The 55,265-nt window shown below is 69.9% G+C and carries 45 protein-coding genes; 13 read left to right on the forward strand and 32 right to left on the reverse strand.

Annotation, left to right across the window (positions count from 1 at the left end):
* Positions 1 to 465 precede the first annotated feature (465 nt).
* The 15 genes from CKO41_RS09385 to CKO41_RS09455 form a co-directional block, all read right to left on the reverse strand.
* On the reverse strand, positions 466 to 714 hold the full coding sequence (locus tag CKO41_RS09385; RefSeq protein WP_200251225.1) for a hypothetical protein: 249 nt from the start codon (positions 712 to 714) through the stop codon (positions 466 to 468).
* Between the two features lie 136 nt (positions 715 to 850).
* Positions 851 to 3,865 (reverse strand): sensor domain-containing protein, encoded by a 3,015-nt coding sequence (locus CKO41_RS09390; RefSeq protein WP_200381945.1) that lies wholly within the window; start codon positions 3,863 to 3,865, stop codon positions 851 to 853.
* Between the two features lie 478 nt (positions 3,866 to 4,343).
* Entirely contained in the window at positions 4,344 to 6,029 is a 1,686-nt protein-coding gene (locus CKO41_RS09395) for a Na(+)/H(+) antiporter subunit D (RefSeq protein ID WP_200381946.1), read from the reverse strand.
* Positions 6,022 to 6,324 (reverse strand): hypothetical protein, encoded by a 303-nt coding sequence (locus CKO41_RS09400; protein ID WP_200381948.1) that lies wholly within the window; start codon positions 6,322 to 6,324, stop codon positions 6,022 to 6,024. The genes CKO41_RS09395 and CKO41_RS09400 overlap by 8 nt, the downstream gene beginning before the upstream one ends.
* A 31-nt stretch (positions 6,325 to 6,355) precedes the next feature.
* Entirely contained in the window at positions 6,356 to 7,837 is a 1,482-nt protein-coding gene (locus tag CKO41_RS09405; protein WP_207143945.1) for a proton-conducting transporter transmembrane domain-containing protein, read from the reverse strand.
* Positions 7,834 to 9,318, reverse strand: a complete 1,485-nt coding sequence (locus CKO41_RS09410; protein ID WP_200251229.1) for a proton-conducting transporter transmembrane domain-containing protein — start codon at positions 9,316 to 9,318, stop codon at positions 7,834 to 7,836. The genes CKO41_RS09405 and CKO41_RS09410 overlap by 4 nt, the downstream gene beginning before the upstream one ends.
* A complete protein-coding gene (locus tag CKO41_RS09415) occupies positions 9,315 to 9,668 on the reverse strand; it encodes a cation:proton antiporter subunit C (protein ID WP_200251231.1) in 354 nt (117 codons plus the stop codon). Before CKO41_RS09415 ends, CKO41_RS09410 begins: the two co-directional genes overlap by 4 nt.
* Before the next feature lie 2 nt (positions 9,669 to 9,670).
* Complete coding sequence (locus CKO41_RS09420) at positions 9,671 to 10,087, reverse strand: Na(+)/H(+) antiporter subunit B (protein ID WP_200251233.1); 417 nt, start codon at positions 10,085 to 10,087, stop codon at positions 9,671 to 9,673.
* Positions 10,084 to 10,650: a DUF4040 domain-containing protein gene (locus CKO41_RS09425; protein WP_200251236.1), complete on the reverse strand. Its 567-nt coding sequence runs from the start codon at positions 10,648 to 10,650 to the stop codon at positions 10,084 to 10,086. The genes CKO41_RS09420 and CKO41_RS09425 overlap by 4 nt, the downstream gene beginning before the upstream one ends.
* Before the next feature lie 8 nt (positions 10,651 to 10,658).
* Positions 10,659 to 10,988 (reverse strand): monovalent cation/H(+) antiporter subunit G, encoded by a 330-nt coding sequence (mnhG, locus tag CKO41_RS09430; RefSeq protein ID WP_200251239.1) that lies wholly within the window; start codon positions 10,986 to 10,988, stop codon positions 10,659 to 10,661.
* A complete protein-coding gene (locus CKO41_RS09435; RefSeq protein WP_200251242.1) occupies positions 10,985 to 11,260 on the reverse strand; it encodes an MrpF/PhaF family protein in 276 nt (91 codons plus the stop codon). Before CKO41_RS09435 ends, mnhG begins: the two co-directional genes overlap by 4 nt.
* Positions 11,260 to 11,751 (reverse strand): Na+/H+ antiporter subunit E, encoded by a 492-nt coding sequence (locus tag CKO41_RS09440; RefSeq protein ID WP_200381950.1) that lies wholly within the window; start codon positions 11,749 to 11,751, stop codon positions 11,260 to 11,262. The genes CKO41_RS09435 and CKO41_RS09440 overlap by 1 nt, the downstream gene beginning before the upstream one ends.
* Before the next feature lie 519 nt (positions 11,752 to 12,270).
* Complete coding sequence (locus CKO41_RS09445; RefSeq protein WP_200381952.1) at positions 12,271 to 13,221, reverse strand: PCP reductase family protein; 951 nt, start codon at positions 13,219 to 13,221, stop codon at positions 12,271 to 12,273.
* Positions 13,222 to 13,335: 114 nt separating this feature from the next.
* Complete coding sequence (locus tag CKO41_RS09450) at positions 13,336 to 16,686, reverse strand: ATP-binding protein (protein WP_200381954.1); 3,351 nt, start codon at positions 16,684 to 16,686, stop codon at positions 13,336 to 13,338.
* Positions 16,683 to 17,936, reverse strand: coding sequence for a metallophosphoesterase (locus CKO41_RS09455; protein ID WP_200381956.1), 1,254 nt, complete (start codon positions 17,934 to 17,936; stop codon positions 16,683 to 16,685). The genes CKO41_RS09450 and CKO41_RS09455 overlap by 4 nt, the downstream gene beginning before the upstream one ends.
* 94 nt (positions 17,937 to 18,030) lie before the next feature.
* On the opposite strand from CKO41_RS09455, the gene CKO41_RS09460 reads away from it, so the two are divergent.
* Entirely contained in the window at positions 18,031 to 18,909 is an 879-nt protein-coding gene (locus CKO41_RS09460; RefSeq protein WP_200381958.1) for a transglutaminase family protein, read from the forward strand.
* Positions 18,910 to 19,232: 323 nt separating this feature from the next.
* Here the strand turns inward: CKO41_RS09460 and CKO41_RS09465 are convergent, their stop codons facing one another.
* On the reverse strand, positions 19,233 to 20,267 hold the full coding sequence (locus CKO41_RS09465) for a GlxA family transcriptional regulator (protein WP_200254409.1): 1,035 nt from the start codon (positions 20,265 to 20,267) through the stop codon (positions 19,233 to 19,235).
* 108 nt (positions 20,268 to 20,375) lie between these two features.
* Between CKO41_RS09465 and CKO41_RS09470 the strand changes: the two genes are divergently transcribed.
* Entirely contained in the window at positions 20,376 to 21,485 is a 1,110-nt protein-coding gene (locus tag CKO41_RS09470; RefSeq protein ID WP_200381960.1) for a class I SAM-dependent methyltransferase, read from the forward strand.
* Between the two features lie 164 nt (positions 21,486 to 21,649).
* Here CKO41_RS09470 and CKO41_RS09475 read toward each other — a convergent pair whose 3' ends face one another.
* Positions 21,650 to 23,854: a VTT domain-containing protein gene (locus CKO41_RS09475; protein WP_242464189.1), complete on the reverse strand. Its 2,205-nt coding sequence runs from the start codon at positions 23,852 to 23,854 to the stop codon at positions 21,650 to 21,652.
* Positions 23,855 to 24,159: 305 nt separating this feature from the next.
* On the opposite strand from CKO41_RS09475, the gene CKO41_RS09480 reads away from it, so the two are divergent.
* Positions 24,160 to 25,401, forward strand: coding sequence for a glycosyltransferase (locus tag CKO41_RS09480; protein ID WP_200381964.1), 1,242 nt, complete (start codon positions 24,160 to 24,162; stop codon positions 25,399 to 25,401).
* Between the two features lie 22 nt (positions 25,402 to 25,423).
* Here the strand turns inward: CKO41_RS09480 and glgX are convergent, their stop codons facing one another.
* The gene (glgX, locus tag CKO41_RS09485) at positions 25,424 to 27,658 is read right to left on the reverse strand and encodes a glycogen debranching protein GlgX (RefSeq protein ID WP_200381966.1); all 2,235 of its coding nucleotides are present in this window, start codon (positions 27,656 to 27,658) and stop codon (positions 25,424 to 25,426) included.
* Between the two features lie 272 nt (positions 27,659 to 27,930).
* On the opposite strand from glgX, the gene CKO41_RS09490 reads away from it, so the two are divergent.
* The 5 genes from CKO41_RS09490 (at position 27,931) to CKO41_RS09510 (ending at position 34,234) form a co-directional block, all read left to right on the forward strand.
* Positions 27,931 to 31,788, forward strand: coding sequence for a DUF3683 domain-containing protein (locus CKO41_RS09490; protein WP_200381968.1), 3,858 nt, complete (start codon positions 27,931 to 27,933; stop codon positions 31,786 to 31,788).
* Between the two features lie 165 nt (positions 31,789 to 31,953).
* Positions 31,954 to 32,409, forward strand: coding sequence for a DUF29 family protein (locus CKO41_RS09495; RefSeq protein ID WP_200381971.1), 456 nt, complete (start codon positions 31,954 to 31,956; stop codon positions 32,407 to 32,409).
* A gap of 319 nt (positions 32,410 to 32,728) precedes the next feature.
* The gene (locus tag CKO41_RS09500) at positions 32,729 to 32,947 is read left to right on the forward strand and encodes a hypothetical protein (RefSeq protein ID WP_200381973.1); all 219 of its coding nucleotides are present in this window, start codon (positions 32,729 to 32,731) and stop codon (positions 32,945 to 32,947) included.
* Positions 32,944 to 33,219, forward strand: a complete 276-nt coding sequence (locus CKO41_RS09505; protein ID WP_200381975.1) for a hypothetical protein — start codon at positions 32,944 to 32,946, stop codon at positions 33,217 to 33,219. Before CKO41_RS09500 ends, CKO41_RS09505 begins: the two co-directional genes overlap by 4 nt.
* A gap of 427 nt (positions 33,220 to 33,646) precedes the next feature.
* Complete coding sequence (locus CKO41_RS09510) at positions 33,647 to 34,234, forward strand: Uma2 family endonuclease (RefSeq protein WP_200381977.1); 588 nt, start codon at positions 33,647 to 33,649, stop codon at positions 34,232 to 34,234.
* 147 nt (positions 34,235 to 34,381) lie between these two features.
* Here the strand turns inward: CKO41_RS09510 and phoU are convergent, their stop codons facing one another.
* From phoU to lapB, 4 genes are all read right to left on the reverse strand, one after another.
* Positions 34,382 to 35,068: a phosphate signaling complex protein PhoU gene (gene phoU, locus CKO41_RS09515; RefSeq protein ID WP_200254155.1), complete on the reverse strand. Its 687-nt coding sequence runs from the start codon at positions 35,066 to 35,068 to the stop codon at positions 34,382 to 34,384.
* A gap of 20 nt (positions 35,069 to 35,088) precedes the next feature.
* Positions 35,089 to 35,964 carry a UTP--glucose-1-phosphate uridylyltransferase GalU gene (gene galU, locus CKO41_RS09520; protein ID WP_200254154.1) on the reverse strand — a complete coding sequence of 292 codons (876 nt, stop codon included), beginning with the start codon at positions 35,962 to 35,964 and terminating at the stop codon, positions 35,089 to 35,091.
* A gap of 245 nt (positions 35,965 to 36,209) precedes the next feature.
* Positions 36,210 to 36,917: an orotidine-5'-phosphate decarboxylase gene (gene pyrF / locus CKO41_RS09525; protein ID WP_242464192.1), complete on the reverse strand. Its 708-nt coding sequence runs from the start codon at positions 36,915 to 36,917 to the stop codon at positions 36,210 to 36,212.
* 28 nt (positions 36,918 to 36,945) lie between these two features.
* Positions 36,946 to 38,199 carry a lipopolysaccharide assembly protein LapB gene (gene lapB, locus CKO41_RS09530; protein ID WP_338115560.1) on the reverse strand — a complete coding sequence of 418 codons (1,254 nt, stop codon included), beginning with the start codon at positions 38,197 to 38,199 and terminating at the stop codon, positions 36,946 to 36,948.
* 186 nt (positions 38,200 to 38,385) lie between these two features.
* Here lapB and CKO41_RS09535 point away from each other — a divergent pair, with 186 nt between their 5' ends.
* The gene (locus CKO41_RS09535) at positions 38,386 to 38,796 is read left to right on the forward strand and encodes a hypothetical protein (protein ID WP_242464193.1); all 411 of its coding nucleotides are present in this window, start codon (positions 38,386 to 38,388) and stop codon (positions 38,794 to 38,796) included.
* 288 nt (positions 38,797 to 39,084) lie between these two features.
* On the opposite strand, the gene CKO41_RS09540 is transcribed toward CKO41_RS09535, so the two are convergent.
* The 5 genes from CKO41_RS09540 to ppsR form a co-directional block, all read right to left on the reverse strand.
* Positions 39,085 to 39,870: a hypothetical protein gene (locus tag CKO41_RS09540; RefSeq protein ID WP_200381980.1), complete on the reverse strand. Its 786-nt coding sequence runs from the start codon at positions 39,868 to 39,870 to the stop codon at positions 39,085 to 39,087.
* A gap of 116 nt (positions 39,871 to 39,986) precedes the next feature.
* The gene (locus CKO41_RS09545; protein WP_200381981.1) at positions 39,987 to 41,384 is read right to left on the reverse strand and encodes an NAD(P)(+) transhydrogenase (Re/Si-specific) subunit beta; all 1,398 of its coding nucleotides are present in this window, start codon (positions 41,382 to 41,384) and stop codon (positions 39,987 to 39,989) included.
* A 75-nt stretch (positions 41,385 to 41,459) separates the two neighbouring features.
* Entirely contained in the window at positions 41,460 to 41,747 is a 288-nt protein-coding gene (locus CKO41_RS09550) for a proton-translocating transhydrogenase family protein (RefSeq protein ID WP_200254144.1), read from the reverse strand.
* Positions 41,748 to 41,974: 227 nt separating this feature from the next.
* Positions 41,975 to 43,066, reverse strand: coding sequence for a Re/Si-specific NAD(P)(+) transhydrogenase subunit alpha (locus CKO41_RS09555; RefSeq protein WP_200381993.1), 1,092 nt, complete (start codon positions 43,064 to 43,066; stop codon positions 41,975 to 41,977).
* A 307-nt stretch (positions 43,067 to 43,373) separates the two neighbouring features.
* The gene (gene ppsR, locus CKO41_RS09560; RefSeq protein WP_200254142.1) at positions 43,374 to 44,189 is read right to left on the reverse strand and encodes a posphoenolpyruvate synthetase regulatory kinase/phosphorylase PpsR; all 816 of its coding nucleotides are present in this window, start codon (positions 44,187 to 44,189) and stop codon (positions 43,374 to 43,376) included.
* 171 nt (positions 44,190 to 44,360) lie between these two features.
* Here ppsR and CKO41_RS09565 point away from each other — a divergent pair, with 171 nt between their 5' ends.
* Complete coding sequence (locus tag CKO41_RS09565; RefSeq protein ID WP_200381982.1) at positions 44,361 to 44,822, forward strand: hypothetical protein; 462 nt, start codon at positions 44,361 to 44,363, stop codon at positions 44,820 to 44,822.
* A 421-nt stretch (positions 44,823 to 45,243) separates the two neighbouring features.
* On the opposite strand, the gene CKO41_RS09570 is transcribed toward CKO41_RS09565, so the two are convergent.
* Both CKO41_RS09570 and CKO41_RS09575 read right to left on the reverse strand, forming a co-directional pair.
* Positions 45,244 to 45,492 carry a HypC/HybG/HupF family hydrogenase formation chaperone gene (locus tag CKO41_RS09570; RefSeq protein WP_200381983.1) on the reverse strand — a complete coding sequence of 83 codons (249 nt, stop codon included), beginning with the start codon at positions 45,490 to 45,492 and terminating at the stop codon, positions 45,244 to 45,246.
* Between the two features lie 18 nt (positions 45,493 to 45,510).
* Positions 45,511 to 46,974, reverse strand: a complete 1,464-nt coding sequence (locus tag CKO41_RS09575; RefSeq protein ID WP_200381984.1) for a DUF4139 domain-containing protein — start codon at positions 46,972 to 46,974, stop codon at positions 45,511 to 45,513.
* A 293-nt stretch (positions 46,975 to 47,267) separates the two neighbouring features.
* Here CKO41_RS09575 and glnE point away from each other — a divergent pair, with 293 nt between their 5' ends.
* From glnE to CKO41_RS09590, 3 genes are all read left to right on the forward strand, one after another.
* Complete coding sequence (gene glnE, locus CKO41_RS09580) at positions 47,268 to 50,126, forward strand: bifunctional [glutamate--ammonia ligase]-adenylyl-L-tyrosine phosphorylase/[glutamate--ammonia-ligase] adenylyltransferase (protein ID WP_200381985.1); 2,859 nt, start codon at positions 47,268 to 47,270, stop codon at positions 50,124 to 50,126.
* Between the two features lie 116 nt (positions 50,127 to 50,242).
* A complete protein-coding gene (locus tag CKO41_RS09585; RefSeq protein ID WP_200255298.1) occupies positions 50,243 to 51,166 on the forward strand; it encodes a branched-chain amino acid transaminase in 924 nt (307 codons plus the stop codon).
* A gap of 83 nt (positions 51,167 to 51,249) precedes the next feature.
* Entirely contained in the window at positions 51,250 to 51,468 is a 219-nt protein-coding gene (locus CKO41_RS09590) for a zinc-finger domain-containing protein (protein ID WP_200381986.1), read from the forward strand.
* A 93-nt stretch (positions 51,469 to 51,561) separates the two neighbouring features.
* Here the strand turns inward: CKO41_RS09590 and CKO41_RS09595 are convergent, their stop codons facing one another.
* The 3 genes from CKO41_RS09595 to CKO41_RS09605 form a co-directional block, all read right to left on the reverse strand.
* Entirely contained in the window at positions 51,562 to 52,815 is a 1,254-nt protein-coding gene (locus tag CKO41_RS09595; protein WP_200381988.1) for a ribonucleotide-diphosphate reductase subunit beta, read from the reverse strand.
* Positions 52,816 to 52,945: 130 nt separating this feature from the next.
* A complete protein-coding gene (locus CKO41_RS09600) occupies positions 52,946 to 54,457 on the reverse strand; it encodes an ABC transporter substrate-binding protein (RefSeq protein ID WP_200381994.1) in 1,512 nt (503 codons plus the stop codon).
* Positions 54,457 to 54,924 carry a CYTH domain-containing protein gene (locus CKO41_RS09605; RefSeq protein WP_200255253.1) on the reverse strand — a complete coding sequence of 156 codons (468 nt, stop codon included), beginning with the start codon at positions 54,922 to 54,924 and terminating at the stop codon, positions 54,457 to 54,459. Before CKO41_RS09605 ends, CKO41_RS09600 begins: the two co-directional genes overlap by 1 nt.
* Between the last annotated feature and the right edge of the window lie 341 nt (positions 54,925 to 55,265).

A 55,265-nucleotide genomic window follows, 5' to 3' on the forward strand; every position in this document is an offset into this window, starting at 1 on the left:
TAACCCGACGGCCGGCAACGCGGCGGCCACCGAGGCATCCGCGCCCCGACCGCCCGCAAGCGGGCGCCTACCGGCGCAGGCGGCGTCAGCGGGGCCGTTGTCGGGTTATGGCGCGCGCGACCGCTGCCTTCCCATCGAAGGCCGCGCCGGCGCGCCTAACCCGACGGCCTCGCACCCGAAAAAGAGATCTCGCGCAGAGACGCAAAGGCGCAGAGAAGGAGAAGAGGAGCGTACTGGTGACATCGACCAAGGCTTTCTCTTCACTTTGCGCCTCTGCGTCTCTGCGCGAGCCCTTAGGTCGCATGAGCCCTGTAGGGTCCTCTGTGCGGGCCGTTCGGGCTCGTGCAGCACTTCAGAAATCCCGAGGCTGTTCGTTGTCGTTGTCCTAATCGTAGTCTGATCGTCGATTACAACAGCGACAGCGATGGTCGTTGGAGCCGGTCTCGGAACATCCGCACTGCTGCACTAGCGGTCTTTACCCAGCTCCAGCCGCCGCTCGATGCGCTCCACACGCGCTACGAGCCTGTCGTACCTCGCATGCTGATCGGCGATGTCGCCGTACAGGCTGGCGTGATCGCGGCGCAGACCGGCAACACCGCTCTCCAGACTTGTGAGCCTCTGTTTGATCTCGCGGACATCCTCTTTGACGGCCGTGACATCGGCTCGGAGGGCGCGCAAATGTTCGAGGATCAAGCTTTCGACATCTTCGGTCATGGCGCTCGCCCAACAGGTTGGGACCAGCAACTCTAGCACACCAGAGCGAGCGGCATTGACGACCGCGACCCGCCCTCTCCCGATGACGGTCGCGACGCCGGTTCCCTCCCTCGCCCCCTGGAAGAGGGACGAGCGCTCAGGGGCGAGGCGCCATGTCCTCGCCCGGGGCGGCCCGCGTCCGGCATTGATCGCGGATGGCCAAGAGGGGTGCGTCCGGGCTCGGCGGGGCCGCCGCCCAGGCTGGATCGGGCCGCCAGTGCCGCACCCAGTCGGGGAGCCGCTCGGCGGACATCGGCGGGGCGATGCCGAAGCCCTGGGCCAGGTCGCAGCCCAACGCGAGCAGGTCGAGTCCGTGCGCGACGGTCTCGACCCCCTCGGCGATCACGGCGCGGTCGAAGGCCTTCGCCAGGCCGATGACGCCGGTAACGATCGCGCGGTCCTCGGCATCCTCCAGCATGTCGCGGATGAAGGACTTGTCGATCTTCAGCGCGGTGACCGGCAGCAGTTTCAGGTAGGTGAGCGAGGAGTAGCCGGTGCCGAAGTCGTCGAGCGCCGAATGGACGCCGAGCCGCCGACAGTCCTCGATGAGCTTACCGACGTGCGCCATGTCGGCGATCGCGGCCGTCTCGGTGATCTCGATCTCGAGGCAGGCGCCGCCTGCGAGACCCGAACGGCCCAGCTTAGCCGCCAGCTCCGCGCCGAAGCTGGGGCGCTGCAGATGGCGGGCCGCGACATTGATGCTGACGGCGATCCGCAGCCCCTCGGTCCGCCACTCGGCCAGTTGGCGCAGGGCCTCATCCATCACCCAGTCGCCGATCGCGACGATCAGGTCGCTGTCCTCGATCAGCGGCAGGAACTCGGCCGGTGGCAACAGTCCTCGTTCGGGGTGGTGCCAACGGATCAGTGCCTCGGCCCCGATCACCTGGCCCCGGCGCATGTCGACCTTGGGCTGGTAGTGGAGCACCAGTTCGCTATCGGCGAGCGCCCGCTCGATGCGTCGGATCGCCTTCTGGCGCTCGAAGAGGGCGATATCCTGCCGATCGTCGTAGAAGAAGAAGGTGTTCTTGCCGAGCTGCTTGGACCTGTACATGGCCTGATCGGCCTGGCGGATCAGCGTGTCGCTGTCGACGGACCGATCCGAAAACAGGGTGACGCCGATGCTGGCGGTGACGGACACCGATTGCCCGGCGACGTTCAACGGTCGTGCAACGGCAGCCAGGAGGCGCTCGAGGATCTCGACGCAGGCGGCCTCGTCCGACAGGTCGGTGAGCAGGATCACGAATTCATCGCCGCCGAGGCGAGCCACTGTATCGTTGCCGCGCAGCTCGGCCCGGAAGCGTTCGGCCAGCTCGATCAACAGCCGATCGCCGGCGTCGTGGCCGTAGCGGTCGTTGATCGGCTTGAACCCGTCGACGTCGAGGAAGCAGACCGCCAAGCGCGACTGTCCCCGCTCGGCCCGGGCGATCGCCTGGTGCAGCCGGTCTTGCAGCAGCATGCGGTTGGGTAGCCCAGTCAGCACATCGAAATGGGCGATGCGCTCCAGCTCGGCCTCGTGCCGCTTCAGGGCGGTGATGTCGGTGATGATGCCGACATAGTGAGACGTGGCGCCCTGGTCATCGACGACGGCCGAGATGGTCAGTTGCTCGGGATAGAGGTCACCGTTCTTGCGGCGGTTCCAGATCTCGCCACGCCAGACCCCTTCCTCTCGCAACGACAGCCACATGGCACGGTAGAAGTCCGGGCCGTGCCGGCCAGACTTGAGAACCGCCGGCGTGAGTCCGATGAGCTCGGCCCGGTCATAGCCGGTGATCCGCACGAAGGCATCGTTGACGTCGATGATCCTGGCATTCGGGTCCGTGATGACGATCCCTTCCTGGGTATGCTCGAAGACGCTCGCAATCAGTTTCAGCCGGGTCTCGGCCCGCTTGCGGGCGGTGATATCCTGGAAGGTCACGGCGAACTGGCCTGGCGCCGGACGGAAGGCTCGGACCTCGAAGTGCTTGTCGATGGCACGGCTGTAGGACTCGAAGGTGTCCGGCTCGCCGGTCAGCGCCACCCGCCCATAGCGGGCGATCCACTCGCCCTCGGTGGCCGGCATCACCTCGAGGACACGGCGACCGACGACATCCGCGGCACAGAGGCCCGTCATCGCCTCGAACGCCGGATTGACGGCCAGGAACCGATAATCGCAGGGTCGGCCGGCATCGTCGAGCAGGATCTCGTGGAGCGCGAAGCCGTTGATCATCTCGCTGAACAGGACCCTGAAGCGCTCCTCGGAGAGCTGCCGCTCGGTCTCGGCGCGGGCCAACTCGGCCCGCTTGCGCTCGGTGATGTCCTGCAGGGTCTCGATCGCGCCGATCGTCTCGCCGTGCAGGCCGCGCAACGGGGCGGCCGTGAAGGCCAACCAGCGCCCGCCGTGTGGGAACTGCGGAAAATGGCCTTCCGCTTCGTAGGCCCCGTCGATGAAGGCCGACGGTCGACAATCGGCGTAATACTGCGCGAAGTCCGTCGACGCCGCCCCGTCGAGGACGAGGTCCGCCATCACCGGCCGGGCCTCGGCGTAGAAGGCGCGCCACTGGTCGCGGGTCCCGATCATGGTGTTGGCCGGGATGCCCATCACGACCTCGCAGGCCCGGTTCCAATGGGTCACGCGGTGCTCGACGTCGAGCACGAAGATCGGCACCGGGCTGCCCTGGATGATCTCGCTCAACTGCCGTTGACTGGCCAGGATGTCGGTCTCGGCGCGCTTCTGGTCGGTCACGTCCTGAAGCACCTGGATCGCGCCGATCGGCCGGCCGTCCGGGCCATGCAGCGGGGCCGCGCGGAACAGGATCCAACGGCCACCGCCGTGCAGGTGCGGGAAGAACCCCTCGGCCTCGCATGAGCCATCGTCCTGGGAGCCGCGCAAGCCCTCACCGTACCATCGGCGCAGCTCTCCCGCCGTCGCGCCGGCGATGACCAGGTCCGCCAGCAACGGGCGCGCCTCCGGGTAGAAGGGGCGCCACTGATCGCGCGTCCCGATCATGGCCGCCGCCGACACGCCCGTGAGCCGCGCACAGGCCCGGTTCCATTCGGCCACGCGATGCTCGGTGTCGATCACGAAGGTCGCGACCGGGGACTGCTCGACGAGATCCCGTCCAGTCAGCAACATGACACTCCCCCGCTCGCCCGCATGTCGTGGTACACCTGATCGCTTCGTTGGCAGGGCCGTCGAGCCGGCCCAGCCTGCGCGTGCCGCCCGCCGGTTCCATCCGCCCCTTGGCGGGGCCTGCACTTCGTTAGGAACGATGCAAGAAGGAGCGTTGCAACTCAGCCCTCGATGTTGGGTTGGGCTGCGCTAACCCGGTCTTCTATCTTATCTCACGCCAACGGCCGAACAGATTGGTTGTAGGTGCCGTGTCGGTGCGGCTTTGGGGCACCTTGAAAAATTCAAGGTGCCCGTGCGGGGCCAGGATGCCCCGCCATTTTCAGTCGCCTAAGCGACTAAAAATGAAGCGATGTGGAAATCGCATTTTCGCTTCGCGTCTTGAGAAATTGCCCGGATGGCAATTTTTCAAGGTCCCCCAAAGCCGCACCGACAGCGGGCCATAACCCGACACCCCTGTGGACTCCTTTTCCGTGAGCTCGCCTCAGCGGTTATAGAGCAACAGCGAGGCACCCAGCAGGATCGCGACCCAGAGGACCATGCTGCCGGTCGGCCAGGTGCGGGCCAGGGTCCCCTGGGGGCCGTGGTGCCTCGAGAGGTTCCCGACCAGCCGCTCGATGCGCCCCCGCCACCGCCCCGTCAACGCGCCATGGAAGGCGCTGGTGCGCACCGAGAACTCGCTCAGGAGTTCCTTGAAGAACTTGCGGTAGAACCAGTCGAAGTCCAGGCTGATCGTCAGGGTGCGACGCATCAGCGGCAGCATCGCGAAGAAGGCGAAGCCGGCGAAGAGCAGCAACTGGAGCTGACTGACGACGTGCTCGAGGGTATAGGGCTGATAATCGACCGGATGGGGCAGGATCCCATAGAGGACCTGCGGGAACAGGCCGATGGCCAGGCACAGGAACGAGAACAGCCACATCGCCTGGCGCATGTTGGCCGGCGGGTCCGGCGGTCGCAGCCCGGAGTCGCGCTGGAAGAAGACGAACCAGGGGAACTTGATGCCGGCGTGCAGGAAGACGCCGGCCGAAGCGGCGAGCAACAGCAGCCAGACCAGGGCCAGGCCCTCGTTGGCCGCGGCCTGGGTCTCGAGCGACTTGGTCACGAAGCCGGACGTGAACGGGAAGGCCGAGATGGCCAGGGCGCCGACGATGCCGTTGATCGTCGTGACCGGCATGCTCTGGAAGAGTCCGCCGAGGTCGGTGCACTTGCGTCGCTGGGTCATCCACAGGACGCTGCCGGCCGACATCAACAGCAGGGCCTTGTAGAGGATGTGCGCGAAGGCGTGGGCCGCGGCGCCATTGAGCGCGAGCGGGGTACCGATGCCGATCGCCACGACCATGAAGCCGACCTGGTTGACGATGCTGTAGGCCAGGATGCGGCGCATGTCGTTCTCGAGCAGCGCGTAGAGGATCCCGTAGAAGACCATGTAGAGGCCGATCGGGACCAGGATCTCGGCGCCGGGAAAGCCGACCAGCAGGGCGTAGACGGCGGTCTTGGTCGTAAAGGCCGACAGGAAGACGGTCCCGCTGGGGCTCGCCTCCGGGTAGGCGTCGGCGATCCAAGCCGACAGGGGCGGCGCCCCGGCGTTGATCAGGAAGCCGGCCAGGATCAACCAGGTCGCGAGGCTCTCGGGGCGCATCGCCGTGAAGGCGATCGAGCCCGTCTCGGCCACCCAGGCGGCGATCCCGGCCATCAGCAGCACGCCGCCGAGCAGGTGGATCAGCAGGTAGCGCAGGCTGGCCCGGTAGGCGCCCTCGGTGCCGGCCGCCCAGAGGACCAGCGTCGAGCCGATCGCCATCAGCTCCCAGAAGATGAACAGGGTGATCAGATCGCCGGCGAAGGTGACGCCGATCGCGGCCCCGGCGTAGGCGTAGGCGGCCGTCAGCTCGAAGGTCGTCGCCTGGCGCAGCGCATAGAGCCCGCCGGCGAAGGCCATGATGGCGAAGACGGTCGCGAACAGGCGCCCCTCGCTCGTGACCCGCACCAGCTCCAACTGGTAGTCGAGAAAGGGGACGCTGACCAGGGTGCCCAGCGGCCACCACCAGATCGCCGCGAGCGTCAGCGCCGGCAGGCCGAGGATCAGCGCCGAGCGCAGTCGCTCGCGCGCGAACGGCAGTGCCGCGGCGCCGAGCAGCAGGATCAGGCCCGGGGGCCAGGCCAGGTCAGTCATCGCGAACCCCATCGTCCCGATCGTCGTAATAGTGATCCGGGCGCTTCAGGAAGATCCCCATCACCTTGGCCAAGGCGACCATGCCGGCGCAGGTCGTGAAGCCGTACCAGGCGTAGAAGCCCCAGCTCGCATCCAGGGTCATCCCCTGCCCCGGGAAATGGGCATGGTGGTGCACGAAGAACTCTGGCAGCAGCGCCAGCACCAGGATCGCAATCTGGATCAGCCAGAGATTCGGGAGGTTCTCGCGACGATAGAGCCAATGGGGGGCGCGCGGCGATGGCATGGTGTCACTCACTCGGGATCGATGGTGATGGCACGACCGGGTCTCACGACTCGACCAACTGCCGGGCCAGTGTCAGCGGGACCTCGGGGAAGAGGAACAGCAGCAGGGTCAGGGCCGCCGTCGCGGTCAGGGCGATGACCATCGGCCGGGGGGCCTCGCCATGCGACGGCGCCTCGCCGGCCGCCGCGCGCTCGGATCGGAAGAAGGCGGCATAGACGATGGGCACGAAATAGGCGGCGTTCAGCAGCGTCGAGGCGACGATCACGGCGACGGCGACCAATTGCTCGGTCTCCAGGGCCCCGAGCAGCATGTACCATTTCGACAGGAAGCCGGCCGCCGGCGGCAGCCCGATCATCGACAGGGCGCCGATCGCGAAGGCCCCCATGGTCCAGGGCATGCGCCGGCCGATGCCATCGAGCTGACTGATCTCGGTCTTGTGGGCGGCCGTGTAGATGGCGCCGGCCGCGAAGAAGAGCGTGATCTTGCCGAAGGCGTGGGCGGCGATGTGCAGCGCCGCGCCGATCGCCGAGATCGGCGCCAGGATCGCCGCCGCCAGCACGACATAGGACAGTTGGCTGACGGTCGAATAGGCCAGGCGGCGCTTCAGGTTGTCCTGGTGCAGCGCGATCAGCGAGGCGGCGATGATCGTAAAGCCGGCGGCATAGAGCAGCCACTGGGCGCTCGGGACCGACTGCAGCGATTCCAGGCCGAAGACATAGACCAGGACCTTGACGACGGTGAAGACCCCGGCCTTGACGACGGCGACCGCGTGCAGCAGGGCGCTGACCGGGGTAGGCGCGACCATCGCGGCCGGCAGCCAGCGATGCATCGGCATCAGCGCCGCCTTGCCGATGCCGAAGACATAGAGCCCGAGAAGCACGGCCAGCAGCGGGCCGTCGAGGTGCCCGGCGATGAGGCCGCCCGGCACGAAGTCGAGGTGCCCGGCCAGGTGCCAGGTCCAGACGATCGCCGGCAGCAGCAGCCCGATCGAGGTCGCGATCAGGATGCCCAGATAGACCCGCCCGGCCCGCACCGCGGCCTCGCTGCCCTTGTGCGTGACCAGCGGATAGGTCGAGAGCGTCAAGATCTCGTAGAAGATGAACAGCGTCAGCAGATTGGCCGCGAAGGCGATGCCGATCGCCGCGCCCAGGGCGATCGCGAAGCAGACGTAGAAGCGGGTCTGGTGCGCCTCCCGATTGCCGCGCATGTAGCCGATCGAATAGAGGGAGTTGATCGGCCACAGCAGGGTCGCGACCGCGGCGAACAGCATCCCGAGCGGCTCGACGCGCAGCGCGATCGCGACGCCCGGCAGCAACTCGACCAGCGTGAGCGCCGGACGCTCGCCGGCCAGGACCGCAGGCAACAGCGACCAGACCGCGAGCAGCAGCAGCCCGGCCGTGATCAGCGTGACCGCCTCGCGAAGGTTCGGCGTGCGCCGGGCGGCGATGATGCCCACCGCCCCGGCGAGCGGGATCGCGAGCGACAGGGCCAGGGGGATCTGGGAGGCGATCTGTGGGGCGATCATCGGGCCACCCCCGCGAAGAGCCCCGCCGCCGCGGTCTCGGCGAGGCCGACGGTGAGGCGGGTATCGAGGCCGAAATAGAGATTCGCCAGCACCAGCGCCCAGGTCGGCGCCAGCAGCGCGAGCGGCACCTCGGTCACGGCCTCGGCGCCCGCCGGGCGGGGCCGAAAATAGGCCACCTCCACGACCCGCCAGATGTAGAGGACCGCGAGCAGCGACGCGATCAGGATCAGGGCGGCCACCGGCCACCAGCCGGCCTCGATCGCGGCCAGGATCAGGTACCACTTGGAGACGAAGCCGACCGTCAGCGGCACCCCGATCAGGCTGAGCCCGCCGACGACGAACGCGGCGAGGGTCCAGGGCATCTGGCGTCCGAGTCCGGCCATGCCCGTGAGCCGCACCGGCCCGAGCCGGTAGGCGACGGCGCCGAGGGCCAGGAACAGTGCCCCCTTCATCAGGGCATGGTTGAACAGGTGCAGCAGGGCCGCCGTGAGTCCGGTGACGCTGACCAGGGCCAGGCCGAGGGTCATGTAGCCGATCTGGGCCACCGAGGAGTAGGCGAGCATGCGCTTGACATCGTCCTGGAAGATGGCGACCAACGAGGCGCTCAGGATCGCCGCCAGCGACAGGGGCAACAGGATCCAATGGGTGAGCATCGCATCGAAGGCGAACGCGACACCGAAGATGGTGTAGAGGAAGCGGATCAGCGCATACAGGGCCACCTTGGTCGCGGTCGCGGCGAGGAAGGCGGTGACCACGGACGGGGCATAGGCGTAGGCGTTGGGCAGCCAGAGGTGCAGCGGGAACAGGGCGAGCTTCAAACCGATGCCGACGACGAGGAACGCGAAGGCCGTATGCAGGGTCCGCGATTCCTGGAGCGGGGCGATGCGGATGGCCAGATCGGCCATGTTCAGCGTCCCGGTGAGCATGTACAGGAGCCCGACGCCGATCAGGATGAAGGTGGCGCCGATGGTGCCCATGATCAGGTACTGATAGGCCGCAGTCAGTGCCCGGCGATCCCGCCCCATCGCAATGAGCGTATAGGACGCCAGCGATGAGATCTCCAGCAGCACGAACAGATTGAAGGCATCGCCGGTGATGGTGATGCCGAGCAGACCGGCCAGACACAGCAACAGCGCGGTGAAGAAGATCGCCTGCTGCTCGGGGGGGATCTCCCGCGCGACGCTGCGCCAGGCATAGGGCAGGATCGCCGCGGCGATACCCGAGACGATCAGCAGCACGAAGGCGCTGAGGCGATCGACCCGGTACTCGATGCCCCAGGGCGCCGGCCAATCGCCGAAGGCATAGCCCGGCAGGTCGCCGTTACCAATCTGGCTCAGCAGGGCGACGGCGATGGCCAGGGTGAGCCAGCTCACCGCCGTCGCGAAGGCCCAGGCCCAGCGCCCGCGGCCTAGGAGTAGGCAGATCGGGGCGGCGAGCAGCGGGACGACGACTTGCAGGGCGGGCAGATGGGCGGCGATCACAGGCTCTCGTCCTGGGCATGGATCTCGTCTTCCTCGACCGTCCCGTAGGCCTCCTTGATCCGGATCGCCAAGGCCAGCCCGAGCGCCGTCGTCGCGATGCCGACGACGATGGCGGTGAGGATCAACACATGCGGGAGTGGATTGGAGTAGCTGGTCGCGCCGGCGACGACGATCGGCGCCGTGCCACCCTGGACCTTGCCCATCGAGATGTAGAGCAGAAAGACCGAGGTCTGGAGCACGTTGATGCCGACGATCTTCTTCACCAGGTTGCCCTGGGCGATGACGACATAGAAGCCCGCCATCATCAGGAAGATGACGATCCAGTAGTTATAGAGACCGAGCGCCGCCATCGTCACTCGCTCCGGCCGACGAAGGCGAAGAAGATCAGGATCATGACCGCGGCCACCGTGATCCCGACCCCGAACTCGACCAGCAAGACGCCCAGGTGTTGGCCGGCGATGGGGTCGGCGGCGAGGTGGTCGTAGCCGAGGAAGCTGCCGCCGTTGAGCATCGCGACGAGCCCGACGCCGCCGTAGAGCAGCACGCCGAGCGCCGAGAGCGGCCTCAGCAAGGCCGGGGGCGCGACCACCATGGCCTTGTCGAGGCCGAAGGCGAGGGCATAGAGGATGAGGCCGGCGGCGAAGATGACCCCCGCCTGAAAGCCGCCGCCAGGGCCATAGTCGCCATGGAACTGGACATAGAGCCCGAACAGCAGGATATAGGGCACCAGCAGCTTGGCGATGGCCTCGAGAACGGGTCGGGCGCTCACCGGGGGGGCTCCTCGGACGTCGTCGGGGGCGTCGACGGAGACGCGTCGGCAGCCGACGAGCGGCGACGGCGCAGGCCGAGCAGCGACAGCACCCCGACCCCGGCGGTGAAGATGACGATGACTTCGCCGAGGGTGTCGTAGCCGCGGTAGCTGGCCAGGATCGCCGTGACCATGTTCGGCACACCGACCTCCTTCGGCCCCTCCTCGATATAGCGGGGGGCGACATGCTGATGGATCGGCGCGGCCGGGTCCGCGAAATGGGGCATGTCGGTGGTGCCCCAGATCAATGCGGCCCCGGTGATGGTGACGACGATCAGCGGCAACAGCGGACGGTGGCGCGGCTTGGCCTCCCAGCGCCCGGTCAGGGCCAGCGTGGCGAGCATCAGCACGGTCGCGATGCCGGCACCGACGGCCGCCTCGGTGAAGGCGACATCGGCGGCATCGAGCACGACGAAGATGGCCGCCGTGATCAGGCTGTAGATACCGGCGAGCATCACCACCGCGAAGAGATCGCGCAGCCTGACCACGGCCACGGCGGCGATGGCCAGCAGGGTCAACAGCACGAAGTCGATCAGGATTTCGATGGCGGGTTCTCCTTCTCGGCGAGGCGCGGTCCAAGCCCGGCGCGCAGGGCCGCCTTGGCCAACGCGTGACTGGCCGTCGGACTCGTGTACCACAGGAAGAGCAGGATGAAGGCGAGCTTGATCGAGACCAGCGACCAGCCCGCCTGGACCATGAGTCCACCCAGGATCAGGGCGGCACAGAGGGTATCGGTCACGCCAGCGGCGTGCAGCCGGGTGTAGAAATCCGGGAACCGGAACAGGCCCACGGCCCCGCTGACGCCCAGGAAGACGCCGCCCAGCAGCATCGTCCAACTCACGAGATCCAGGACCAGGCTCATTCGTCCGTCTCCGGTGACGCCGTACCGGCCACCCGCTCGACGAGCTTCAACACGGCGATGATCCCGATGAAGTTGATCAGGGCATAGGTCAGCGCGATGTCGAGAAAATCGGGACGCTCGGTCAAGAAGCCGTACGCGGCGATGAAGAGCACCGTCTTGGTGCCGAACATGTTGATCGCCAGAATGCGGTCGTAGACGTTGCCGGGGAGGCTCGCGCGCACCAGCGCGAGGGCCATGACTACGAGGATGCCGAGACAGGCCGCGGCGAACATCAGGCGCCGCCCTCCCCGTCCTCGAGCCGGGTCACCCGCCGATCCATCGCCGCACCGCGCAGATCGGCGATCACCTCGGCGCTGAGGCCGTGGACCAGCACACCGCGTTCATCGATCTCGATGGCCACGGTCCCCGGCGTCAGCGTGATGGAATTGGCATAGATGGCCCGCCCCAGATCGGTCTTCTGCGAGGCTGGCAGCCAGGCCATCGTCGGGCTGATCGGAAAGCGCGCCGGCTGCCAGATGCGGCGCACGACATCCTGATTGGCCTTGATGATCTCGACGAACAGCCAGGCCCAGTAGCCGGGCAGCCGGCGCCAGAGGCCCGCCGGAAACGACAGGGCATCGAGCCGCTGCATACGCCAGGCCATGAGGGTCACGAGCGCCGTGCTGGCGCCACCCAGCGCGAGGAGCAGGCCGCTGTCCCAGTGTCCGGACAGCAACAGCCAGAAACCGTAGAGACTGGCGCCAAGCCAGAGCAGATGGATCATTGGTCCGAAGGGCCTTTGGTCCGGTCGTGCAAAAGGGTGTGATTATAGCCCGAGCGACGCACCGAGGGGACCACTCGGTGTGCAACCGCGGCGATGTCGGGTTACGGCGCGCGCCAGCCCCTCCTTTCTCAGCGACCGCCGTGCCGACGCGCCTAACCCGACCGACGGGCCGTGCCGATATCGCCGGGGCCGGGGCCGTAGGTCGGGTTAGCCCCTCGGGGCGTAACCCGACGGCCGGCAACGAGCCCCCGTCGAGGCCGGTGTCGGGTTACGGCGCGCGGCCAGCCTGGTCTTTCGCATCGAAGGCCGTGCGAGCGCGCCTAACCCGACCTACGCGCTCTGCGCCTTTGCGTCTCTGCGCGAGATCTCTTTTTCGGGTGCAAGGCCGTCGGATTTAGCCCACGGGGAGGCAACGAGGGGCGTAGGTCGGGTTAGCCCCTCGGGGCGTAACCCGACAGACGGCAACGCCACACCCACCGCGGCCGGCACCGGTCGGCGGCGAATGCGCCCGAACGGCCCTCAGAGCTCCATGCGGCTGCGGTATTTCTGTTCGCAACGCTTGACGAGGTCGACGGCGACGACCTTCACGCCCTCCTTGGCCGCTTCCTTCTCGATGATCCGGCGGATCATCGGGCGCAGGAAGGCCGGCGCCTCGTGGACCCGCTCCTGGGCGTCGGCGTTCCAGGCGATGCCGAGCTTCTTGTTGACCCAGCTCCCCGGGGCCGGCGGCGGTTCGATGGCCTCGGCGATCGCGAGCCCCGGCTCGCCGCCGAAGGCCGCCTCGGCGAGGACGTCGGACATGGCCCGGCCGACGGCGCGGGTGAAGACCGGAAAGGCCGGGTCGTTCTGGAAGAGGATCCGCTTCATCTCCAGCACGGCCGCGCGCCGGGCCTGCACCGACGCGGGGTCCTCGTCGCGCGCGGCCGGGTCGATGTAGGCGTCGCGCCAGGTCGTGACGGTCGCGTCGAAGGTGGCAAGGAAGCGCTCCGGGTCGAGCGGCTTGAAGGCGCAATGCAGCAGGTGCGGCGAGGTCACCGAGCGCAGCCACTCGACGCCGGTCGCCGGCAGGTCGAGGGCGGCGCGGTGGGCCGCCGAGACGGCCGCGAACGGACCCATGTCGAGCGTCGGCGAGCTCGGCGAGAGGTCCATGATCGCCAGCGTGCGCTCCGGCGGCATGCCGCCGATGTGGAGCAGGAACGCGGGGATCGCGTAGTCGACGCGCGGGTAGCCGAAGATCACGAGGCCGCCGCGGCCGCGCTTGAGCGCGTACTGGTTGACCATGACCCGATCGAGCTTGGCGCCCTGATAGACCCGCGAGCGGGCCTCGACGTAGGTGCCGGCGGCGTGCCGGACGCTCCGGTATTCGGTGTAGTCGTCGGGGTCCAGGCAGCCCCGCAGCCGATCGAGGAACAGCGCCTCGTAGCGATCCCAGATCGTCGCCCCGTCCTGCACCTGTCTGTCGTCGCTCACCGGCCGGCCCTCGTCGCGCTGAAGTGCGGCGGACTATATCGATGCCCCGGGGCCTTGGCAAAGCCGATGGACCTCCGCGCCCCCGCATCCGCCGGCCGATTCGACCGCCCCGGTTCAGCCCCGTTCCGCGGCGGGTTCCCCGTCGGCGAGGGCGTGGACGTGCAGGCCATCGGGCGGGAGCCCCGCCCGGGCGATCTCGACCAGGTGGCGATGATGGGTGAAGAGCAGCACCTGGCTCGTGCGGCCGAACTCGCTCAGGATCGGCAGGATGGCCGCGGCGCGCCCGTCGTCGAAGGTCGCGAGCAGGTCGTCGAAGATCACCGGCAGCGGCTCGTGGTGGCGCTGGTGGCGCTCGATCGCGGCCAGACGCAGCGCCAGGTAGAGCTGATCGCGGGTGCCGTCGCTCATCGCCTCGACGGCCACCTCGCGCCCCGCGCGCCGCCCGACCAGGACCGGCGTGTCGTCGGCGGTGAAGGCCGTGCCCAGGCCCTCGAAACGCCCGGCGGTGATCGCCGCGAACAGCGCCCCGGCGCGGGCGAGGAGCGGTGCCTGGCTGTCGCGGCGAAACCGCTCGATCTGCTCGCGCAGAAAGTGCTGGGCCAGCTGCAGGCGCAGGCAGCGGGCCGCATCCTGACGGATGCCGGCGGCCGTGGCGAGGGCCGCCTGGCGGTGCTCGGCGGCCTCGGCGCCGGTGCGCTCGAGCCGCGCCCCCTCCTCCTGGGCGCCCGCCAGCCGCTCGATCGCGCGGTCGCGCTCGGCCTGGTGCGCGGCAATCGCCTGGTCGAGCCCGGCTGCCTCGGCCGCCAGCGCGTCGGCCGGCTCGGCCCGCACCCGCTCGATGAAGGCATCGAGCGGCTCGCCACGGGCCGCGACATGGAGCGCCTCGCGCAGCCGCGCGATCTCGGTGTCGATCCCCTGGCGCCCCTTCAGCTGATCGAGCAGTGCGGCCAGGCCGACCCCGTCCTCGGCGCCGGCCTCGGCGCAGGCCTCGGCCACCCGACGCTCGGCGTCGGCGAGGGCCTGCTCCAGCCCGGGGCGCTGGGCCTGCTCGTCGGTCAGATCGGTCCGCGCCTGGTCGCGGCGCGTGCGCTGCGCGCGGGCGGCCTCCAGCGCCGCCCAGAGCGCCGCCTCGCGCACCTGGACGACGCCAACCGGCAGCCCGAGCCGCTCGGCCGCCGAGTCGACCGCCGCCGCATAGTCGGCGACGGCCTGTCGCTTGCCCGCGATCTGGCGGCACAGGCCCATCCAGGCATCCAGTTCGGCGACCAGTTGCCGACGCTGCTCCAGCAGCGCAAGGCCGGCGGCGGTGCCGAGCGGCGGTAGCCCGAGGCCTGCCCCGACCTCGGCCCAGGCCGCGCGGGCCTCGGTGAGCGCCGCGGCGAGCCCCGGCTCGGCTGCCTCGCAGCGGGCCAGCTCCAGGCGCTGATCGTCCGCCTGGCCTTGCAACGTCACCCGCGCCCCCTGGGCCTGGTCGGCGGCGCGGACGCGGCCCTCCGCGAGGGCACGCAGTTCCACCAGCGACGCGCCCTGCACCTCAGGCAAGTTGGGGGGCAACCGGGCGCGCAGCAGGCCGAGCGCCGTGTCGACCTCGGTGCGCGCCCGCGCGAGCTCGTCGACGGCCGCCCGCCAGGCCTCGTCACGGGCGCGCAGCTCGAGCCACTGGTCGCGCCAGTCGAGCATCTCGGCCGGGGTCGCCGGTGTCAGGCCGCACGGCGCCCAGAGGCCGCGCCAGCGCCGGTCCCAATCGGCCAACGCGGCCTCGCAGGTGGCCGCCTCGGCCTGCGCCGCGCTCCGGGCCGCCTCGGCCTCTTGCCCTTGCAGGCGCAGCTCCTCGGCCTGGGCGACGACGTCGGCCTCCGCCAGATCGACGGCCAGCGGCGGCGGCTCGATCGACGTGGGGCGCTGCCGACCCTGGCCGTCGATCTGGCGGAGCCGCTCCTCGGCCTCCGCCAGCCGCTCGGCGACCCGCTCGCGATCGCGCCCGAGCCGCTCCCGCTCGGCCTCGTGCTGGCGCAACGTCGCCGCCGCCGGCACCGGCAAGGCGCAGGCGACGGCCGCCTCGCCCGGCGCACCGGACAGGAGGTCCCGCTGGCGATCGACCTTGGCCCGCGCCGTCGCGACCGCGGCCTCGCGCTCGGCGAGGCCCTTGGCAGACTCGGCGGCGCCCGCGGTCGCGCTCAGCGCCGCGCGCAGGGCCGTGACCTCCTCCTCCGGCAGGGCGGCGAGCCGCGCCTCGCTCCGCTCCAGGTCCTCGCGCGCCTGCTGGGCGGCGTCGCGATTCGCCTGCCGGGCGGCCTCGGCCGTATCGAGCGCGGTCGCCACCTCGCCCAGGCGCGGCGCGTCGCCCGCCTGGACGCGTAGCGCCTCGACCGCCTCGGGCTCGCCCTCGACGCCAAGGTCACGCATGCCGCCGCGCAGCCGCTGCTCGGCGTCGGCGCCATCGGTCTCCAGCCCGACGAGCTCGTCGCACCACTGGCGGTAGACGGCAAGGCGCTGGTGGAGGGCCTCGATCACCGCCGCCTCGGCCAGGACCGCGGCGTTCGGCTCGCTGTCCTGGACCCGGCGCTCGAGCAGCGCGATCCGCGCCCGCAGCCGGTCCGTCTCGGCCTGCGCGCGCACCCGGGCGGCGAGCGCCGCCTCGGTGGTCGCGACGAAGTCGGGCGCGACCTCGGGCAGGTCCGGCAGGGCCCGGCGCCGCCCCTCCTGCTCGGCGAGCCGGCCGAGGAGCGGCAGCGCGTCGAGGCAGCGTTGTAGCCAGTCGCGGCGCTGGCGCCGCGCGAGCAGCTCGGCGTCGAGCCGATCGCGCTCGGCGCCCGCCTCGGCCAACGCCCGCTGTACGGCCTCCCAGGCCTCCGGCCGGACGACGGCCTCCTTGCTGCGGCGCTGGGCCTCCTCGTAGGCGGCGATCGCCGGGCGGATACGGACGTTGGTGCGGGCGCGGCCGTTGAAGAGGGTGCGCGCCTCGGCCTCGAGCGCCGCCAAGATCCGGTGCACCGGCGTGCCGGCGAGGCTCGCCGAGAAGAGCGCCTGGCCGAGTTCGCCATGGCCGTGCAGCAGGGCCTCGGCGCCGCGTCGCAGCTCCTCGGCGCCGAGGCCGAAGACGGTCGTGAAGAAGTCGCGGTCGACGACGCCGAGCCAGCCGGCCAGCGCATCGTCCGGGAGCGCCTCGCCCTGCGCATCGAGCAGCGTGCGGCTGTTGCCCTTGCGGCGCTGGAAGGTGAGGCGCCGGCCGTCGGCCGCGGCGATGGTCGCGGCGATGCGCAGGTCCTTGTAGTCGTGAATGAAATTGTCGGGCGTCTGGCCGTGGATGCCGTAGAGCAGGTCGCGGATCGCGCGCAGCAGCGAGCTCTTGCCGGCCTCGTTCGGGCCGTAGATCAGGTGGAAATCCGCGCCCTCCGCCGGCAGCTCCAGGACGAAGCCGGTGAAGGGGCCGTAGGCCGGGATCGCGAGCCGCTCGAACCTCATTCCGCACCGCCCCGGCGCGCGAGGGTCTCCAACAGGATCGCGCGCACATCCCCGAGTAGGGCCGCGCGCCCCTCGCCCCGAAGCTCGGCCTCGATGTCGCTGCGGATCTCCGGCGGCAGCACCCGGAGCATCTCCTGCGCCTCGGCCGGCAGCGCGAGGTCGCCCTCACCGGCCGCGTGCAGCGCCTCCAGTACGATGCCGGTCAACTCGTCGCGCGCCGCGAGGTCGGCGAGGTCGTAGAGCGGTGTCGTCGCGACCTCGACCTCCTCGACCCAGATGCCGTCGCCGGCGACGACCTGGGCCTGGCCGAGGCAGTCCGCCCGCACCTGCGGCAGGTCGCGCTTGAGCTGATCGTGCCGCGCGGTGGCGCCGGTGAGCGTGACGCGCGCCGCGAGCGGCCGGCCGTCGGCATCGGCGAGCGCCGCTTGCAGCGCCTCGCCGATGCGCCCCGGCAGCTCCGTCGGGTCGGCGAGGCCGGCGACATCGACCATTACACGCGCCCAGCGCACGACATCCAGATGGCGATGCTCGGCCGCGAGGATCTCGCGTCCCTCCCCGACCGTGACCAGCCAGGCCCCGCGCGGGCCGCTCTCGCGGATGTGACGGCCTTGCAGGTTGCCGGGGAAGACGACCCAGGGATCGCGGGCGAGGACCTGCGGCTGGTGGACGTGGCCGAGCGCCCAGTAGTCGTAGCCCTTCTCGGTCAGGTCGCGCAGCGTGCAGGGGGCGTAGGCATCGTGGCATGGCGCGCCGGTCAGGCTCGTATGCAGAAGGCCGATGTTGAGGCTTCCGGGCACCGGCGCCGGATAGTCCGGCACCAGGTTCTCGGGCACCGCACGATGCGGGAAGCCCCGCCCGTGGATCACGACCGGCCGGCCCGGGACGGTGAGCGACTCGGGCGCGCGCGTCGAGAAGGCGTGCACGTTCGGCGGCAGCGTCAGGCGCCGCGTCAGCACCGAGGCCGCATCGTGGTTGCCGGCGATCAGATAGACCGGGATGTCGGCCTCGTGCAGGCGCGCCATCTGCCGCGTGAAGAAGAGCCCGGTGCTGAAGTCGCGCCAATCGCCATCGTAGAGATCCCCGGCGATGACGACGAAGTCCACCTGCTCGTCGAGCGCCAGCGCCACCAGCCCCTCGAAGGCCCGCCGCGTCGCCTCGCGCAGTGCCGCGACCGGCGCGCCCTCGTAGGCCTCCAGCCCACGCATCGGGCTGTCGAGATGGCTATCGGCCGTGTGGAGAAAACGGATCACGGGACGGCGAGACTCCGATCGCAGGCGTGCCGGACGAGCCCGGCGACAATAGTTTAAGGTGAGCACGATGAGAACGACGCGCGAGGACCCACCGATGAAGCGACTCGAGATCCGCCATACGACGCGCTACGCCTTCGGCGCCCCGGTTCGGATCGGACCCCACACCCTCTTCCTGCGCCCGCGCGAGGGGCACGACCTGCGGATCGTCGCCTCGCGCCTCGACATCTGCCCGACGGCCACGGTCACCTGGCGACGGGATTTCTACGACAATGTGCTCGGTGCGGCAACCTTCGGTGACGAACCGGCCACCGAACTGATCATTGCGAGTGACGTCGAGGTCGAGCTCTACGAACTGATGCCGCTCGACTTCATCGTCGAGGACCACGCCGTGCACTTCCCATTCCGCTATCGGCAGGACGAGGAAACGGCCCTGTCGCCGTTCCTCGTGCCCCTCTACGCCGACGATCCGGGCCTTTCGCAGTGGCTCGCGCCCTACCGCGAGACCTCGCCAGGCACCGAGACCTTCGGCGTCCTCGACACGATGAACAGACGGATCGCCGCCGAGATCGGTTACGAGTTGCGCGACGAGGAAGGGGTCCTGCCGCCGGGCGAGACCCTGCGTCGGGGCCGTGGCTCGTGCCGCGACATGGCGACCCTGTTGTTGGAGGCCTGCCGGCGGCTCGGGATCGCGGCGCGGTTCGTCTCCGGCTATGTCCACGGCCCGGCCACCGAGGGCGGCGGCGCCTCGTCGCACGCCTGGATCGAGGTCTATCTGCCAGGCGGAGGCTGGAAGGGCTTCGATCCGACCAATGTCGCCGTCGTCGGCCCCGACCACATCCCGGTCGCCGTCCATCGCCACCCCGAGGCCATCCCGCCGATCGCCGGGAGCTTCATCGGGCCAGCGGGCCTCGCCCCGATCCTCGCCGTCGACGTCCAGATCAGCGAAGCGGCACACGACGCACCCACCCCTTAGTAACGATTCAGAAATAACCGGCGCATCTTCTTTTGAACTACGAAACACGCGAAACACGCGAAACACGCGAAAAAGCAGAATATATACGGGATAATCTGCCATTTTTTCGCGTTTTTCGCGCATTTCGTAGTTTCTTGTCTTCCGCGTGCCTGTATCGGTTGATTCCGCGCCGTCCCTTAGGGAAGCGCCTTGCGGGCATCGACCCGCTGCGCAGAGGCCGGCGATCGATCGGACAGAGCGCCGCCATGCGCAGGGGGCCGGCTTGAAGACCGACCCGATCGCCGAGTGCGCCCGGGGTCACGGTCGGCACCCGCCCACCCCGTTCACCCGTCGCTCGGCTGGCCGATCCCCTGAAAACGCTGCCGATAACGCGCCGGCGTCACGCCGGTGCGGCGCTTGAACAGCTTGCGGAAGAAGGTCGGATCCGCGTAGCCGACACGTTGCGCGACGAGGTCGACCGGCTCGGTCGTCGATTCGAGCAACTGCTTGGCCTCCTCGATGCGCAGGGTCTGAACGTACTCGACGGGAGCATAGCCGGTCGCGGCCTGGAATCGGCGCGCGAAGGTGCGCTCGGCCAGCCCCGACTCGGCGACGAGCCGCGCCACCGGGTTATCGAGCGCGTAGTGCTCGGCGATCCAGCCCTGGCAGCGGGCGATCACGGCATCGTCGTGACGCCGTGCGGGCAGGCGGGCAGCGTAGAGGAGCTGGCCCTCGCTGCGGTCGCCGAACTGGAAGAGCTTGGCGATGCGCACGGCCTCGGCCGGGGCGCTGAAGCGCGCGATGAGATAGAGCGCCAGGTCCTCCCAGGCGGCGGCCCCACCGCCGGTGACGAGGCGCTGGTCCGCCCCGTTGCGCACGAGGATCCGTTCGGGGCGCAGCCGTACCCGGGCGTAGTGCTCCCGGAACAGCGGCACGACGCTCCAATGGCTCGTCGCCTCCCCTCCGTCGAGCAGGCCGGTGTCGGCGAGCAGGATGGCCCCCGTGCAGACGGAAGCGACCGTCGCCCCGGCCGCGAACTGGGCACGGATCCAGGCCGTCTCGTCGGGCCAGCGCCCACGCGGGTCGCAGCCGGCGGGCAAGGCCAGGTCGGCGATCACGATCAGGTCCGTCCGCGTCACCGTCCCGAGCGATGCCTGCGGGGCGATCGGCGTGCCCAATGGGCACAGGTAGGGCTCCCCGGTCGCCGAGACGATTGCCACCTCCATGCGCGGGCCGGCGGGGGGCTCGCCGGTCAGCTCGCACCAGGCCACGCCTACCGAGGCGAAGACCTCGTAGAGCCCATAGAGCGCCGCCGGCGTGCTCTGCGGCATCGCCAAGAGGCTGACCGAGACCGGTTCGGGCGGGGATGGATGGGGCATTCGGGCGAGAGTGGCCGAAATGCCCCGTTCTTGTCCAGTACGCCCCTCACGCTCGGGGCCGAAACACCCCAGTCTTCAAGGCGTGCCCCAACCAACCGGAGAGCCGACATGTCACTCGCCGTTGCCGAAACCCCGTCCTTCGATACCGACCGTGCCGAGGCCTTCGCCGCGCGCGTCGGCGAAATCCTCGATACCGGCGCGATCGCCGTCATGCTCTCGCTCGGGCATCGCACGGGCCTCCTCGACCTGATGGCGCAGCTGCCGCCGAGCACGAGCGAACGCATTGCCAAGGAGGCGGCGCTCGCCGAGCGCTACGTGCGCGAGTGGCTGGCCGTGATGACCACCGGACGGGTCGTCATCTACGACCCGGCTCGGCGCACCTATCGGCTGCCGCCCGAACATGCCGCAAGCCTCACGCGCGCGGGGACCCTCGGCAACCTGGCCGTCTACGCACAGTACGTGGCCCTGATGGGCCAGGTGCAGGAGCGCACCCTCGCCTGCTTCGAGACCGGCGAGGGTCGGCGCTACGAGGACTTCCCCGACTTCCACCAGATGATGGCCGAGGACAGCGCTCAGACGGTCGTCGCCCCGCTCTGCGAAACGTTGCTGCCGCTCGCCGAGGGGCTGCCCAAGCGCCTCGGCGCCGGCATCGCGGTACTCGATGCCGGATGTGGCCGCGGCCAGGCCCTGCTCGCGATGGCGAGGCGTTATCCGCGCAGCCGCTTCACCGGCTATGACCTGGGCGACGACGCGATCGCGCACGCCACGGCCGCCGCACGCGACACCGGGCTGGACAACGTGCGGTTCGCGGTACGCGACCTCACGCACTTCGACGAGGTCGAGCGCTATGACCTGATCACCTCCTTCGACGCCGTGCACGACCAGCGCGACCCCCAAGACCTGCTGCGTCGGCTCTGCCGGGCGCTGCGCCCGGGCGGGCTCTACCTGATGCAGGACATCGGTGGCTCGGCGCACCTGGAGAAGAACCTCGACTTCCCGATGGCCTCCCTCCTCTATGCCATCTCCTGCGTGCACTGCACGCCCGTCTCGATCGGCCAGGGGGGCGCGGGGCTCGGGACCATGTGGGGCTGGGAGACGGCCGAGGCGATGCTCGCCGAGGCGGGCTTCGTCGAGGTCACCCGTCACCGCCTGGCCCATGACCCGATGAACGTCTGGTTCGTCTCGCGCAAAGGGCCATCGCGGGACCGGGCGGCTTGACGGGCTCCGGCGATCGGCCCGCCGGCCAGGGGGCCGCCCTTCGGTTCAACCGAAAGGCAGCCTTAGCGGCCTTCACCGAGCGGGCGAGCAGGATTCAGGTCAAGTCTCTTGCCAGCTTCAACGACTTGAATCAATGAGGAAGCGATCAACGGCCGTTGTTCGGTTCAATCCTCGGCGGCCGTCTCGGCCACGGACTCGTGCCCCGCCCGCCGGCCGCGGCCTGGCGCCAACCGCCGCCCGAGCCAGCCGAGCCCGATCACGAGAAAGACGGCGACGAGCAGCAGCGCCGCCGCCTGGGGGCTGCCATCGCGCAGCAGGCCGAGCAGCCCCTCGGAGAGGAACGCCAGCGCCGCGATGCCAGGGATCATGCCGATCAGGGTCCCGATCAGGAAGTCGCGCAGGTGCAGCCGCGAGGCGCCGGCGACCAGGTTGATCACGGCGAAGGGCGCGACCGGCACGATGCGGACCGTGACCATGGTCGGGATCCCGTGACGGGCTAGGCGACGGTCGAGGCGCTCCAGGCGACCATCGGCCAGCCGCGCCATCGCCGGGCGTCCGAGCCAGTGCCCCATCCCATACCCGGCGAGGGCCGCGAGGGTCGCCCCGACCAGGGAGACGAGGGCCCCGGCTACGCCGCCGAAGACCAGGACGGTGACCATGATCAGCAGCGTCACCGGCACGGATGCGAGGCTCGCGGCAATGAAGCCGACGACCATCGTCGGCATGCCCCAAGGCGCCTCGGCCAACCGGCCGAGCGCGGCGGCGAGCGCCTCGGGGTCGAGGGTCTGGCCGAGCGGCGTCCACTGCCAGGCGGCCGCCAAGATCGCGAGCAGCCCGACCAGGCCGATCCCGACGGCCAGCCGGCGCTTGACGTGCGGTCGCTGCTCGGGCGATGCCACGGCATCGGCGATCCACTGCGGATCCAGCGGCTGGTGCGGATCGACGAGGCGCTCGTCGGGGAGCTGGCGTTGCCAGTCCGGGTCCGGACGGTCCCGGAGCACGGCCAGGCGCACCGGCGGCGCGCCCGACCCGACGCGACGCGCGCGAAGCCTGTCGAGGACCCGACCCAGACGTCCGCCGCCCGCCTCGGCCTCGGCCGCGGCGACGTCGGCCGGATCGAGCGACAGGAACATCGCGAGCAGCCGGTGGCGCAGCGCGCGGATGGCCGCCCTGGTCTCGGCGTCCTCGGCGACGATGCAGAGGTCGCATTCGCTGTCGAGCCCCATCGAGCGGTTGCTGAGGTTCGACGACCCGATCCGCACGACCTCGTCGTCGGCGATCATCAGCTTCGCGTGGACCATCAGGCAGCCCCGGTCGTCGAGGCCGGTCACGTCCGGGTAGTAGACGCGCAACCGCTCGTGGCGATCGGCGGCGCGCAGCCGCGCCAGCATCCGGGCGCGCAGGGCATCCATCGTATGCTGTTCGAGCCAGTGCCCGGTCTCGCGCGGCACCAGGATGACGATGTCCGGACCCTCGGCGCGCCCGAGCGAGCGGCACAGGGCATCGCCGACCGAACGCGCGGTCAGGTACTGATTCTCGATGTAGAGGAAGCGGCGCGCGCCGGCCACCAGGTCCAGGTACAGCCGTTCGGACTCGCGCACCGCGGTCCGCCCGCGGTACTCGGGCAGCGTTCGGGCGATCCCGACCACCCGGTCGCGGAGCACCGGCGTGACACCGTCTGGCCAGGGGTCCGCGGACGCGACGCCGGCGAGGGCCTCGGGCGGCTCGCCGCCGGCCCAGCGCCAGCGGTCGAGGACGAGCGCCTCGATCGCCGCCCCCGCCTCGCCGTCGACGAGCAGGTGCAGGTCGTGAAACGGCGCGTAGGGCGTGCCATCCGGGTCGCGACGACGCGGATCGCCGGCGGCGTGGGCCGAGGTATCCCAGCGCCAGCGGCTCAGGTCGAAACCGCCGCACCAGCCGAGCCGCCCGTCGATGCTGACGAGCTTCTGGTGGTGGCTGGCCGCCAGCGGATGGGCGTCGTCGAGGAGGAAGCGGATGCGCTCGTGGGCCTCCCAGGGGCCGTTGCCGAAGAACAGCGGCTCGCGCTCGAGCGCATAGATCGGCGCCCAATCCCACAGCAGGATGTAGACCTCGAGGGTCGGATTGCGCTCGAGGAGCGCGATCAGCAGCGCCCCCAGGGCGCTGGGCAGACCGTCATCGGGCGGCTCGCGGACCAGTTCGAAGGCGCTGTGCAGGTCCCAGCCGACGATCGCGATCCGCCGCCGCGCGCCGATCAGGCTGCGCCGCAAGGCCGCGAAGGTGTCCTCGCCGTCGACGAACCAGGCGAGCCGCTCGGCGCGTGCCCTGCGCCAGCAGTTGCGTCCGGGCTCCAGCCGCACGACTGGGTGGCCCACCCGTTTGGCGCCCATATCGACCTCCGCCCCCTGCATCTCGCCATGCCGGCCCCGTCGCGACCCGCCGATCGACGTCGCTGTCCAGCGGCGGGCACCGCCGCCCCCGCTCGATTCCAGCGATCCGCGCGGCGCGGGCGATCCGACGCTTGCCAAGGCCCGAGCGGCGCGCCGGCGCAACGATAGCGCGCGCCTTGCCGCCCGGGTCGCCTCGGCGTCATCCTAGCAAACGGCCGCCGCCCCTGCGCCATCGATACCGATCGGTGATACGGCAGCGATCCCGTGCGGTGCGGGGCGCCCCGCGGCGACAATGGAGGACCGAGATGCGTCTCTGCGACCTGACCTTCGCCTACACCGAGTGCAGCGGTGGCATCCGCACCTACATCGACCACAAGCGGCGCTTCATCGCCGAGGCGACCGACCACGAACACGTATTGATCGTTCCCGGCGACGAGGACCGGGTCACGCGCGACGGGCGCCTGACGAAGATCGAGATCGCCAGCCCCTTCATCCCCGGCGCCCGCCCCTACCGCGCCTTCTGGCGCGTCGCGCCGATCCAGCAGGCACTGATGCAGGCCCGACCCGACATCGTCGAGCTCGGCAGCTTCTTCGTCGCCCCCTGGGCCGCCTTCCGCCACCGCGAACACCGCCGGGCCGCCGGCGAGGCCTGTCTCGTCTCGGCCTACTTCCACACCGATGTGGCCCACGCCTACGTCGGCGCGCCGCTGCGCCGGCTCCTCTCCGGCGGCCTGGAGGAACTCAGCGAGACCCTCGCCCAGTGGGGCGAGAAGGTCAGCGAGGCGCTGGAGACCGGCGCCGAGATGACCTTCGGCAAGGTCTTTCGACGCTGCGACCTGACGCTGGCGGCGAGCCGCGTGCAGGCGGCGCGGATCGCCGAGTACGGGGTCGAGGGGACCGCCGTCGTGCCGCTCGGGGTCGATCTCGAGCGCTTCGCGCCGCAGCATCGCTCGCCGGAGGTCCGCGCCCGCCTCGGCGTCGCCGCCGAGGACCTCCTGCTGATCTACTGCGGCCGCCTCGACACCGAGAAGGCCGTGCGTGTCCTCGTCGAGGCCTTCGCCCGGCTGCCGCCGACGCCGCGCTTCCACCTGGCGCTGATGGGCGAGGGACCGCTGCGCGAGGAGCTGCAGACGCGCGCCGCCGCACTGCCACGCCTGCACATCCTGCCCTACGAGCGCGACGAGGCGGCCTACGCCACGGTCCTCGCCTCGGCCGACGTCTATGTGACGGCCGGCCCGCACGAGACCTTCGGCCTGGCCGTCGTCGAGGCCGAGGCCTCGGGTCTGCCCGTGGTCGGCGTCGACGCCGGGGCGCTGCGCGAGCGGGTGCAACCGGCCTGGGGACGGCTCGGGCCGGTCGCAGACGCGGCGGCGATGGCCGCGAACATCCTCGCCGTCGCCTCGCAGCGCGCCGCGCTCGGCGCCGCCGCGCGCACCCACGTCTGCGCCGCCGGCTTCGGCTGGGGGCGCACCTTCAGCCAGCTCTTGACCCTCTACGACGCGGCCTGCGCCGAGGCCCGGCGGAACCGATCGTCGGTGACACGCTGAGCGGACCGGCCGGAGGCGGCCCTCACCCCCCGTGCGACTCGCGCTGGATCAGCTCGGCGAGCGACTGCAAGGTCTGACGGGTACAGCGCTCGGGTTTGAGGGCGAAGAGGAGCAGCGCGCGGCCGGTCACCTCGTACTCGGCGCCGCTCACCACCGTCGGCGGGTCGTTGCGGCGCGGCGCCGCCGTGTCGATCAGGCACAGCCAGGCGGAACCGCCGACGACCTCCGGCAATCTGAACGGCACCGCCTCGTGGTGGGCGTTGAGGATCAACAGCAGGGTCGCGTCGGCGCCGACCTGGTGGATCCCCGAGGGCTGCGCGCGCCCGTCCAACAGCGCACCGATGCAGCGGGCGTGGACGTCGCCCCACTGCTCAGGCCCCATCTCGGTCGCCGCCGGGGTCAGCCAGGTCACGTCCTTGACGTCGAGCTCGGCGTCGTACTCGCCGGTCAGGAAGCGATTGCGATGCAGGACCGGGTAGGCCTGGCGGATCGCGATCAGCTCGCGGACGAATTCGGCCAGCGCCGCGCCGTCCTCGTCGATCGCCGACCAGTCGATCCAGGTGGTCTCGTTATCCTGGCAGTAGGGGTTGTTGTTGCCACGCTGGCTGCGGCCGAGTTCGTCGCCGGCCAGGAGCATCGGCGTCCCGAGCGACAGCAGCAGGGTCGCGAGCAGGTTGCGCTTCTGGCGCTCGCGCAGGGCCGCGACCCCGGCGTCCGAGGTCGGTCCCTCGACCCCGTGGTTCCAGCTCAGGTTGTGCGAATGGCCGTCGCGGTTGTCCTCGCCGTTGGCCTGGTTGTGCTTGTCGTTGTAGGAGACCAGATCGTGGAGCGTGAAGCCGTCGTGGGCGGTGACGAAGTTCACCGAGACCCAGGGGCGGCGCCCGCGCCGGGCGTAGAGGTCGCCCGAGGCGCTCAGGCGCGTGGCGAGCTCCGGCAGCCGGCCCGCGTCGCCACGCCAGAAGGCGCGCACCGTGTCGCGGTAGCGGTCGTTCCATTCGGCCCAGCCGGGCGGGAAGTTGCCGACCTGGTAGCCGCCCGGGCCGATGTCCCAGGGTTCGGCGATCAGCTTGGCCCGGGCGAGGACCGGGTCCTGGCGGACCGCATCGAAGAAGCCGCTGCTCGGGTCGAAGCCATGGGCCTCGCGTCCGAGGATGGTCGCCAGGTCGAAGCGGAAGCCGTCGACCCGCATCTCGCCCGCCCAGTAGCGCAGGCTGTCGAGGACCAGTTGCAGCACCCGCGGATGGCTCAGGTTGAAGGTGTTACCGGTGCCCGTGTCGTTGATGTAGTACCTAGGATCGTCCGGCAGCAGCCGGTAGTAGGAGGCATTGTCGATGCCCCTGAACGACAGGGTCGGCCCCCGTTCGTTGCCCTCGGCGGTGTGGTTGTAGACGACATCGAGGATCACCTCGAGCCCGGCATCGTGCAACCGCGCGACCATCTCCTTGAACTCGTTGACGAACGGGATCGACAGATAGCGCGGGTCGGGGGCGAAGAAGCCGATCGTGTTGTAGCCCCAATAATTGCGCAGGCCCTGCTCGACCAGGTAGCGGTCGTCGATGAAGGCGTGCACCGGCATCAGCTCGACGGCCGTGACCCCGAGCCCCTTGATGTGCTCGATCACCTCGTGCTGGGCGAGGCCGGCGAAGGTGCCCCGATTCACCGGCGCCACCAGCGGATGACGCATCGTGTGGCCGCGCACATGGGTCTCGTAGACGATGGTGCGCTCCCAGGGGATCTTGGGTGCCCGGTCCTCGCCCCAGGTGAAGGCCGGATCGATGACCCGACACTTGAGCATCGCCGGGGCGCTGTCGCGTCGGTCGAACGACAGGTCCTCCTTGCGCGAGTCGATGCGATACCCGAACAGGGCGTCGTTCCAGCGTAGGCTGCCGACCAACGCCTTGGCGTAGGGGTCGAGCAGCAGCTTGTGCGGATTGAACCTGTGTCCGGCGGCCGGTTCGTAAGGACCATGGACGCGATAGCCGTAGACGGTCCCCGGGCGCGCATCGGGCAGATAGCCGTGCCAGACCTCGTCGGTATACTCGGGCATCTCGATCCGCTCGAGCTCGCGCCGGCCATTGAGATCGAAGAGGCAGAGTTCGACCTTGGTGGCATGGGCCGAGAACAGCGCGAAATTCACCCCGCGCCCGTCCCAGGTGGCCCCGAGCGGATACGGCACCCCCTCCTGCACCCGCGAGCGGCGCACCCGCCGCGCAGCAGACGGGGGCCGCTTCGTGCCCGACAGGTCTGGCGATTGCATGAGGCGGTATCTCTCTGTGGGTGGCAAGGCGGGAGGGCCACGCAGTCGGTCCGGACAGGGGGACCTGCGTGCCTGAAGGAGACGGGACTCGCTTCGAGACTACCGGCTAGCGTACTGACTCGCAAGGCCGATGGTCGCCCCGAGCCCCTCTGTCGCGCCGCGCGATCACCGTATCCGACAGAGAGGATCGGAGGTCGCCGCGTCGTCCTTCCTGTCCGTGCACCCCCACCCTGGGGTAAAATTTGTGCATTGCAAAATCGCATCGAAGGCCTATGACTCCGCCCCAGCACCAGCGCATCCGCGAGATCCCCTACAACTACACGTCCTTCTCCGATCGCGAGATCGTCATCCGCTTCCTCGGCGAGGCGATGTGGGAGCTGATCGAATCGCTGCGCGGGACGCGCCGCACCGGCCGCTCGGCGCGGATGCTCTTCGAGGTGCTGGGCGACATGTGGGTCGTGACCCGCAACCCCTACCTCCAAGATGACCTGCTGGACGATGTCGGCCGGCGCCGCCTGCTGATCCGCGGCATGGCGCACCGCCTCGACCAGTTCGAGCTGCGCCTGAACAACAACGCCCGGGCCGCCGAACTGCTCGCCGCGGCCCGCGCCGCGGTCGCGCGCCTGGCCGCCTGGTTCGACGACGAACAGGCCCTGCGCGAGCGCCTGCGCCGCCGCCTGACCGGCATCACGCGGGACGACAACCTGGATTTCGGCGGCCTCGCCCGCGTCGCGCATGCGACCGACGCGACCGACTGGCGCGTCGAGCTGCCCTTCGTCGTGATCTCCCCGGACACCGAGGAGGAGGTCGCCGCCATCGTCCAGGGCTGCATCGACTGCGGCCTGACCCTGATCCCGCGCGGCGGCGGCACCGGCTACACGGGCTCGGCGGTGCCGCTCGATGCGCGGTGCGCCGTCATCAACACCGAGAAGCTCGAGGCCCTCTCGAGCGTCGAGCCGCGCCGGCTGCCCGGCGTCGCCGGACCGGTCCCGACCGTGCGCTGCGGTGCCGGCGTCGTCACCCGGCGGGTCGCCGAGCTCGCCGAGCGCCACGGCCTGGCCTTCGCCGTCGACCCGACCTCGCAGGACGCCTCGACGATCGGCGGCAACATCGCGATGAACGCCGGGGGCAAGAAGGCCGTGCTCTGGGGCACGGCCCTCGACAACCTGGCCTCCTGGCGGCTCGTGACCCCCGAGGCCGACTGGCTCGAGGTCGAGCGCCTCGACCACAACCTCGGCAAGATCCACGACCAGGCGCTGGTGCGCTTCCGCATCACCCGCTTCGCCGCCGATGGGCGCACGCCGCGCGGCGAGCCCGAGGTCCTCGAGATCCCAGGCCAGGCCTTCCGCAAGGTCGGCCTCGGCAAGGACGTCACCGACAAGTACCTCCACGGCCTGCCCGGCGTGCAGAAGGAGGGGTGCGACGGCCTCATCACGTCGGCGCGCTTCATCCTCCACCGGATGCCGAGCCAGGTACGCACCGTCTGCCTGGAGTTCTTCGGCGCCGACCTCGCCGGCGCCGTGCCGGCGATCGTCGAGATCAAGGACGCGGTCGCGGCGCTCGGCGACGTGCAGATCGCCGGCCTCGAACACCTCGACGAGCGCTATGTGCGCGCGGTCGACTACTCGACGAAGGCCGCGCGCCGCGAGCTGCCGAAGATGGTCCTCCTCGCCGACCTGGTCAGCGACGACGAGGCGGCCGTCGACGCCGCCGCCCGGCAGGTCGTCGACCTCGCCCGGGCGCGCGACGCCGAGGGCTTCGTCGCCGTCAGCGCCGAGGCGCGGCGCCGCTTCTGGCTCGACCGGGCCCGCACCGCGGCCATCTCGCGCCACACCAACGCCTTCAAGATCAACGAAGACGTCGTCATCCCCATCGAGCGGCTCGCCGACTACAGCCGCGGCATCGAGCGGCTCAACATCGAGCAGTCGATCGCGAACAAGCTGCGGATCATGGACGCCGTCCTCGACTACCTGGACGGCGAGATCCCCGAGGCGCGCGCCCCGGAGGAGTACGAGTCCTCCGACGAGGCGACCGCGATCCTGACCGCCAAGCGCGAGGCCGCACGCGCGGCGGTCCAGGCCGCGCAGGCCCGCTGGCGGCGGATCCTCGCGCACCTCGACGCGCCGGCCGAGGCCCACCGCGACGCCCTCGACGAGGCGGCGCTCGCCGATCTGAAGCCCGACGACACCCTCCTCGACCTGATGCTCCGCCGCACGCTGCGCCAGTCCTATCGCGGCGAGGTGGCCGCGCGGCTCGAGGAGATCTTCGCCGGCCAGGACATGGTGCGGGTGCGCGAGCGCCTCACCGAGATCCACCGCCGAATCCGCGACGCGCGCCTCTTCGTCGCGCTGCACATGCACGCCGGCGACGGCAACGTGCACACCAACATCCCGGTGCACTCCTCCGACTATGCGATGCTCAACGAGGCCGACCGGCTCGTCGAGCGGATCATGGACCTGGCCCAATCGCTCGGCGGCGTCATCTCCGGCGAGCACGGCATCGGCCTGACCAAGATCGGCTTTCTGGAGCCGGAGAAGCTCGCGGCCTTCGTCGCCTACAAGGAGCGCGTCGACCCGCAGCAGCACTTCAACCGCGGCAAGCTGATGCCGGGTTCGGGGCTCGCCGGGGCCTACACCCCGTCGCTGCGCCTCGTCCAGCAGGAGGCGATCATCCTCGAGGAGACCGAGCTCGGGGCGCTCAACGACGACGTGCGCCACTGCCTGCGCTGCGGCAAGTGCAAGCCGGTCTGCATGACCCACGTGCCGCGCGCCAACCTCCTCTACTCGCCGCGCAACAAGATCCTGGGCACCGGCCTCATCATCGAGGCCTTCCTCTACGAGGAGCAGACCCGCCGCGGCCTCTCGCGGCGCCACTTCGCCGAGATCAACGACATCGCCGACCACTGCACCGTCTGCCGCAAGTGCGAGAACCCCTGTCCGGTCGACATCGACTTCGGCGACGTGACGATGCGCCTGCGCCGGATCCTGGAGGCGCGCCACCGCCGCCGCTTCAGCCCGGGCGCCTGGGCGGCGCTGCGCTTCCTCGATGCGAGCGACCCGCGGGCCGTTCGCTGGCTGCGCCGCGGCCTCGCCGAGTGGGGCTTCGCCGGCCTGAATCTCGCGCACCGCGCGGCGCGCACGCTCGGCCTGACCGAGCCGCGCAAGGCGCATCCGCCGGCGACGAGCGGCACCCCGCACCTTGCGAGCCAGGTCGTCGAGCTGGTCGCCCGGCCGATCCGGGTCAACCTGCCGAAGGCGACCTTCCGCCAGGCCCTGGCGCTGGAGGACAAGACCCAGGTGCCGATCCTGCACGACCCGGCCCGCGCCGGCGATGAGACCGAGGCCGTCTTCTACTTCCCCGGCTGCGGCTCCGAGCGGCTCTTCTCCGACATCGGCCTCGCGACCCTGGCCCTGCTCTACGCCGAGGGGGTGCAGACGGTCCTGCCGCCGGGCTACCTCTGCTGCGGCTACCCGCAGCGGGCCGCCGGTCTGGAGGCGCGCGGCCGGCGCATCACGATGGACAACCGGGTCCTCTTCCACCGCGTCGCCAACACGCTGAACTACCTCGACATCCGCACCGTCCTCGTATCCTGCGGCACCTGCATGGACCAGCTTTTGGAGTACGACTTCGGCCAGATCTTCCCCGGCTGCCGGCTCCTCGACATCCACGAATACCTGATGGAGCGGGGCCTCACCCACGCCGGCGAGCCAGGCGTGCAGTACCTCTACCACGACCCCTGCCACACGCCGATGAAGACCTACGCGCCGATCCGCGTCGCCGCCAGCCTGCTCGGCCAGGACGTGCGCCTCTCCGAGCGCTGCTGCGGCGAGGCCGGGACGCTGGGCAGCGCCCGCCCCGACATCGCCAACCAGGTGCGCTTCCGCAAGCAGGAAGAGCTCACGCGCGGGATCCGCGACCTGACCGGCCGCGAGCGCGTCGCCGACGGCGAGGTGCGTCTGCTGACCTCCTGCCCGGCCTGCCAGCAGGGCCTCGCCAAGTACGCCGACGACACTGGTCTCAAGACCGACTACATCGTCGTCGAACTGGCCCGCCGCCTCCTCGGCCCGAGCTGGCAGGACCACTTCCTCGCCCAGGCCCGCGACGGCGGCATCGAACGGGTCCTGTTGTAATCGGCCAGGGCGCCGTGCCGCGCCCGCAGAGACCCCGATCGGGGCGGCACGGCGGTTGCCCGCATCGACAGGCGGCCGGACGGATGGAGGTCGAGCATCCGCTGGCCTGTCTGCTATCCTTTTTTCCGTTCATGATCGCGTCGGGGTGACGATATGACCTCGCAGGTGTACGACACGGACTTCCTTCGCTGGACGGAAGAGCAAGCCGCGCTGCTGCGCGCGGGGCGCTTCAGCGAGCTCGATTACGAGCACATTCGGGAGGAACTGGAGGACATGGGACGCGAGCAGAAGGTCGCCCTGCAATCGCTCTTTCGACAGATCTTCATCCATCTGCTGAGACTGGATCTCTCCCCGGCCGCCGCACCGCGGGGGAAATGGGTCGATGAGCTGGTCGAGTTCCGCGCCCAAGCCCAAACCCGCCTCGAAGAAACACCGAGCCTGCGCCACTACGCGGACGAACTGTTCGACAAGGCATGGCGCCAGGCCCGCCGCGGCGCGGCGAAATCGTTCGAGGCCTATGGCGAAGCGGTCACAGTGCCGGAGGCTTGCCCCTATTCACTCGGGGAATGTCTGGACCATGACTTCATCCCGACAGCCGCTCGCCCCGAGCACGCCGGCTGATTACGACATAGCCCCGAATGACCGATCGCCCGGGCGGGCATCCGCATTGCGCCCGCGGCTCCCGAGACGACGGCCCAGAGCCCACCCGTCGGCCGAGCCACCGTGAAGGCGGCGGAGGATGCACGACCCTAGGGCGAGACAGCGAAGCACAACCCGCCAGGCTGAGGCCGTAGGGCAGCTGATCCCATCGGCGGACACCAGCCTTCGCGCAGGCGCTCCTCGATTTCCGTTCGCGTGGCGAACTTGGTAGACCTTGGCCGACTATACGAAATGGCGCCGGCTTCCAATCATCGATCGAATAATCCTTGCAGAGGTCCCAATGCCCAGCATTACCCTGAACGCCCATTTCGACGGCCAATCGATCATTCTCGATGAACCCTTCCAGCTTCCCGCCAATGCCCGGCTGTTGGTGACAGTGGTTTCGCCTTCGATGGACGCCGAACGCGAATCCTGGGCGGATCTCGCGGGAACGGGGCTCACGCATGCCTATGGAGATGATGAGCCCGAGTACGCACTGACGGATGTGAGAAGGGTATGAACGAGGGTGACGTCGTTCTGACACCGCTCCTCCAGGCGGACGGGCGTGTGAAGAACCGGCCGACCATTGCACTGCGGCGCATGCCGAGTTTCCGCGATTGGCTGGTCTGCGGCGTCAGCACCCAATTGCATCAGGAGATCGCGGGATTCGACGATCCGATTCTGGCGGACCATGCCGACTTCGCCCTCAGCGGTCCAAAATCTCCGTCCCTAATCCGTTTGGGCTTTTTTGGCAGTGCTGCCCGAGAGTCGCCTGCTTGGCGTCATCGGTAGGCTCGGGCCAGACCGACATCGCCGCCTGTTGGGCCGGTTGTCCGCTCACCTGCTCAGTAAGTTGGGCTGAAACACCTATTAGTGCGACCGTTGCGTGCATACCCCTTGGAGATCCGGAAAAGGCCGTCCCATTTGCCGCGGGGGTCGGCCATACCGTTACCCATGAGCCGGCAGGATCGACGGAGCAACCTGATGCCCATTCAGCGGTGGAAGAGCGCTGTCGGTGCGGGGCCTTGCTCATAACCACAGCCATCGAGCGGGCCTCCTGCCGAGAGTCCGCTGTAAGCTACCGATCCTGCGAGTTGGCTGCGACCGATCGCCTATCATGGCGGGGGTCTTGGCCGGAATCATGAGCAAGGCCCGCTTGCAGGCCCCTGATCCGTCGCGCCTATACTCTTGCACCATCGACCAAACACGGAACCCAGCCATGTCCGATCTTGCCGAAGCTCGATCCGTCAGCGTCGAGGAGTATCTCGGGGGCGAGGCTGCCGCGCCGGTTCGCCATGAGTACGTCGCCGGCGAGGTCTTCGCGATGGCCGGCGCCTCCGAGGAGCACGCGACCATCGCCGGCAACGTCTTCGCGTTGCTGCGCGCGCATGTGCGCGGCAGTCCGTGCCGGGTCTACATCGCCGACATGAAGCTGCGCGTCGAGCCGGCGGCCGCCTTTTTTTATCCAGACCTGTTCGTGACCTGCGATGCGCGGGACGCGGCCGAGCCCTTGTTCAAACGGCATGCGCGCGTGGTCATCGAGGTCTTGTCCGAGTCCACCGAGGGCTACGACCGCGGCGCCAAGTTCCGCGATTACCGGCGGCTCGACTCGCTGGAGGAATACGTCCTCATCGACTCCCACCGCCGCGCCTGCGAGATTTTCCGCCGCCATCCGGATGGTTGGCTGCTCGACCCGGTGGCGGAGGACGGGCGGCTAGTGCTGCATTCGATCGGCTTTGACTGTCCGCTCGATGCCTTGTACGAGGACGTGGTGTTCGCGCGTTCCGAGGCAGCGGATCCCGCGTGACCAAAGGCCGAGGCCGGACGCCTGCCGCGGGAGTCGGGGTCGGTCATCGGTGCGCGAGCCGAACAGGGCGCCGCGGCCACCGTGTCGCGAATGATCCGAGCCTCGTGCGGGGTCAGGCGCAAGGCGGCCGCGCCGACTCCCCGCCCTTCAGGCCCCGCCCTTTTCGGCGCCGCGCTTGCTCAGGCGCTCGCCGGCAACCCAGTAGACCAGGTCCTCGGCGATGTTGGTGACGTGGTCGCCGACGCGCTCCAGCGACTTGGCGATGAACAGCGCATGGCTGTAACTCGCTGCCGCGCGCGGCTCGCGACACATCTCCTCGACCAGGGCATTGAAGGTCTCGTCGTACCGGGCGTCGATCTCGCTGTCGGCGTGCCAAATCGCCTTGGCCGCGGAGATATCGCCCTCGGTGATGGCCGCGAGGATCCCGTCGAGCTGGGCGAGGACGCGCTCGGCGAGATCCCGCGTGCGGGTGAAATCGACCGGGCTCCCTTGCCCGGCGATCATCGTGATGCGCCGCGCGATGCTCTTCGCGTGGTCGGCGGTGCGCTCCAGATCGGTGGCCATCCGGTCGCAGCTGACCAGCGTGCGCAGATCGACACCGAGCGGTTGGCGCAGCGCCAGGATCCGCTGGACCTCGTCGCTGATCTTTCGATCGAGATCGTCGACCCGCTCCTCGGTCGCCTCGATCGCCGCGCCGCCGCCGATCGGCGCATCGCCGAGCAGGTCGACGGCCGCGGCCAGCTGCCCGCGGACCAGTTGACCCATCTGCAGCACGTCAGCTGCGACCGTGCGCAGCGCCTCGTCGAATGCCCTGACCGTATGCTCTTTCATCATCGCGTCCCGATCGGTCCCCGTCAGTCGATGGTCAAGGTTTTCAGGTAGGCGGCGAAGGGTGCGCCGAGCTCCGGGTGCTGGAGACCGAGCTCGACCTGCGCCTCCAGGTAGCCGAGCTTGCTGCCACAGTCGTAACGCTTGCCCTTGAATGGATGAGCGATCACGGGCTCCTCGGCGAGCAGTGCGGCGATGCCGTCGGTGAGCTGGATCTCGCCGCCAGCGCCGGCCTGGGTCGCGGCGAGCTTATCGAAGATCCGCGGCGTCAGGAGATAGCGGCCGACCACGGCGAGGTTCGACGGCGCCTCCGCAGGGGCCGGCTTCTCGACGATCGAGGTGACGCGCAGTTCGCCGTCCGGGCCGGCCTCGGTCGCGACGATGCCGTACTTGTTGGTCTCCTGGTGCGGCACCTCCTCGACGCCCAAGACGCTACACCCGAATCGCTCGTAGACCTCGGCCATCTGGGCGATGACCCCGTTGGCCTCCCCCTGGATCAGATCGTCGGCGAGGATCACAGCGAACGGCTCGTCGCCGATGACCGGCTGGGCGCAGAGCACCGCGTGGCCGAGCCCGAGGGCCTCGGCCTGGCGCAGGTAGATGCAGCTCACGTGCGCGGGCAGCACGCCCTGGACGATCTTCAGCAGCTTCTGCTTACCGCCCGCCTCCAGCTCCATCTCCAGTTCGTAGGCCTTGTCGAAATGGTCCTCGATCGAACGCTTGTTGCGACCTGTGATGAAGACCATCTGCTCGACCCCGGCCGCCTCGGCCTCCTCGACCGCGTACTGAATCAACGGTTTGTCGACGACCGGCAGCATCTCCTTGGGGCTCGCCTTGGTTGCCGGCAGGAAACGGGTGCCCAGCCCGGCCACGGGAAAGACTGCCTTGCGGATTGTCGCCATCGATTGCTCCTCAGATTGAATGGGGCCGGTCCGCCGCCGCTCGCGACGCCGGGCGGCTGATACACCGATCGCCGAGCGGCCGTCGGTCCATCCTGAACGAAAGTGTCACTTGTGATCTTGCCACGGCGAACTGCCCGCTGCCCCGCCCGGTGCATGTCCCCCGGCGCACGAACGCCGGGCTCTAGCCTCCCGCCTCACCTTACAACGGCGCCCGCCACACGGCCAGCGACGACGCGTGACTCGCGTCAGACGCCCGGGGCGGCCGTCTCCGCCTCGATCGCTGCCAGTGCCACGAGCGGGTCCGCAGCGGCGGTGATCGGCCGGCCGATCACCAGATAGTCGGCGCCGGCCGCGAGGGCCTCGCTCGGGGTCATCACGCGCTTCTGATCGCCGGTCGCGGCGCTCCTCGGGCGCACGCCGGGGGTCACAAGCAGGAGGCCCGGACCGCGCGTAGCGCGGACCATCGCCGCCTCACGCGGTGAGCAGACGATGCCATCGAGTCCAGCCTCTGCGACCAAGCCGGCGAGGCGCAGGACCCGCTCGGCCGGGTCGCCCGGGCAGCCGATCGCCGCCAGGTCGTCGCCATCGAGGCTGGTCAGCACCGTCACGCCGATCAGGCGCGGGGGCCGCTCGTACCCGGCGAGGCGCGCGCGCGCCGCCTCCATCATGGCCCGTCCGCCCGAGGCATGGAGATTCACCATCCAGACGCCGAGGTCCGCGGCCGCCGCGCAGGCCGCGGCCACCGTGTTCGGGATGTCGTGGAACTTGAGATCGAGGAAGATCTCGAAGCCCAGGCCCTGGAGGCGCGCGACGAAGGCCGGTCCGAGGCGCGTGAAGAGTTCCTTGCCCACCTTGAGCCGGCAGCGCTGCGGGTCGAGCTGCTCGGCCAGCGCGATGGCCGGCGCCTCGGCGGGGAAGTCCAGTGCGACGATGATGCGAGGGTCTCTGTTCAAGCGGATCCTCCGGGAAGGGTCAGGTGGCTCAGGAGGCCGGGCGCGGGCCGATGTCCACCGCCGCCGGCTCGTCGTGACGGCCATCGCTCGACCCGGGCACCAGCTCCGCGATCGGCTCAGGCTCGATCGGGCGTATCGTCTTCCAGCGCGTGCAGCTCGGGCACTGCCAGTGCAAACGGCGGGCCGTGAAGCCGCAGTGCTCGCACTGATAGGCCGGGCGGTGCGCGAGCAGGTGGCGCAGGACCTTGAGGCTTACACGCGCCGTCTCGTCGCCCTTCCCATCGGCCTGGGCGAGGCGCAGTTCGAGCAGGCGGGCGAGGCCTCCGAGGTCGGCATGCCGCTCGAGGTAATCGCCGAGCAGGCGGATCGCCGCCGGCTCGCCCTGCCCCGCGCGCACCGCCTCGACGAGGCTCAGCATCAGCGCCGAACTCGGCCGGTCGCGGTAGAGGCGCGTGAGCTCGGCGATCACGGCCGCCGGCGCCTCGTCGGCGAGGCAGGCCAACAGGCGCGGCAGGACCTCCCGAACGAAACGGGGATCCTGGCGCACGACGCGCCGGTAGAGATCGAGTGCGCCCGCCCGGTCGCCCCGCTGCGAGGCGAGCTCGGCACGCAGCAGGAGCGCCCGGGCGCAACCCGGGTCGCTCGCATCGGCCTGGTCCAGGTGTGCGACGACCGCCGGGGTCTCGCCCGCGCGTAGCGCCTTCTCGGCGATCTCGCAGTGGTATTGGGCGATCTCGACGTGCAGCGGCACGCCCTGGCGCACCCGTAGCTGCTCGGCGACCTCCAGGCAGCGCACCCAATCCTTCTCCTGCTGATAGAGTTCCAGCAATGCCCGCAGGGCGCGCTCGGGCTGGAGTCTATGCTCGAGCAGTTCGTGGAATAGGCTCTCGGCGCGATCGAGGAGCCCGGCACGCATATAGTCCTGGCCGAGTTCGTAGAGGGCGAAGCCGCGCGCCTCCGGTTCCAGATTGGCCCGAGCGACCAGATTCTGATGGATGCGGATCGCGCGTTCCACCTCGCCGCGCCGCCGGAACAGGCTACCGAGCGCCAGGTGGGTCTCGACCGTCTCCCGATCGACCTCGGCGAGCCTCAGGAAGACGTCGATCGCCTTGTCCGGCTGCTCGTCGAGCAGGTAGTTGAGACCCCGGAAGAAGGCCGGATCCTTGGCGGTCGCCGCGCTACCGAGCGAGACCCGACTGCGCTGCGCCGCCCACCAGCCCGAGGCGGCGGCGACCGGCAACAGCAGGAACAACAATTCGGTCAAGACCGCCCCCTCGGACACCAGGATCCTCGCCGGCCGGGACGACGGATGGGCCGGCGCTCGCGCGCGCTCTGCGGGGAGGATCTCACGCTCGGACTACCTGGCGATCGACGGACCGTTATCATACGGCATCCTCTGTGCGGCCGCGGACCCTGTATTGTAATCCGAACCATGCCCCGACCCACTTCCGCCATGACCCGACCTCGAATGATGCGATCCAAGACCCTCGCCCTATCGCTGCTAATCGGCCTGTTCGCGACCACCGCCTTCGCCCGCCCCTTCCTCGATCCCGAGACCGAGCAACTGCTCGTCGAGGCGGTCGAGGCGGCCGTGACGCTCGACCTCTTCCATGCCAGGTGCCGTTCCGACGGCTCGAACCGCCGCACGGAGAACCTCAACAAGCTGATCGCCGGCAAATTCCGGCTGACGGTCCTGGGCGTCCAGGACGACCTCTTCCCGGAGCGCTCCTATCGGCGCGCCCAGGAACGGCTGCAACGGGACTTCGCCGCCGAGCTGCGCGCCGCCGGCGGCTGCCAGGCGGCCCGCGCAAGTGGCATCGCCGAACGGCTCGCGACGCGCTATCAGGAACTCTTCACGGCGCTCGAACGGCTCCCCTGATGGACACCCGGGAACGATTCCCGAATGGACGGCACGAATCGGCACGCGATATCGGGTTATGCTGCGCCAACTCGACCTGCATCTCGATCCCAGTGGCGCTCGGCTCCCGCCCTTCGAGCGGCGTGGGTCCGGTTGCCGTGACGCACGCCGCTACATTTTTTGGCGGTCCCGCCACTCGTGCACGCTCGTTGGCCCCTCGGGGCGTAACCCGACGGCCGGCAACGCAACAGCCAGCGAGGCCACTGGCGGGTCACGCGGCGCTCGCCCGACGAACCGCCCTGACGACCCTCAAAGGTCGTGGACGGCGCGAAAGCGGAAGGCCTCCAGCAAGGCCCCGCCGACCGCACCACCGATCAGCCCGCCCATCATCGCCACCGGGACATCGCGCTGTAGGGCGCTGCTGACGGCGAGTTCGGCGGCATCGAGGTGGTCGACCAGCGGCCCGACGACGAGCCACAGGGCACCCGCCGCGCTGGCCGCCAGGACCCCGATGACGATCGCCTCGATCAGGTTGCAATAGCGGCTCGGGTGGCGTGGCGTCGTGACCCGCACCCACCAGCGCACCGAGGCGACGTAGAGGATGCCATTGACCGAGACGAGAAAGGCGAGGATGCCGGCGATCTGGAAGGCCTCGGCGTGATGGGGCTCGGCGAGCATCAGGGCCACCCCGCACACCCCGCCAGCCGCGAGCCCGGCCAGCGCCTTGCCCGGCACGCCGCGCGAGCAGCGATCCGGGAAGCGCACGAGGATGCCGAGCAGCGTCCCGATCAGGGCCGCGACGAGGGCCACCTGGAGGACGTCGAGGACGCCGGGCCAGGCGAAGAACACCGCGGTCGCGACGGTCAGACCGATGGCGGTTGCCACTAGGGCGACCTCGCGCGCGCCGTAGAAGGCCGCCCCGACGGCCCCGGCCAGCGCGGCGGCCGGGACGAAGGCCAGGGAATCGGCGCCGAGGGCCCGAAAGCCGATATTCAGGCCGGTGAACAGCGGCGCATAGATCAGGCCGACCAGGCTCCAGGTCAGGGCCCGCAGGAAGATCATCGCACCACGGGAGGAATGGGGCTGCACAGGCATCACCGAGCTCGACAGAGGATGGGCCGGGCGGCGCGTCGATGCGCGTCGCCCGACCCGGTCAGGCTAACGCCGGCCCAGGCCGGCGCCCATGACCCACAAGGGTCGCCCGGCGACCCTCAATGCCGGCCGCCCTTCAGGGCGCCGACCATCCCCTCGATCGTGTCCTTCGCGTCGCCGAAGATCAGCGAGGTGTTCTCCTGGTAGAAGAGCAGGTTGTCGACGCCCGAGTAGCCGGGACGCAACGAGCGCTTGAGGAAGTAGACCTGCCGCGCGCGACCCGCCTCGAGGATCGGCATACCGTAGATCGGGCTGCTCGGGTCCTCCTTGGCCGCCGGATTGACGACATCGTTGGCGCCGACGATCAGGGCCACGTCGGTGCTCGGGAAGTCCGGATTGATCTCATCCATCTCGAGCACATGGTCGTAGGGGATGTCGGCCTCGGCCAACAGCACGTTCATGTGCCCGGGCATCCGCCCGGCGACCGGGTGGATCGCGAACAGGACCTCGACGCCGCGTGCCTCCAGCAGCTCCATCAACTCCTTGAGCGCATGCTGGGCCTGCGCCACGGCCATACCGTAGCCGGGGACGATGATGACCCGGCCGGCATCCTCCATCCAGTAGACGGCGTCCTCGACCGAGGCCGACTTGATGCCCTGCTGCGTCGCCTCGCCGGTCGCGCTCGACTCGCCGCCGTCGGTGCCGAACCCACCGAAGACGACGTTGAAGATCGAGCGGTTCATCGCCCGGCACATGATGTAGGAGAGGATCGCGCCCGAGCAGCCGACCAGGGCGCCGACGATGATCAGCAGGTTGTTGCCGAGCGAGAAGCCGGTCGCGGCCGCCGCCCAGCCCGAATAGCTGTTCAGCATCGAGATCACGACCGGCATGTCGGCGCCGCCGATCGGGATGATCAGGGTCGTGCCGAGCACCAGCGCGAGGACCGTGATCGCGACCAGCGACACGAGGCTACCGGTCATCGCGAAATGCACCGCGAAGCCGATCGCCGCCAGGCCCATCGCCGCGTTCAGCAGGTGCTGGCCGTTGAAGCGCACCGGCTTGCCGCTCAAGAGCCCTTGGAGCTTGCCGAACGCGACGACCGAGCCGGTGAAGGTGATCGCGCCGATGACGATGCCCGCCGAGAGCTCGCCCATCAGGACCGGGTTCAGGGTCTCGGCGGCACGGCGGTTGATGAAGGTGCCGATCGCGACCAGGACCGCGGCCAGGCCGACGAAGCTGTGCAACGCCGCCACCAACTGCGGCATCGCCGTCATCTGGATGCGCATCGCGACGACCGCACCGATCGCCGCGCCGGCCACGATCGCGATCGCGATCAGGCCGTAGGACTGGACCTCGCTGCCGGCCAGGGTCGCGCCGATCGCGATCGCCATACCGGCGATGCCGTAGAGGTTGCCCCGGCGCGCCGTCGCCGGGTGCGTGAGCCCCTTGAGGGCCAAGATGAAGAGGACCGCCGAGACGAGATAGGCGATCGCCTGCGTATTCGTTGAGAGCTCCATGGATTGTCCTGCTGCTGGCCGGGCCGCGGGGCCCGGTGGGCTGTGCTGGAAGGGGCCGGGCGGGCCGGCGACCGTCTACTTCGACCGTTTCTTGAACATCGAGAGCATGCGGTGGGTCACCAGGAAGCCGCCGAAGACGTTTATCGAGGCCAGCAGCACGGCGATGAAGCCCATCGCGTCGGCCACCACGCCAGCCTCCTTCAACCCGGCGACCAGCAGGGCGCCGACGATGACGATGCCGGAGATGGCGTTGGTCAGGGCCACCAGCGGCGTGTGCAGGGCCGGCGTGACGCCCCAGACTACCCAGTAGCCGATGAAGCAGGCGAGGACGAAGACGTAGAGAGCGACCAGGGTTTCTGACATGGATTCGAGGCTCCGAAAGGGTTTCCGGCGGGCCGGCGGCGCCGGCCACCGGCGCGCGCGAGCAAGGAACTGTTCAGAAACAACCGACACGAGCACGCGCACGACAAGGAACTACGAAATACACGAAAGTCGCGAAAAGACAGCAAATACCCGCGTGTGTAGTCCGCCTTTTCGCGTGTTTCGTAGTTCCGAAAAGATGTACCGGTTGTTCGCGAGTCCTCACCAAGCTAGCGCTCGGCGAGCATGGTCCGCGTGATCTCGTCGGCCATCAGATCCTTCAGGACCGGACCGGCCTCCCCCCGCTCGACCATGATATCGAGCAGGTTGAAGAGATTGCGGGCATAGAAGGCGCTCGCGTCGGAGGGCACCCGCGACGGCAGGTTGGTGTGTCCGACGAGGATGACGCCATGGCGCTCGACGACCTGGTCGGGCTCGGTCAGCGGGCAATTGCCGCCGTTGACCGCCGCCAGGTCGACGATGACCGAACCGGCGCGCAGGCGCTCGACGACGGCCTCGGTGATCAGGGTCGGCGCCGGGCGACAGGGAATCAGGGCCGTCGAGATGATGATGTGGGCCTTGGCCAACTCGTCGGCGAGCGCCGCCTGCTGGCGGGCCTTGGCCTCCTCGGATAGCTCCTTGGCGTAGCCGCCCTCGCCGCTGCCGCTCTCGCCGAGATCGAGCTCGATCGGCTTGGCGCCGAGCGAGCGGATCTGCTCCTTCGTCTCGGGGCGCACATCGTAGGCATGGACGTCGGCGCCGAGGCGGCGCGCCGTGGCGATCGCCTGCAGGCCGGCGACGCCGACGCCCAGCACCACCAGGCGAGCGGGCTTCGCCGAACCGGCCGAGGTCATCATCATCGGCACGAAGCGCCCGTAGTGGGCAGCGGCCTCGAGCACCGCGCGATAGCCGGCGATGTTGCTCTGCGAGGACAGGACATCCATCGACTGGGCGCGCGAGATGCGTGGCATCCGCTCCAGCACGAGGACGCGCATGCCCTTGGCCCGCATGGCGGCCAGGACCTCGTCCTCGCCGCAGCTCTCCAGCAGGCCGATGTAGAGGCCGCCGTCGCGCATCGCCGCGACCTCATCGGCTTCCGGCCGGCGGACCTTGACGAGGATATCGACATCGAAGGCGGCGGCCCGCGCGACGACGCCGGCCCCGGCCTGCCGATAGACCTCGTCGTGATAGTGGGCGCGCGCGCCCGCCCCCTCTTCGACGAGGACCTCGAACCCCTTGCCGACGAGCTTCTGGACCATCTCGGGGGTCATGGCCACCCGCGCCTCGCCTGCCCGTATCTCTCTCGGTACCCCGATCTTCATCGTCGCTGAACCCTTCATCTGCGGCGCGTGCCGCGAACGCGGCCAAAAAATTCGCGCCATTATGGGGCGAGGCCCCGGCGATCTCAACACGGAGGCGGCCCCGAGGCCGACGTCGGGCTCCGGCGCGCGGCCCGCCTGTCCTTCGTCGGCGACCGCCGTGCCGGCGCGCCAACCCGACCGCGGTCGTGCAGCCATTCGCCGCGCCGTCGGGTTGGCCCTCGGGGCGTAACCCGAGAGCCGGCCATGCGGCGGCCCCGCCGTGGGAGCCACCTCGGGCCGCGAGCCGACCGCCCGCGACCGGGCGTCCTCAGGAGACCGAATTGCGGAGGATCTTGACGATGTGCGAGGAGATCTCCTCGATCGACTGGGTCGTGGTGTTCAGGACCGGGACGTTCAGACGGCGAAACATCCCATGCGCCCGCTTGATGTCTTCCTCGCAGCGGGCGAGCGAGGCATAGGCGCTGCCGGGGCGGCGCTCCTCGCGGATCAGCTGGAGGCGCTGCGGGTCGATCATCAGCGCGAACAGCTTGTGCCGACAGTCCCAGACCTCCCGCGGCACGTCGCCGCGCTCGAAGTCCTCCTCGGTGATCGGATAGTTGGCACTGCACAGGCCGTAGTGCATCGCCAGATAGAGGCAGGTCGGCGTCTTGCCCGAGCGCGAGACGCCGATCAGGACGACATCGGCACGGGCGAAGTTGTCGGGGCGAATGCCGTCGTCGTTGGACATCGCGAAGTTGATCGCCTCGATCCGCTTCGTGTAGGAACTCGGCTTGGTGATCGCATGGCTGCGCCCGGACATGCGGCTCGGCGCGACCCCGAGTTCGCCCGCGAGCGGCTCGATGAAGCCCTCGAACAGCTCCATGTAGAAGCAGTTGCCGCCCCTGAGGATCCGCCGGATCCCGTCGTCGAGCATGGTCGCGAAGACGATCGGGCGCACCCCGTCGCGTTCGGCCGCCTCCTGCATCCGCTCGGTCAGCGCCTGCGCCCGCATCTCGGTGTTGATGTAGGGCATGTAGACCTGCTCGAAATCGACCGAATCGAACTGGGACAGCAGGCTGTGCCCCATCGTCTCGGCGGTGATGCCCGTGCTTTCCGATACGTAGAAGACCGTACGACGACTCATTTACCGTTACTCGTGGGGGCCGCGCGGGCCTCGCGCTGGGCGTCGCACGGCCGTGATGCAAATCAATGCGGGGATCGAGGGTTATCGTCCATATTTCGGCTGTCCGTGCGGGCCTCGCGCCGGGACGCGTCGCCGCCCGCCGGCGCCATTCTAAGCCACAGGACTGCACCCATGGCATCGATCAGCAACGATCATGACCTGCGTCGCGTGCTCGCCGACCTCCCCGAGATCGAGCAGCGCATCCTCGGCGCCCGATTCGCCCGGAGCGTCGCCCAGTGGAGCCGCGAGGGGCGCGTGGAGCGCGCGATCGAGACGGCCCTGCGGGCCGATGCGAGCCCGACGGAACTCGAGGACGCCTACCGCGCGGCCAAGTCCTACGCCACCAAGACCTACACGGACTGCGGCCGGGACACCAATTGGCTCGGCCAGGCCGACCACTTCGTCGCCGCCGCGGCGGCCGCCGCGCTGACCCCCGAGACGCTCCTGAGCGAGCGCCAGAACCGCGCCTGGAAGGCCGCCGTCCAGGCGCGCATGGCGGTCAACTGCGCGATGATGGAGGGGGCCGAAGGGGACTTCGCCAACGAGGCCGAGCGCCAATACCTGCTCGTCAACGAGCACCTGGGCGCCGACTGACCCCGGCCGGCCCGGGCGTGAAAGGTGTAGGATGCGGTGAGGGACGAACCGCATCGATGGCGCGGTGTCAGACGAACCGCATCGATGCGGCGATCGGCTGGTCGCGGATGACGGGCCGCAAGGCGAAGCGCATCCCGCCACTTACCGGTCGCCAACCCAAGATGCGACCCTCGCGCAGCCAGGCCAGCGCATAGCAGCGGCGTCCGGGATCATCGCACGCAATGCGACAGGGCCATCCCCTCGACGGCGGGAGACGTCGCCGTGAATGTGGGGATCGCGGTCGCGGGTGGTGAGATGCGCGGTCGCAAGCCGCAAACGGCGGGATGCGCTTCGCTTGATGCGATCGGGGCGCCATACCCATCGATATCCGGCGTCGCAAGCCGCAAACGGCGGGATGCGCTTCGCTTTCCCGCCCTACGAGTCACGGGTGCCGCGGCGCGATCTGAACCTCGGCGGCGAGGATCTCGTCGTAGAGGGCCCAGGCCTCGGCGGCCCGCTCGGGAGTGATCTTCTCCGTCGCATGGCCGAGGTGGGCGACGACGAAGTCGCCGACCGCGAGGGCCTCGTGGTCGAGCATCAGGAGGCTCAGGTCGCGCACCACCCCCTTGGCCTCGCAGCGGGCGACGAGCCCGTCGATCGCGCGGATCTGCATCGGGATACCGAGACACATGGCGATCCGCCCCGCGCCTCAGTACCGCACCTGGGCGACCCAGGTGAGGGTCGTCGCGCCCTCGGCCGGGACCTCGACCGTCCAGGCGGCTACGGCGGCCGCCTCGCGCGTGTGGGGCGCGCTCGCCTCGAGGATCCGCCAGTCGCCGGGCAGCGACTCCAGCACCCTGACCGCGACCGGCTCGGGCTTGGCGTTCTTCAGCTCCAGCGCGAAGCCCGCCTCGTAGGCATAGTCGTAGGCACTCGACCCCGACAGCTTGCGGAAGCTCGTCTGCTTGCGCCGGGCCGTAACGTCGAAGCTCTCGCCGAGGTGCAGGCTGACGGTCTCGTGCTTCGGCGTGTGGTCGATGCGGTCCTCGCCGACGAACTGGGCGTGGCCGCGGCTGTCGCGCGCGTAGACCCGCACCACGCCCTTGGGCAGCGGGATCCCGAGAGGGGCATCGCGGTTGGTGAAGTGCAGCCGGGCCTCGACCTTCGCCGGCGCCCAACCGTCGCCGCCCGCGACCCGATAGGCCGACGGACGCCCCTCGATCACGAGCGCCCGGGTGACCGGCACCCGCGGCGCCGACAGGAGCGCCACCTGTTTGGTCTGGCGATCGAGGATGTCGGTCGGGCGCGGCAGCGTGTAGAGGTGGTACTCGTAGAGCGCCTCCTCCTCGGGCGGCGGCGCGGCGGCAACCATCGCGAGGCCGCGCTCCATGCGGACATCGGCCCGCGGCGCGCGGACCTGGTTGACCTCGCCGGCGACGAGCTGCACCTGGGCGTCGCGATAGGCGATGCCGCTGCGGTTGGTCAGGGTCACCCAGCCGTTGAGGTCCATGCTCGTGCCATCGTCGTCGAGTTGGGCGACATAGTCGGCCTGCCAGCCCAGGCCGCCGGTCAGATACGAGAGCTCGAAGAGCCCGCTACCGCCACGCGCCGCCTCGAGCCGCAGCACCAGGGTCGGCTGGTCGCGCAGGTCGTCGGGCACGTCCGGATAGGCCAGGTGGCCGACGATGCCCGTCTCGATGCGATCGGCATAGCGCAGCACGACGCCGTCGTTGGCCGCGAGGACCCGGGCCTCCTCGACGGTGCGCTCGCCGGCGTCGTTGGTGCGCACGACCTGGACCTGGCGCCCGACGTACTTCTTCAGCAGGCTCTCGGCCGTCAACAGGTCGAAATCGAAGTTCTGCTCCAGCAGCGTCACCGCGACCTCGCCGCCGCGCGCTTCGAGGAGCGCCGTCTCGGGGCGGATCTGCACCGACACCGAGCGCCACGCCAGGCGATTCTCGCCGGGCTCCAAGGCGACCTCGCGCTGGTCCTTGATCAGTGCCAGGTCGTCGTTGTAGATGGTCACGGCCAGCGCCCGCTGGGCGGTCTCCTCGATCCGCCGTTCGGCGATATCGGCCGCGACCGGCCCGGCGACGAGGAGAGACAGGAGCAGGCCGACCGCGAGGCCGGAGCGCCGCGCGGGGCGCGTGTGAATCGGCGGATACACGGGCATGGACCTCCAGCGGGACCGATGGCGAGGGCGACCCAGATCGGCCGGGGGTCGCAGCGATCGCCCGAAAGGGTAGCATAGCCACATGGGCGGGACCGGGAAAGGCGGCCGGCGGGGCTCCCCAGTTCCCTCGCGCGCGCCTCGCCCCTTGCCTAGTAGCCGAACGCCCCTGTCATCGATACCCGCGACGCGAAAACCACCCGCCCCGATCGCCGACACCTCGTCACGGCCCGATGAACTGGCGGTTATCATGTCCCGGACGCCGGCCGGGGGCCGGCACAGGGCGCGGGGGAGCCATGAGCGACGACAACCAGCCACGACCGACGGCGGCCGCCGACCACCACTGGCAGTCCTGGCTCGCCTGGGCGCGAGAGCGCGACCTCGCGCCCCCCGTCGATCCGGCCTGGGAGGCCGCGCGCCAGCGCGTCTGGGACGGCAGCGACTATGTCGCGAGCGCCTGCGCCTGCGCCCCCGAGACCCTCGCCGACCTGCTGAGCGACGGGCTGCTCGCACGCCCGCTCGGCGCCGGCGAACTCGCGGGCGAGCTGACCGCGACGCTCGCCGATTGCGCCGACGAGACGGCCCTGATGGCGGCCCTGCGCCGCTTCCGCCGCCGCCACCAGGTGCGCATCATCTGGCGCGACCTCGCCGGCTGGGCCGACCTGGACGAGACCCTCGCCGAGCTGAGCGCCCTCGCCGACGCCTGCATCGCCGAGGCCCTCGACCGGCTGCACGCCTGGCAGGTCGCCGAGTGCGGCACCCCGAGCCCAGCCCGCGGCCGCCCCCAGCGCCTCCTGGTCCTCGGCATGGGCAAACTCGGCGGGCGGGAGCTCAATCTGTCATCGGACATCGATCTCATCTTCGCCTTCCCGCAGGCCGGTCAGGTCGACGGTCCGCGCGCGCTGAGCAACGAGCAGTTCTTCATCGGACTCGCCCGGCGCCTGGTGCGGGTCCTCGACACCCAGACCAGCGACGGCTTCGTCTTTCGCGTCGACACCCGCCTGCGCCCGTTCGGCGACGCCGGCCCGCTGGCGACGAGCTTCGCCGCGCTGGAAGACTATTACCAATCCCAGGCGCGCGAGTGGGAGCGCTACGCGATGATCAAGGCGCGGGTCGTCGCCGGCGACGCCCAGGACGGCGAACGCCTGATGGCGCTGCTGCGACCTTTCGTCTACCGCCGTTACCTCGACTACGGCGTCATCGAGTCGCTGCGTAACCTCAAGCAGCTGATCGCCAAGGAACTCAAGCGCAAGGGGATGGCCGACAACATCAAACTCGGCCCGGGTGGCATTCGCGAGATCGAGTTCATCGGCCAGGCCTTCCAGCTCGTGCGCGGCGGCCGCGACCCGGACCTGCAGGTGCGCCCGATCCGCCAGGTGCTCGCCCACCTCGCCGCCAAGGGCCTGGTGCCGCGGCCGGCCACCGAGGCGCTCGATGCCGCTTACTGCTTCCTGCGCCGGGTCGAGAATCGCCTCCAGGCCTGGCGTGACAAGCAGACCCACGTGCTGCCAGCCAGCGACGCCGAGCGGGCGCGCCTCGCCCGCGCGATGGACTTCCCCGACTGGTCGGCCTTCGCCGCGGTCCTCGCGACGCATCGCCAGCGCGTGCAGGCCGAGTTCGACCGGGTCTTCGAGGCGCCGCGCGACGCCGCACGGACCGACGGGCTGCCGCTCGCCGACCTCTGGCACGGGCTCGGCGACGGCCAGCGCGACCCGAACGAACTCGCCCGCGCCGGCTTCGCCGACCCGTCGCTCGCGCTGACCCGGCTCGCCGAATTCCGCGACGCGACCGACCGCATGGCGCTCGGCGAGCGCGGCCGCGAGCGGCTTGCCCAGCTGATGCCGCTCGTGCTGCGGGTCGTCGCCGAGGCGGAACGGCCGGATCCCGCCCTCGAGCGGGTCCTCAAGGTCCTGGAGGCCGTCGCCCGGCGCACCGCCTATCTGGCGATGCTCGTCGAGCGCCCCGTCGTCCTCTCCCAGCTCGCCTGCCTGACCGGCATGAGCCCCTGGATCGCCGAGCGCATCGCCCGCTACCCGCTGCTGCTCGATGAGCTGATCGACCCCGCCCGCCTCTACCGGCCGCTGCAACGTGGCGACCTCGTGGAGGAGGCCGAGGTCCTGCTCGGGCGGGTCGCCGAGGAGGACCTCGAGCAGCAGATGGAGTACTTGCGCCAGTTCGCCCAGGGCAACATCCTGCGCGTCGCCGCCGCCGACCTGACCGAGGTCATCCCGCTGATGGTCGTCAGCGACTACCTCACCGAGATCGCCGAGGTGACCCTGGCCCGGGTCCTCGACCTCGCCAACACCCACCTGGTCTCCCGCCACGGCCGCCCGGCCGGGGTCGCCGCGCCCGACACGGGCCTGCTCGTGCTCGGTTACGGCAAGCTCGGCGGCATCGAACTCGGTTACGGCTCGGACCTCGACCTGGTCTTCCTGCACGCCCCCGGCGGCGCCAACGCGATGACCGACGGCCCGCGCGAGATCGCCAACGAGCAGTTCTTCGTCCGGCTCGGCCAGCGCATGATCCACATGCTGACCACGCGCACCGCCTCGGGCGTCCTCTACGAGGTCGACATGCGCCTGCGCCCCGACGGCAACAAGGGCCTGCTGGCGCGCTCGTTGCCATCGTTCGCCGACTACCAGGCCGGACAGGCCTGGACCTGGGAGCACCAGGCCCTGGTGCGGGCCCGCCCGGTCGCCGGCGACGCGGCCCTCGCCGCCGCCTTCGCCGAGGTGCGCACGGCGACCCTGCGTCGTGAGCGCGACCCCGGGCCGCTCCGTGACGAGGTGCGCAAGATGCGCGAGAAGATGCGCGCGAACCTCGACAAGAGCGGCACCGGGCGCTTCGACCTCAAGCAGGGGGCCGGTGGTATTGCCGACATCGAGTTTATGGTCCAATACTCGGTCTTGCGCTGGGCCGCTCGCCACCCGGAGCTCACCCGCTGGACCGACAACGTCCGCCTGCTGGAGACCCTGGCCGGGCTCGACCTGCTACCGGGCACGGCGGCCGCCGACCTGACGGCCGCCTACAAGGCCCTGCGCGCCGCCTATCACCGCAGCTCGCTCCAGGGCGAGCCGACGACGATCGCCGAGGACCGCCTTGTGGACGAGCGCGCGCGCGTGCGCGCGCTGTGGGCGCAGTTGATGGAAGATTGAGCGGCCACCCGAGCCGGGTGCGAAGGTTTTTCGGGGCACTGAAGCGTTCAGGGTGCCCTCGTGGGAATGGTTCAATTTTCGACGGCGCTGCGACGCCGTCGCGCGGAGCTCAATAGATGATGACGATGGCAGACCGTGACGGATTGATCTGGCTGGATGGGGAGATGCGGCCTTGGCGCGAGGCCAACACCCATGTGCTGACCCACACCCTCCACTACGGCATGGGCGTCTTCGAGGGCGTGCGCGCCTACCAGACCGATCGCGGCGCGGCCATCTTCCGGCTCGCCGAGCACACCGACCGGCTCTTCAACTCGGCCCACATCCTGGGCATGAAGATCCCGTTCGACCGCGAGACCCTGAACGAGGCCCAGCGCGCCGCGGTGCGCGAGAACGGCCTCTCCTCGGCCTACATCCGCCCGATGTGCTTCTATGGCCCCGAGGGCATGGGGCTGCGCGCCGACAACCTCCAGGTCCACGTCATCGTCGCCGCCTGGTCCTGGGGCGCCTACCTCGGCGAGGACAACATGCACCGCGGCATCCGCATCCGCGTCTCCTCGTTCACCCGCCACCACGTCAACGTCACCATGTGCCGCGCCAAGGCCAACGGCAATTACATGAACTCGATGATGGCCCTGCAGGAGGCGCTGCGCGACGGCTACGACGAGGCCCTGCTGCTCGACGCCAACGGCTATGTGATGGAGGGCAGCGGCGAGAACATCTTCATCGTCCGCGATGGCGTCCTCTACACCCCGGACCTGACCTCGGCCCTCGACGGCATCACCCGCCGCACCGTCATCGCCCTGGCCGAGGAGCTCGGCCTGCCGGTCGTCGAGAAGCGCATCACCCGCGACGAGGTCTACATCGCCGACGAGGCCTTCTTCACCGGCACCGCCGCCGAGGTGACACCGATCCGCGAGGTCGACGGGCGGACCATCGGCTGCGGCGCGCGCGGACCCATCACCGAGCGCCTCCAGACCCTCTACTTCGACCAGGTCCACGGCCGCCGCGACGCCCACCCGCAGTGGCTGACGCTGGTCTGACCGGCCGACCCGCGCCGACAAGACCCCTCGATAACGGGGATGCCGCAGCCTGCGGCATCCCCGCAGGCAAAGGAGATGACGCAATGGCCAACGCCCAGCCCGAGACCCGCCCCGCCCGGGGCGCCCCACCCCAGGAGGCCGCCCTGATCCAGGTGCGCCGCGCCGACCTGCCGCTGCACTGCCCGCGGCCGGACGACAGCCTGTGGAACATGCACCCGCGGGTCTATTTACCGATCCAGGACGCCCCGGACCACGAGATCACCTGTCCCTACTGCGGGGCTCGCTACCGCCTCGAAGACTGACGCGCCCACGCGACGATCCACTCGGGGTGACGGGATGGCGCCCGCCAGGGCGGTCGATGCGGTGAGCTTGCGAACCGCATCACTGGCGATCGCTCAGTCCCAATTCAGGACGCCGCCGGTCTGGTACTCGGTGACCCGCGTCTCGAAGAAGTTCTTCTCCTTCTTCAGATCCAGGACCTCGGACATCCACGGGAAGGGGTTCGTCGCACCCGGGTACTGCTCGGGCAGGCCGATCTGGGCGCAGCGGCGGTTGGCGATGAAGCCGAGATACTCCTCGAACATCGGCGCGTTCAGGCCGAGCACGCCGCGCGGCATGGTGTCGCGGGCGTACTGGGCCTCCAGTTCCACCGCCTCGCGAATCATCGCGACCAGCTCCTCCCGGAATTCGCCCGTCCACAGGTGCGGGTTCTCGATCCGGATCTGATTGATGACGTCGATGCCGAAGTTCATGTGCATCGACTCGTCGCGCAGGATGTACTGGAACTCCTCGGCGGTGCCCGTCATCTTGTTGCGCCGCCCCATCGAGAGGATCTGGACGAAGCCGACGTAGAAGAAGATCCCCTCGAAGATGACGTAGAAGGCGACCAGCTCGCGCAGCAGGTGCCGGTCGTTCTCCGACGTGCCGGTCTGGAAGTGCGGGTCGGCCAGGTGCTGGGTGTAGGGCAGCGCCCACTCGGCCTTGCGCGCGACCGACGGGACCTCGCGGTACATGTTGAAGATCTCGCCCTCGTCGAGGCCGAGGCTCTCGACGACGTACTGGTAGGCGTGCGTGTGCAGCGCCTCCTCGAAGGCCTGGCGCAACAGATACTGGCGACACTCGGGGTTGGTGATGTGGCGGTAGATGGCCAGCACCAGGTTGTTCGCGACCAGCGAGTCGGCGGTCGCGAAGAAGCCCAGGTTGCGCTTGATGATGGTGCGCTCGTCCTCGCTCAGCCCGTGGGGGTCCTTCCACAGGGCGATGTCGGCGTTCATGTTGATCTCCTGCGGCATCCAGTGGTTCGCGCAGGCGTCCAGGTACTTTCGCCAGGCCCACTCGTACTTGAAGGGCACGAGCTGGTTGAGGTCGGCGCGGCAGTTGATCAACCGCTTGTCGTCGACGCGCACGCGGCCGGCGCCCAGCTCGGGCTGCTCCAGGCCCGTGGCCCCGCCGCCCCCCGGCGATGTCCCGGGCTGGTCGATCGCCCCCACCGGACGCGGCCTGTCGCCCGGGCCACCCGCGCGCTGCTGCGCGGCGGCATTGGCGGCCGGGTCGCCGAGATCCTGATCGCGGATCGGCGACGGCGACGGGACCGGCCGCGCCCGGTTCGGGCGCGTCACATCGGCCAGCGGGTCATCCCAATTCAGCATCGCATCCTCCTGGGGCTCGGGTTCTGTTCTTGGTTCGGTGGACTCGCGCGCCGAGCGCGGCCGAGGCCGGCGCCGGCGTCCCGGCCTAAGGTCGGGACGTGCGCGCCGAGATTCACCCCCACCGATGCACTCAGGGCGCGGCCGGCGCGGCGCGTCGTGCGACCCGGGCCAGCCCGTCGAGATTGCCGTCGGCGGCGAGGCGATAGCCCTCGATGTCACGGCGGGCGACGAAGATCTGGTCCTCGTACCAGAGCGGGATGTAGGGCAGGTCGGCGAGGAGTTGGCGCTGGATGGCGCGGTAGAGGTCGGCCTGGACCGCCAGGTCCGGCTCGCCGCGGGCGCGCTCGATCAGGTCGTCGACGCGGGCGCTGCGGTAGCGGCCGCGGTTGGCGCCATCGGGCGGCAGCGAGGCGCTGTGGAAGGCGTAGCGGAAGATGTCGGGGATACGCACGCCGACCCAGGTGAGGCCGTAGAGCTGGAAGCGCCCGGCCTGGACGTCGCCGAAGAAGGTGCCCCAGTCGTAGCTGCGGATCTCCAGCTCGATGCCGACCGCCGCGAGCTGGGCCTGGAGGACGGCGGCGAGGCGCAGCCGGAAGGGATCGCTCGAACTCTTGTAGACGAGCCGTAGCGGGTTGCTGGGGCCGAAGCCCGCAGCCGCGAGCTGGGCGCGTGCCGCCGCCAGGTCGTAGGCCGGCGGGCTCAGTGCGGCGCCGACCCAATGTTCGGGCGGGAAGATCGCCGCCGCCGGGCGGGCCGCGCCCTGGAACAGGTAGCGGATGATGGCGTCGCGATCGATCGCCTGGGCGATCGCCTCGCGCACCGCGAGCTGCCGCGTCGCCGGGTCCTCCAAGTTGAAGCCGAGGTAGGAGAAATTGACCCCGTCGCGCCGGCGGACCTGGACCTCGGCGCGCCCGCGCAGGAGGCCGACGAGCTCCGGCGACAGGTCGTTCTGGAGCATGTCGATCTCGCCGCGCAGGAGCTTCATGACCCGCACGCTCGGGTCGCGCACCGCGACCAGCTCGAATCGCTGTCCGTCGGCACGCCGCGCGAGGCGCAGCCGGCCCGGCTCGGGCCAGGCGACGAAGCGGAACGGCCCGCTACCGAGCGGCGCGCGCTGAAACGGGTGACCAGCGGCGATGCCGGCCGCCGGCAGGATGCCGATGCCGAGATAGGCCGGGAACAACGGGTCCGGTGCGGAGAGATGGAAGTCGATGCGCTCGGGACCGTCGCTCGCGACGGTCTCGATCAGGCCGAGGGTGGCACGGTGCGGCGAGCCCATCGCCGGATCGAGGATGGACTCGAAGGTCGCGACGACATCCTCGGCGACCAGCCGGCGCCCGTCGGCGAAGGTCCGACCCGCCGCACCGAGCGTGAAGCGGTAGTGGGTCGGCGTGATCGGCTCCCAGGTCGCAAGCCCCGGCTGCGGCAGGCCGCGCTCGTCGAGTTCGACGAGGCGGGCATAGAGCAGCCGGTTGACGCGCTCGGAGGTCGCATCCGTGGCCAGGCGCGGATCCAGGTTGCGCGGCCCGCTCGCGAGGCCGAGGCGCAGGACATCGTCGGGCGGTGCCACCGGCCCACCGCAGCCGCCCATTGCGAGCAGCGCCCAGATCAGGGGCGGCAGGAACGCCAACACGCGGCGCATCACCAGCTGAGGTACGGACAGCGGGCCAGGTTCACGTTGTAGTAGCGCGGATCGCCGGTGACCTCCTCGCCGAGCCAGTCGGGGCGGGCGAAGACCTCGTCCTCGGCGGCGAGCTCCACCTCGGCCATCACGAGACCGGCGTTGGCCCCAGCGAAGACGTCCAGGTCCCAGACGTGGTCGCCCGCGCGCACCCGGTAGCGGGTCTTCTCGATCGGCGGCGAGACGGCCAACTCGCCCAGCATCGCCTCGGCATCGGCGACCGGGATCGGATACTCGTACTCGCTGCGGCTGAGCCCGTTGCCCGGCCCCTTGATCGTCAGATAGGCGCGCTCGCCGGCGACCCGTGCACGCACCGTCGCCGTCGCCTGATTGACCAGGTAGCCCTGCAGGATGCGGGTCTCGGACAAGACCGCGGCGCGCCACCCGTCGCCGGCGACGAGAAACTTGCGCTCGATCTCAACGGCCATCGGCGCACCCTTTGCCGCACCTTGGGTAACACCGCCGGCACAGGTCCGCCCACCTCGCGGCACGCCTCGGTCGCCCCTCGCTCACGCTGGTCTCTCCCCGTCGTTCGATATCGAACCGTCAGTGTAATCGCACCGTCGCCTCGGCACGACCGAAGACACCGCCGAGGGCCAGGACACCCCCAGCCGTAGGGGCCCGCTTGCGGGCGAGCGGCCGCCCGCCGGATCGCCCGCTTGCGGGCTCCTACCCTCGCCGGCCACCCTGCGGAGTCCGCCGGGGTGCCTCGTCTGAAATGACCCACTGACAAGAACGGACGGGGCTTGCGCGATGCCCACCCTACCCC

It is taken from the genome of Thiococcus pfennigii (assembly GCF_016583835.1).
Taxonomy (GTDB): Bacteria; Pseudomonadota; Gammaproteobacteria; order Chromatiales; family Chromatiaceae; genus Thiococcus; species Thiococcus pfennigii.

Excerpts from the sequence above, each read along its gene's own strand:
- CKO41_RS09385 (WP_200251225.1), bottom strand. The coding sequence starts at position 714 with ATGACCGAAGATGTCGAAAGCTTGATCCTCGAACATTTGCGCGCCCTC.
- CKO41_RS09390 (WP_200381945.1), bottom strand. The coding sequence starts at position 3,865 with ATGTTGCTGACTGGACGGGATCTCGTCGAGCAGTCCCCGGTCGCGACC.
- CKO41_RS09395 (WP_200381946.1), bottom strand. The coding sequence starts at position 6,029 with ATGACTGACCTGGCCTGGCCCCCGGGCCTGATCCTGCTGCTCGGCGCC.
- CKO41_RS09405 (WP_207143945.1), bottom strand. The coding sequence starts at position 7,837 with ATGATCGCCCCACAGATCGCCTCCCAGATCCCCCTGGCCCTGTCGCTC.
- CKO41_RS09415 (WP_200251231.1), bottom strand. The coding sequence starts at position 9,668 with ATGGCGGCGCTCGGTCTCTATAACTACTGGATCGTCATCTTCCTGATG.
- mnhG (WP_200251239.1), bottom strand. The coding sequence starts at position 10,988 with ATGAGCCTGGTCCTGGATCTCGTGAGTTGGACGATGCTGCTGGGCGGC.
- CKO41_RS09435 (WP_200251242.1), bottom strand. The coding sequence starts at position 11,260 with ATGTTCGCCGCGGCCTGTCTCGGCATCCTCGTAGTCATGGCCCTCGCG.
- CKO41_RS09440 (WP_200381950.1), bottom strand. The coding sequence starts at position 11,751 with ATGATCCATCTGCTCTGGCTTGGCGCCAGTCTCTACGGTTTCTGGCTG.
- CKO41_RS09450 (WP_200381954.1), bottom strand. The coding sequence starts at position 16,686 with ATGAGGTTCGAGCGGCTCGCGATCCCGGCCTACGGCCCCTTCACCGGC.
- CKO41_RS09460 (WP_200381958.1), top strand. The coding sequence starts at position 18,031 with ATGAAGCGACTCGAGATCCGCCATACGACGCGCTACGCCTTCGGCGCC.
- CKO41_RS09465 (WP_200254409.1), bottom strand. The coding sequence starts at position 20,267 with ATGCCCCATCCATCCCCGCCCGAACCGGTCTCGGTCAGCCTCTTGGCG.
- CKO41_RS09470 (WP_200381960.1), top strand. The coding sequence starts at position 20,376 with ATGTCACTCGCCGTTGCCGAAACCCCGTCCTTCGATACCGACCGTGCC.
- CKO41_RS09475 (WP_242464189.1), bottom strand. The coding sequence starts at position 23,854 with ATGGGCGCCAAACGGGTGGGCCACCCAGTCGTGCGGCTGGAGCCCGGA.
- CKO41_RS09480 (WP_200381964.1), top strand. The coding sequence starts at position 24,160 with ATGCGTCTCTGCGACCTGACCTTCGCCTACACCGAGTGCAGCGGTGGC.
- glgX (WP_200381966.1), bottom strand. The coding sequence starts at position 27,658 with ATGCAATCGCCAGACCTGTCGGGCACGAAGCGGCCCCCGTCTGCTGCG.
- CKO41_RS09490 (WP_200381968.1), top strand. The coding sequence starts at position 27,931 with ATGACTCCGCCCCAGCACCAGCGCATCCGCGAGATCCCCTACAACTAC.
- CKO41_RS09500 (WP_200381973.1), top strand. The coding sequence starts at position 32,729 with ATGCCCAGCATTACCCTGAACGCCCATTTCGACGGCCAATCGATCATT.
- CKO41_RS09505 (WP_200381975.1), top strand. The coding sequence starts at position 32,944 with ATGAACGAGGGTGACGTCGTTCTGACACCGCTCCTCCAGGCGGACGGG.
- CKO41_RS09510 (WP_200381977.1), top strand. The coding sequence starts at position 33,647 with ATGTCCGATCTTGCCGAAGCTCGATCCGTCAGCGTCGAGGAGTATCTC.
- phoU (WP_200254155.1), bottom strand. The coding sequence starts at position 35,068 with ATGATGAAAGAGCATACGGTCAGGGCATTCGACGAGGCGCTGCGCACG.
- galU (WP_200254154.1), bottom strand. The coding sequence starts at position 35,964 with ATGGCGACAATCCGCAAGGCAGTCTTTCCCGTGGCCGGGCTGGGCACC.
- CKO41_RS09535 (WP_242464193.1), top strand. The coding sequence starts at position 38,386 with ATGATGCGATCCAAGACCCTCGCCCTATCGCTGCTAATCGGCCTGTTC.
- CKO41_RS09540 (WP_200381980.1), bottom strand. The coding sequence starts at position 39,870 with ATGCCTGTGCAGCCCCATTCCTCCCGTGGTGCGATGATCTTCCTGCGG.
- CKO41_RS09545 (WP_200381981.1), bottom strand. The coding sequence starts at position 41,384 with ATGGAGCTCTCAACGAATACGCAGGCGATCGCCTATCTCGTCTCGGCG.
- CKO41_RS09550 (WP_200254144.1), bottom strand. The coding sequence starts at position 41,747 with ATGTCAGAAACCCTGGTCGCTCTCTACGTCTTCGTCCTCGCCTGCTTC.
- CKO41_RS09555 (WP_200381993.1), bottom strand. The coding sequence starts at position 43,066 with ATGAAGATCGGGGTACCGAGAGAGATACGGGCAGGCGAGGCGCGGGTG.
- ppsR (WP_200254142.1), bottom strand. The coding sequence starts at position 44,189 with ATGAGTCGTCGTACGGTCTTCTACGTATCGGAAAGCACGGGCATCACC.
- CKO41_RS09565 (WP_200381982.1), top strand. The coding sequence starts at position 44,361 with ATGGCATCGATCAGCAACGATCATGACCTGCGTCGCGTGCTCGCCGAC.
- CKO41_RS09570 (WP_200381983.1), bottom strand. The coding sequence starts at position 45,492 with ATGTGTCTCGGTATCCCGATGCAGATCCGCGCGATCGACGGGCTCGTC.
- CKO41_RS09575 (WP_200381984.1), bottom strand. The coding sequence starts at position 46,974 with ATGCCCGTGTATCCGCCGATTCACACGCGCCCCGCGCGGCGCTCCGGC.
- glnE (WP_200381985.1), top strand. The coding sequence starts at position 47,268 with ATGAGCGACGACAACCAGCCACGACCGACGGCGGCCGCCGACCACCAC.
- CKO41_RS09585 (WP_200255298.1), top strand. The coding sequence starts at position 50,243 with ATGATGACGATGGCAGACCGTGACGGATTGATCTGGCTGGATGGGGAG.
- CKO41_RS09590 (WP_200381986.1), top strand. The coding sequence starts at position 51,250 with ATGGCCAACGCCCAGCCCGAGACCCGCCCCGCCCGGGGCGCCCCACCC.
- CKO41_RS09595 (WP_200381988.1), bottom strand. The coding sequence starts at position 52,815 with ATGCTGAATTGGGATGACCCGCTGGCCGATGTGACGCGCCCGAACCGG.
- CKO41_RS09600 (WP_200381994.1), bottom strand. The coding sequence starts at position 54,457 with ATGCGCCGCGTGTTGGCGTTCCTGCCGCCCCTGATCTGGGCGCTGCTC.
- CKO41_RS09605 (WP_200255253.1), bottom strand. The coding sequence starts at position 54,924 with ATGGCCGTTGAGATCGAGCGCAAGTTTCTCGTCGCCGGCGACGGGTGG.